The sequence below is a fragment of the Streptomyces pseudoechinosporeus genome (assembly GCF_054783935.1).
In genome coordinates this window covers 121,062-178,399 of the sequence record NZ_BAAGPS010000001.1, presented here as the reverse complement: position 1 = coordinate 178,399, position 57,338 = coordinate 121,062, and the positions used below count along the sequence as shown (strand labels likewise).

Here is a 57,338-nt window from a genome sequence, read left to right as displayed (position 1 = left end):
CGCCCCGCCGAACTCAAGCGGCGGGGCCGCCGGGAGAACCTGGCCGGCTATCTCTTCATGTCCCCCTGGATCGCCGGATTCCTGCTGCTCACAGCGGGCCCGATGGTCGCCTCGCTCTATTTCGCGTTCACCGACTACAACCTGTTCGACTCGCCCAAGTGGATCGGCCTCGACAACTTCTCCGAGATGTTCGGCGACCCACGCTGGCGTCACTCTGTGCGGGTGACGATCTGGTACGTCATCGTCGGTACGCCGCTCAAGCTGCTCGCCGCCCTCGGTGTGGCCCTGCTCCTCGCCCAGAAGCGGCGCGGGCAGGCCTTCTACCGGGCCGCGTTCTACGCGCCGTCGCTGATCGGGGCGAGCGTCTCCATCGCCATCGTCTGGAAGGCGATCTTCTCTGACGACGCGATCGTCGACCGTACGCAGAAGATCTTCGGGGTGAACGTCGGCGGCTGGACCGGCGACCCGGACATGATCATCTACAGCCTGGTGGCGCTCACCGTCTGGCAGTTCGGCGCCCCCATGGTCATCTTCCTGGCCGGCCTCAAGCAGGTCCCGCAGGAGTTGTACGAAGCGGCCGAGGTCGATGGGGCGGGCAAGCTGCGGCGGTTCTGGAACATCACGCTGCCGATGATTTCCCCGGTCCTCTTCTTCAACGTCCTTCTGGAGACCATCCACTCCTTCCAGATCTTCAGCTCCGCGTACATCGTGGGCGGTGGCGCCGGAGGCAACGCCTGTGGTCCCGCGGACGGTTCGATGGTCTATACCTGTTACCTCTACGTCCAGGGCTTCGAGAACAGCCGGATGGGCCTGGCGTCCGCCATGGCCTGGATGCTGCTGGTCGCGGTCGCCCTGGTGACGGCGGTGCTGTTCTGGTCCCAGAAGCGCTGGGTGCACTACGAGGAGGGCGCCTCATGAGCGCGCAGGTCACAGAGATCACGCCGACTCAGGGGCAGTCGACGAAGGCGGGCAACTTCCGGCGCAGGCTGCCCGGTTCGCTCGCCTGGCACATCGGGTCCCTGGCGATCCTCGCGGTCATCCTCTACCCGGTGATCTGGGTCATCGGCGGATCCTTCAAGAAGAGCGAAGACATCGTCGGTAGCCTGGACCTCTTCCCCAGCTCCCCGATCATCTCCAACTACACGGGCCTCACCGAGGGCATCGCGGACATCTCGATCTCCACGTTCTTCCTCAACTCGCTTTTCCTCGCGGTCGGTTCGGTGATCGGGATCGTGATCTCGTGCTCGCTGACCGCGTACGCCTTCGCGAAGATCAAGTTCGCGGGCCGCAACCTGATGTTCACGCTGATGATCGGCACGCTCCTGCTGCCGTACCACGTGCTGCTCATCCCGCAGTACGTGCTGTTCCGCAACATGAACATGATCAACACGTACACGCCGCTCCTGCTGGGCAAGTACCTCGCCATCGAAGCGTTCTTCGTCTTCCTGATGGTGCAGTTCATGCGCAACCTGCCCAAGGAGCTCGACGAGGCCGCCCGCCTCGACGGCTGCGGGCACTTCCGCATCTACTGGTCGATCGTGCTGCCGCTGTGCCGTCCGGCCCTGATCACCAGCGCGATCTTCACCTTCATCAACTCCTGGAACGACTTCATGGGCCCGCTGATCTACCTCAACGAGCCCGACAAGTACACGGTCTCGCTCGGCCTGAAGATGTTCGTCGACCAAGAAGGGCTGGCGAACTACGGCGGCATGATCGCCATGTCGCTCGTCGCCCTTCTGCCGGTTCTCGCCTTCTTTCTGACCTTCCAGCGCTATTTGATCGACGGCATGGCGACGTCGGGTCTGAAGGGCTGAGGTGCGCAGGATGAGCCAGGCATCTGCCAAGACACGCGGTACGCCGCGGGAGTCCGTCTTCGCCGAGCGGTTCGCGCTCTTCGCCGAGTGTCTGCTGACGGGCGTGTGGATCGCGGTGGCCTCGCTGCCCGTGGTCACCTACCCGGCCGCGTTCGCCGCCGGGGCGCGGCATCTGCGGCGTCGTACGGACCATCAGGGCGGCGGCTGGCGGGAGTTCGTCGCCGACTTCCGGGCGGCCGTGCGTCGCGGGTGGGTCGTCGGCGTCGCAGGCTGGGTCGCGGCCGTCGCGGTCTGGGTGGACGTGCAGGCCGTACGTGCCGGGATCCCCGGCGGGCCGCTCGTCGGCGCCGTCGGGATGTTCGCCCTGATCGGACTGGTCGTCGCCGGGATGCGTGCGGCGGCGGTCTGGGAGCCCGGGGCGTCGTGGCGGGTGCTGCTCGGGGCTGCCGGACGCCGTACTGTCCTCGATCCTGCCGGGTCCTTTCTGCTCGTCGGCGGACTGGTCGTGGTGGCCTGCTCCGCCTGGTTCGTCGCGCCGCTCGCGGTCCCCGTCCTGGGGGCCGTCGCGGCGGCGGCCCTCGCCGTGGAGGCGCGCGGTCGGCGCCGCTGAGCGGCCGCAGCTCAAACAAGGTCGGCGCCCCGGCGTCGTATCTCTCTCTGTCATGCCCCTGACTTCCCCGCACGGAAAGGAAAGGCCATGTCTCCCATCCCCCGCAGGTCCCTCCTCAAGGCCGCCGCAGTCGCCGGCGCCGCCGCCCAGTTCAGCTGGGCCTTGGGCACCCAAGACGCGCAGGCCGCGCCCAGAGCCGAGCCGGGCGACGCCGACCCGGTGACTCTGGACTGGCTGGAGGAGGGCGGACTCGGCGCCGCCCCTGGCTCCACGGTGGGCGTGCCCTGGCCGAAGGGCGCGTACGACAAGGACCAGACGTTCGCGCTGAAGGACGCCGACGGCAAGGAGGTGCCGGTCCAGTCCTGGCCCATCGGCTACTGGCCGGACGGCTCGCTGAAGTGGACCGCGCACGCGGTCGGCACCGGCGTCGGCTCCGGGAAGCTCACGCTCGCCGCCGGTGCGCCCGCAGCCCCCGAGAAGAAGGTCACCGTCGACAAGAGCGGCGGCACCATCGACATATCGACCGGTGTCATCACCGCGAAGATCGGCAAGAGCGGCTCCACGCTCATCAAGTCCGTCACCCGCGGCTCCACCGAGATCGCCAAGAACGGCCGTCTCGTGCTGCTGCGCCAGCCCGAGATCGAGGACGGCGACCAGGGCACGCAGAAGTGCGACCGGTTCGAGAGCGCCATCTCCAAGGTCGAGGTCGAGCAGGACGGGCCGGTCCGCGCAGTCGTCCGCATCGACGGCAAGCACCGTAAGGGCGACCGGAGTTGGCTGCCGTTCTCGATCCGCCTTTACTTCTTCGCGGGCGCCGAGTCGTTCCGCATGGTGCACACCATCACGTTCGACGGGAAGCAGGAGCCCGGCAAGGCGAGCGGCGACTTCATCCGCGGGCTCGGCGTCCGCTTCACCGTGCCGATGCGGGACGCCGCGTACGACCGGCACATCCGCATCGGCGGCGAGGGCACCGGTCTGCTGCGCGAGGCCGTCAAGGGCATCACCGGGCTGCGGCGCGACCCGGGGGCGGCCGTCCGCACGGCCCAGTTCGAGGGCAAGAAGCTGCCCGACCCGTCCACCTGGGACCAGCGGGTCACCACCCGGCTCCAGTACATCCCCGAGTGGGGCGACTACACCCTCTCGCAGCTCTCCGCCGACGGTTTCGGCGTGCGCAAGCGCACCAAGAAGGGCCACGGCTGGATCCCCGCGGGCGGCGGCCGGCGGGCCAGCGGCTTCGGGTACGTCGGCGGCGCGTCCGGCGGATTCGCCTTTGGGCTGCGGGACTTCTGGGAGAAGTTCCCCGCCCAGCTCGACATCCGCAATGCCCAGACAGACGAGGCCGAGGTCACGATGTGGCTCTGGTCGCCCGAGGCGCAGCCCATGGACCTGCGCTTCTACCACGACGGCATGGGCCAGGACACGTACCCCGAACAGCTCGAAGGCCTCAACATCACCTACGAGGACTACGAACCCGGCTTCGGCACCCCCTACGGCATCGCCCGCACCAGCGAACTCCTCTTCTGGGCCCATGAGTCCACGCCGAGCGCCGAGCAGATGGCCAAGCAGGTAGAGGCCGTACGCACCCCGGCGCAGCTCGCCGCTCCGCCGGGGCACCTCATCAAGGCGGGCGTCTTCGGCAAGCTGTTCTCCGAGCCGGACCGCTCCACGGCCGCCAAGGCGAAGATCGAGGACCACCTCGACTTCCTCTTCACCTATTACAAGGATCAGGTGGAGATGCGCCGTTGGTACGGCTTCTGGGACTACGGCGACATCATGCACAGCTACGACCCGAGCCGTCACCAGTGGTGTTACGACGTCGGAGGCTACGCCTGGGACAACTCCGAGCTCTCGCCCGACCTGTGGCTCTGGTTCGCGTACATGCGCTCCGGCCGCGCCGACATCTTCCGCTTCGCCGAGGCCATGACCCGGCACACCGGCGAGGTCGACGTCTACCACCTCGGCGAGTGGGCGGGCCTCGGCACCCGGCACGGCGTCCAGCACTACGCGGACAGCGCCAAGCAGCAGCGCATCGCCAACACCACCTACCGCCGCTACTACTACTTCCTCACCGCCGACGAACGCGTCGGCGACCTCATGCACGCCAACGTCGACTCCGACGAGACGTTCCTCGTCCTCGACCCCATCCGTAAGATCCGCACCGAGCCCTACACCCCCGACCGCAACGCCCTCTCCATCGGCTTCGGTACCGACTGGAGCGGCCTCGTCTCCGCATGGCTCACTGAGTGGGAACGGCGCGGCCCCAAGTGGGAGAAGGCCAAGGCCAGGGTTCTGTCCACCATGGAGACCATCGCCGCCCAGCCCAACGGCTTCGTCCAGGGCAACGCGCTGTACGACCTGGACACCGGCAAGTTCGCCGTGGACAAGGAAGCCAAGGTCAGCGTCTCGCACCTGTCGGCGATGTTCGGCCTGGTCGAGCTGAACGCCGAGCTCATCGACCAGATCGACATGCCGAAGTTCAAGGAGGCGTGGCTGGACTACTGCCGCTACTTCAACGCCACCAAGGCGGAACAGGCCGCCCGCTACGGCTCCAACTTCGGCAACCTGCTGCTCTTCCAGGGCCACTCACGCCAGGACGCTTACGCCGCCGTCCAGTTGGGCGACGACAAGCTGGCCGCGCGGGCATGGCGGCAGTTCTACAACAGCGCCGACCCCTGGGACTACAAGGAGTCCACCGACTGGTCCACGAAGAAGATCGAGGGCCCGACCGCCCTGGTGCCCGGCAGCGAGGCGGCGTGGGTGTCCACCAACGCGACGGCGCTGTACGGGCTGGCGGCGATCCAGAACCTGGCGCTGGTCGGCGACAAGATCCCGTCATGACGGTCGCCTGACGCAACCTCCCCAGCTCCTCCCGCACTCGCCGCGCGCAACGACCGGCGAGTGCGGGAGGCAACCACCGGGTCAGTGGGCAGACTCGGGCCATGGACTGGACGTACTACCGCTTCCGCAGTCTGTGGGTACTCGGCGCCCCGGCCGACGACGTGTACGACGTGCTGGCCGACGCCGAGAACTACCCCCGGTGGTGGCCGCAGGTCCGTGAGGTGACGCGGATCGACGACCGCAGCGGGACCGTCCGTATCCGCTCGCTGCTCCCGTACGACCTGGTGTTCACCGCGCGGGAGGTGCGCCGCGACCGGGCGGCCGGGGTCCTGGAGATCGCGATGACGGGCGACGTGGACGGCTGGGCACGCTGGACGCTCTCGTCCGACGGTCCGGGCACGCGCGCCCGCTACGACCAGGAGGTCCATGTGACCAAGCCCCTGTTGCGGCGCCTCGCCGTGCCGGGGCGGCCGGCGTTCCGCGCCAACCACGCGCTGATGATGCGGGCGGGGCGGCGCGGGCTGGCCGCGTACCTGCGTGAGCACCGACAAGCCGTTTGAAGGAAACCGCCGTCGACCTGTATGGTTCAGTGCGTTCCCGGGCGATTAGCTCAGTGGGAGAGCGCTTCGTTCACACCGAAGAGGTCACTGGTTCGAACCCAGTATCGCCCACCCGGAGACAGCCGGTCCGTCACAGACGGACCGGTTTTCGCATGTCAGGGCTTGTGCCGGGACCTGCTCCAGGGCTTACGCCGCCGCCGGGAGTTCCGGTCGCAGAGGCCACGCCGGGTCGACCGCCTCCTCCGTGCCGCTGCGTGCGAACCACGCCTCCAGGCCGCGGGCCTGAGCCGCGTGCCACACCGCCTGCAGCGTGTGCAGTTCGGCCGGTGAGAGCCGCTCCAGGCGGGCCGCGAAACGACGCCCCACCGCGCGTACGACGTCCATCGCGGCGAGCGCGTCGGCCGCCGCGTCATGGGCGCCCGTCAACTCCACGTCGTAGTGCGCGCACAGGTCGGTCAGCGTGCGGCGGCCCTTGCGGTAGCGGTCCAGGTGTTTGTCGAGGACCCGCGGATCGAGCACGCGCAGCGGCACGGTCTCGAACCAGTGATGCAGCGACGACGCCCGATGCCGGCGCAACTCCCGGTCGAGCAGCGTCAGATCGAACGGCGCGTTCATCACCACGAGCGGGCGTCCCGCCGCGCTCTGCTCGGCCAGCTCCCTCACTATCTCGTCCATCACCGGCGACGGCCAGCGGCCGTTGCGCTGCAGGTGATCCTCCGTCAGACCGTGTACCGCCGTTGCCCCTTCGGGCACCGGAACGCCCGGATTGACCAGCCAGCGGCTCACCCGCGGCCGGCCTCCGGAAGCGTCCTGGACGACGACGGCGGCCGACACGATCCGGTCGGTCTCCACGTTCACACCCGTCGTCTCGGTGTCGAACGCGGCCAGTGGCCCTTCGTACCAGCACGTCATACGCACGCAACTCCTCATTCACCCTCGGCAGTTGACGCACCGTCTACGCCGCCCTCTGCCCGATTCGGTGATACCCGTACTGTTTGCGCCGTACGCCGGGAGGAGACAACAGAGATACGGGTCTTTGCAGTTCAGCGGCCCGTCGCGGGGATTCACCGGTTTCGGAAGGCTGTTGGAGATGGCCATCGCGCAGCCCGAACAGGGCGGGCTGCTGCCTCAGCGGACAACACCGCATCGCGGCACACTCGCCACCACCGCCTGCATGGAGACACTGCAGGTCGGTTATCTGCACGCGGTCGCGGCGGCCGCGGGCTGTTCCCTGTCCCAGCCCTTTCCGGACAACGGCATCGACTGGCACGTCAGCCACAGCGCCCCCGGGCACACGGTCGACGACGAAGTCACCATCAAGGTGCAGCTCAAGTGCACGTACCAGATCCCGCCGAACCCCCCGGGCCCGGCCTTCTCCTTCACGCTCGACAACGCCCACCTGGAGAAGCTCGCCCGCAGCCCGGTCTCGGTGCACAAAATACTGGTCGTGATGCTCGTGCCCAGATCCCAGGACGACTGGCTGCGCGCCAGCCACGACCGGCTCGACCTGCGGCACTGCTGCTACTGGATCAACCTCGCCGGACATCGCATCACCGGCCGGCGCAGGACCACCGTGCGGATACCGACCTCGCGCATCTTCGACGACCGGGCACTCTGCGAGATCATGACGCGGGTCGGAACGGGAGGCAGACCGTGACGCACCGCCCGACCGACGAACCGGCACGACCAGCCAGGCCCCACCCAGTGGAGCCGCCTGACCAGTGGGACCAGCCACCCAAGCCCGACCAGGTCGACCCCGCCGTCCTCAGCGCGCTGCTGCACCGGCACGGCTGGCAGCGCCGCGGCGGAGCCGCCGGACGGTACGGCCGCTGGACCCCACCCGGGCCCGGCGGCGCCGGCACCAGCCTGCTCGTGCCGGAGAGCCGGGCGTTCCCCGACAGCGAGGACCTCCTCGGCGAGGCCCTTCTCGCGCTGTCGCGCAGCGGCTCGCCCTCCGCACGCGACGTCCTGGTCGGCCTCGCCGTGCCCAGCGACGAGATCCGCTGGTGGCGCGACGTACCCACCGGGCCCTTGGGCGCCGCGGCGTGGACCGTGGAGGAGCAGCTGCGCAAGGCCGCCCGCCACATGCTCCTCGCGGGCGCCCTCGCGGCACGCGCGCGTGCGGGCTATTACGGCGCCCGGCACCGCAGGCCCGCCGCCGCGTCCCTGGAGAACGTGCTCGTCGGAGCCGCGCCGGGCGGCCGTCAGCTCACCGCCTTCGTGCCCGTCGCCACCGGCCGGCCCCTCGCTGTCCGGCTCCACCAGGCGGTGTACGCGGCCCGCGAGGCCATCGACTACCAGCGCGCCACCGGCGGCATGGACGCCTTCGACGGCGCCGTTGAGGCGGGCGTCAGCTATGAGCTCACGGAGGCTCTCGTGGCCCTCGTGAAGGGCACGGAAGGCGCCCGGATCGCCGTCGAGTGGGCGCCCGCCGCCGGAGTTCCCGAAGGCTGCGCGACGCCCGCCGAACCCGTCGAGTTCTCACCCGGCGACCTGCCCGTCCTGCGCGAGGCCGGCGCCCGCTATCTGCGCGAGGAGCCGTCCGTGGCGGTGCGGATCACGGGCGCGGTGGTACGGATGCGCAGGTCGGCGCCGCGCGGTGACGGCACCGTTCGGCTGCGGGTCATCGCGGGCGCCGAGGTCCCGCACGTACGGATGACCCTCGACGAGGAGGCGTACCGGATCGCGGGCCATGCCCATCTGGTGGGGCTGCCGGTGCGGGTACACGGGCGGCTGGAGAGCCGGGGCGGCTTCCGGCGGCTGACCGGGGCGTCCGGGGTCGCGCCCGTGCAGGTGGACGAGGCGGAGCGGGACCGGCTGATGAAGTCGCTCCAGGAGAACCTTGATTTCTTTGAAGAGGCGTGCGGCGGGGACTGAGACGGGACGGTTTCGCGGTGAGTGCCCCGGCCTCGGTACGATTCCTGTCTGCGCGCGCAGTTGCGCGCGCACCCACCCTTCAGTCAGGAGAGACCGGTGTCAGACGTCCGTGTGATCATCCAACGCGATTCCGAGCGGGAAGAGCGCGTGGTGACGACGGGCACTACGGCCGCCGAACTCTTCGCCGGAGAGCGCACCATCGTTGCCGCGCGTGTGGCGGGCGAGCTGAGGGACCTCGCGTACGAGGTGAAGGACGGCGAGACCGTCGAGGGCGTCGAGATCTCCTCCGAGGACGGTCTGAACATCCTGCGACACTCCACCGCGCACGTCATGGCGCAGGCCGTGCAGGAGCTCTTCCCCGAGGCCAAGCTGGGCATCGGTCCGCCGGTCAAGGACGGCTTCTACTACGACTTCGACGTGGAGAAGCCGTTCACGCCCGAGGACCTCAAGGCCGTCGAGAAGAAGATGCAGGAGATCCAGAAGCGCGGTCAGCGTTTTTCGCGGCGTGTGGTGACGGACGAGGCCGCGCGCGCGGAGCTGGCTTCGGAGCCGTACAAGCTGGAGCTCATCGGGCTGAAGGGCTCGGCTTCGTCGGACGACGGCGCGGACGTCGAGGTGGGCGCCGGTGAGCTGACCATCTACGACAACATCGACGCCAAGACCGGCGACCTGTGCTGGAAGGACCTCTGCCGGGGTCCGCACCTGCCGACCACCCGGAACATCCCGGCGTTCAAGCTGATGCGCAACGCTTCGGCGTATTGGCGCGGCAGCGAGAAGAACAAGCAGCTTCAGCGCATCTACGGCACTGCCTGGCCGTCCAAGGACGAGCTGAAGGCGCACCTCGAATTCCTCGCCGAGGCCGAGAAGCGCGACCACCGCAAGCTGGGCAGCGAACTCGACCTGTTCTCGATTCCTGAGCAGATCGGGTCGGGGCTGGCCGTCTTCCATCCCAAGGGCGGTGTCGTCCGCCGGGTCATGGAGGATTACTCGCGTCGGCGCCACGAGGAAGAGGGGTACGAGTTCGTCTACACCCCGCACGCCACCAAGGGGAAGCTCTTCGAGACCTCGGGGCACCTGGACTGGTACGCGGACGGTATGTACCCGCCCATGCAGCTCGACGAGGGCGTGGACTACTACCTGAAGCCCATGAACTGCCCGATGCACAACCTGATCTTCGACGCGCGCGGGCGTTCGTATCGTGAACTGCCGCTCAGGCTCTTCGAGTTCGGGACGGTGTACCGGTACGAGAAGTCGGGCGTCGTGCACGGTCTGACCAGGGCGCGCGGCTTCACCCAGGACGACGCGCACATCTACTGCACGCGCGAGCAGATGGCCGACGAGCTCGACAAGACGCTGACCTTCGTGCTGAATCTGCTGCGGGACTACGGCCTGACCGACTTCTACCTGGAGCTGTCGACCAAGGACGAGACCAAGTTCGTCGGCTCGGACGAGGCATGGGAGGAAGCCACCGAGACGCTGCGGCAGGTGGCCGAGAAGCAGGGCCTCCCGCTGGTCCCGGATCCGGGCGGCGCCGCCTTCTACGGGCCGAAGATCTCCGTGCAGGCGCGCGATGCCATCGGCCGTACTTGGCAGATGTCGACGATCCAGCTCGACTTCAACCTGCCGGAGCGCTTCGAGCTGGAGTACACCGGGCCCGACGGCTCCAAGCAGCGGCCGGTCATGATCCACCGGGCTTTGTTCGGCTCCATCGAGCGGTTCTTCGCGGTGCTCCTTGAGCACTACGCGGGGGCGTTCCCGGCGTGGCTGGCGCCTGTTCAGGCGGTTGGTATCCCGGTTGGGGACGCGCACGTGGAGTACCTGCAGAAGTTCGCCGCGGAGGCCAAGAAAAGGGGGCTGCGCGTCGAGGTCGACTCGTCCTCGGATCGCATGCAGAAGAAGATCAGAACGGCACAGAAGCAGAAGATCCCGTTCATGATCATCGTCGGTGACGACGACATGAACGCCGACACGGTGTCGTTCCGCTACCGCGACGGTTCGCAGGAGAACGGCATTCCCCGGGACGAGGCGCTGGCGAAGCTCGTGGATGTGGTGGAGCGCCGGGTCCAGGTGTGATCCCGGCCCTGCCGCAGCGGGGTTCTGGCCCCCGGGTTTTCCCCGGGGGCCTTTGCCGTGCATGGTGTGTGAAGCCATATGCTGCACCACATGACGAGTGAGCCGGAGCAGCAGATCGGGGTGGGGACGCAGGACGCGTTCCAGCGCTTGTGGACGCCCCATCGGATGGCGTACATCCAGGGGGAGGGCAAGCCCAGCGGCCCGGGTGCCGACGACGGCTGCCCGTTCTGCTCGATCCCGGCCAAGTCCGATGAGGACGGGCTCGTCATCAAGCGGGGTGAGCAGGTCTACGCGGTGCTCAACCTGTACCCGTACAACGGTGGCCACCTGATGGTCGTGCCCTACCGGCACGTCGCGGACTACACCGAGCTGACCGTTGAGGAGACCGCGGAGCTCGCCGAGCTGACGAAGCAGGCGATGGCTGCGTTGCGCTCCGCTTCGGGGGCGCACGGGTTCAATATCGGCATGAACCAGGGTGGAGTCGCGGGCGCGGGGATCGCCGCGCACCTTCACCAGCATGTCGTGCCTCGGTGGGGCGGCGACACGAACTTCATGCCCGTCGTCGGGCACACCAAGATCCTGCCTCAACTCCTGGCGGATACGCGGAAGATGCTTGCGGAGGCCTGGCCGGCCGGGCGCGGGGGAGATGGGGTGCAGTGACTGCTGCGGGTTCGTCGTGGCTGGTCGCTCCCCCACTCTCGACTTCTCCCCCCACTCTCGGCTTCGCTCGAGCGGGGGGACCCCCATGAGCAGGGGGACCCCCATCGCGGCGGAGCCGCAAATTGATACAGCCCGCGCCCCTTAAGGTGGCGCGGTACTGCACCAGGCGTCACCGGGCACCCTTGCCTCCGGGCACCCCACCCCCGCTGAACCGCCGGAGGCCTACGCGTCGTAGACGTCTGCCTTGCTGGGCGCCGCGTCCTGGACCTGGGTGCTCAGGAACGCCGAGCGGGTGCCGAACTTTTCGGTGTTCACGCCGTTCTCGTCGAGGACGCGGATGGCTGCGGCGTGGACCACGCGGAGGATCGGCGTCGCGGCGCGCAGGGCGTCGTCGGCCATGAAGCGGTGGCGCCAGGGCTTGTCGGCCCAGGCGTGGCGCAGGCCGAAGGGCTCGGGGAGGACCAGCTTGCCGCCCAGCCAGTCGAGGATCGGCGGATACCAGGTGAAGGGGGCGCGCACCGCGAGCCGTACCACCTCGTCGGTCTCGACCAGCGGCAGCTTCCGCTCCGTCGTCTCCCAGAACTTGACCGTCTTGGCGACTTCCTTCGTCTTGGCCTCGGGCTTCGAGGTGAACAGGGAGTGCACGGGCCCCAGGGCATGACCGGTGACCTCGATCCGCAAGGTCTCGTGCAGCACGGTCACGGTGATCAGCATCGTGATGATCAACTGGCCGTCCCAGAGCGTCCATTGGACCCCGAGATAGTGCCGGTCACCGCTGCCGAACTGCTGCTTGTTGCAGATGTCCTGGATGGCGTGGGTTTTGATCTGGTACGCGTCCACGTCCGTACCCCCCGGCCGGGACACCTCCTTGGCGTTCTCACCGATCGGCGTGACCACCCAGTGCCGTATCGATGGCTTCGGGAAACCACCGGTGTTGAGCGGTCCGCGCTCCAGCATGCGCAGCTGGTCGTGGATCGACCGTATGACGTCCCAGCTGCGGAAGGGGTGGATCTCCTTGTCGGCGTCTGCCGGCACCAGATCCTCGGCGAGATGCCAGCTGCCCCAGCGTGTTCCCATGCCGAGTATGCCCTTGGGGCCCGCGTAGAACACGGAGTTGGACTGCTGCTCGGCGGTCAGTCGGGCCAGCCCCTGGCGCAGCCGCTCGGCCGCGGTCTCACCGGGACTGCCGGGCACCGCCTCGGGGATCTTGGCGCCGACGCCGCCGCCGGACAGCAGACTGGCCCAGCGCTCGCGCATGTCCTTCGCCGTACGCTCGCAGATCTGCCTCGCCCAGAACCAGCCGAGGACGGGCGCGACGACCGCCGCGCGCGCGTACCAGGCCCAGAAGCCGGTGAACGGCATCCGGATCAGGAAGATCACGGCGAGGGCGGCCACGCCGATCAGGAGGGCGGTGGCGAGGGCGGAGGCACGTTTGTCGGTGGTCTTGTCGATCGTCCGGCGGATCTGGAAGACCAGCAGCCAGACGAGCAGACCGGGCAGGAAGATCAGACCGGTCAGCACCATCACGGCGGTGAGCCAGCTGTCCCGCTCCTTGCGGATGCGGTTCGCCGCCAGGCAGTGCTCGACGACGACCTGCGGCTCCGTGCCGAACGACTGGATGAGCGGCTTGCGGGCACCGCCCAGCATCCTCAGCTGCACGGCGCGGGCGAACGCCTCACCCAGGTTCGGCTTGCAGATCGTCGCCCACTTGCGGCCCGGCTTGACGGTCGACTTGTGCCATTCGCTGTTGGCTTCGAGGATCTTGTCGACGGAGTCGTCGCGGTACGCCGCCGAGGCCAGGGCGAACGTCGCCGCCGTCTGTCCCGCGGCACCCTGGAGCGGGATCTGTGCCCCGGGCCTGAAATCGAATCCGTCATCCGCCACTGACCGCCCCCATCGCCGCCTTGCTCCGCTGCTGCGGCTTTTCCCGACTTCCGTACTCCGCACACCTGTTGATCAGGTCGTCGTCTTGATCAGGTTCTCAGAGTATCCGCCAGGACTGACAATCGTCGGCGGACAGCCGAAGCTGTCCGCCGACCCTACGGGGGATCAACTAGGGGGAGTCCTGGGCCTGTTCGCGGATCTTCTCGGCCAGATGTGCCGGCATCGGCTCATGCCGTGCGTAACGCCGGCTGAACCGTGCGGTGCCGTGCGAGAGGGAGCGCAGGTCGACCGCGTACCGGTCGATCTCGATCTCGGGGACCTCGGCCCGTACGAGCGTCCGTCCGCCGCCCGCCTGTTCGGTGCCGACGACTCGGCCGCGCCGCCCCGACAGATCGCTCATCACGGCGCCCACGTAGTCGTCGCCGACCAGGACCGACACCTCGGCGACCGGCTCCAGAAGATGGATCTTCGCGTCGGCGGCGGCCTCGCGCAGGGCGAGCGCGCCGGCGGTCTGGAACGCGGCGTCGGAGGAGTCCACCGAGTGCGCCTTGCCGTCGAGCAGCGTCACCCGTACGTCGATGAGCGGATAGCCCGCGGCCACACCCTTGGCGGCCTGGGCGCGTACGCCCTTCTCGACGGACGGGATGAACTGCCGGGGCACGGCACCCCCGACGACCTTGTCGACGAACTCGATGCCGGAGCCACCGGGCAGCGGCTCGACCTCGATCTCGCAGATCGCGTACTGCCCGTGCCCGCCGGACTGCTTCACATGACGGCCGCGCCCGGCCGACTTGGCGGCGAACGTCTCCCGTAGGGAGACCTTGTGCGGTACGACATCGACCTGGACGCCGTACCGGCTGCGCAGCCGTTCCAGGGCGACGTCCGCGTGGGCCTCGCCGAGGCACCACAGGACCACCTGGTGGGTGTCCTGGTTCTGTTCCAGGCGCATCGTGGGGTCCTCGGCGACCAGCCGGCTCAGGCCCTGCGAGAGCTTGTCCTCGTCCGCCTTGCTGTGCGCGTGGATGGCCAGCGGCAGCAGCGGGTCGGGCATCTCCCACGGCTCCATGAGCAGCGGGTCGTCCTTGGCCGAGAGCGTGTCGCCGGTCTCGGCGCGGTTCAGCTTGGCCACACACGCCATGTCGCCCGCGATGGCGTGCGAGAGGGTGCGCTGCTGCTTGCCGAAGGGCGCGGACAGGGCGCCGACGCGTTCGTCGACGTCGTGGTCCTCGTGCCCGCGATCGGCGAGCCCGTGCCCGGAGACGTGCACCGTCTGGTCGGGCCGAAGGGTGCCCGAGAAGACGCGTACGAGGGAGATCCGGCCCACGTAGGGGTCGCTCGCCGTCTTCACGACCTCGGCGACCAGCGGCCCGTTCGGGTCGCAGGCCTTGATCTCGCGTGGTTTGCCGTCCGGAGTGGTGACCGTGGGCGTCGCGGGCTCCAGTGGAGTCGGGAAGCCGCCGGTGATGAGCTCCAGCAGCTCGACCGTGCCCAGGCCCTGACGGGCGCCCTCGGTGGCGGGTGCGGCGGCCAGCACCGGGAAGAAGACCCCGCGCGCCACGGCCCGCTCCAGGTCCTGTACGAGCGTCTTGAAGTCGATCTCCTCGCCGCCGAGATAGCGGTCCATGAGGGTCTCGTCCTCGCTCTCGGCGATGATGCCCTCGATCAGCCGGTTGCGGGCCTCCTCGATGAGCGGCAGCTGGTCGGGGCCCGGTTCGGACTCCTTGCGCTCTCCGGAGGAGTAGTCGAACAGCTTCTGCGAGAGCAGTCCGATCAGGCCCGTCACGGGCGCGTGCCCGTCGGGGCCCGGCGCTCCGTGGAGCGGCAGATACAGGGGCAGTACGGCGTCCGGGTCGTCGGCGCCGAAGGCCTCCGCGCAGGTCCGCGTCATCTCGTCGAAATCGGCTCTGGCCGCTTCGAGGTGGGTGATCACGATGGCCCGCGGCATACCGACCGCCGCGCACTCCTCCCACACCATGCGGGTCGAGCCGTCCACCCCGTCCGAGGCCGAGACAACGAAAAGGGCCGCGTCCGCCGCTCGCAGACCGGCCCGCAGCTCCCCGACGAAGTCGGCGTATCCGGGAGTGTCCAGAACATTGATCTTGCACCCGCCCCATTCGACGGGCACCAGGGAGAGCTGTACCGACCGTTGCTGCCGGTGCTCGATCTCGTCGTAGTCGGAGACGGTGCCGCCGTCCTCCACACGGCCCGCCCTGTTCACCGCCCCCGCGGTCAGCGCGAGAGCCTCCACCAGAGTCGTCTTGCCCGATCCGGAGTGGCCGACCAGCACCACATTCCGTACGGACGCGGGGTGGTCGGCCGCCGTAGCCCTGCCGGCGGCTCCGGGGTGTGCGTTCGCCTTGTCGCCCATGGCCTTGCCTCCCGTGCACGGTGAGGTCATTTGTGGGCGCGGACATGCGGACCCGCGTGCCGCGTGCGGTTGGCGGCTCCGGTGACGCCCGCGGTCCTTTCGAGCTTTCCACTCAGGTTACGGCGCGTCCATACAAAGGACGTGATCGTGCGCTCAGGGTCCCGCCCGCCGCCCACGCACGCGCGTGGCTACGATGGGCCAGCCGGTGGCCAGCAGGGGCCGCCCGGCCACACCGACCCTCGGGAAGGCCATGCTGAACAAGTACGCGCGTGCTTTCTTCACGCGTGTTCTCACACCGTTCGCCGCGTTTCTGATCCGCCGCGGCGTCAGCCCCGACACGGTCACGCTCCTGGGCACGGCGGGAGTGGTCGCGGGCGCGCTGGTCTTCTTCCCCAGGGGCGAGTTCTTCTGGGGCACGATCGTCATCACGCTGTTCGTGTTCTCGGACCTCGTCGACGGCAACATGGCCCGCCAGCTGGGCCGCTCCAGCCGCTGGGGCGCCTTCCTGGACTCGACCCTCGACCGGGTCGCGGACAGCGCGATCTTCGGCGGCTTCGCGCTCTGGTACGCGGGCAGTGGCGACGACAACGTCCTGTGCGCCGTCTCGATCTTCTGCCTGGCCAGCGGTCAGGTGGTCTCGTACACGAAGGCCCGTGGCGAGTCGATCGGCCTGCCCGTCGCCGTCAACGGCCTCGTCGAGCGGGCCGAGCGCCTGGTGATCTCGCTGGTCGCGGCCGGCCTTGCGGGCTTCGAAACCTTCGGGGTACCCGGCATTCACGTACTGCTGCCCATCGCCCTGTGGATCGTCGCCGTCGGCAGCGTCGTCACGCTGATCCAGCGGGTCGTCACGGTGCGCAGGGAGGCCGCGGAGGCGGATGCCGCGCCCGGTCAGGAAGGCGACCGGCAGGACGGCGAGAACAGCGGCAAGGACAACGGCCGGGACCCGGGTCCGGAGAGCGCCCCACAGACCAGCTCACAGAGCAGCGAGGCCACGTCGTGAGCGGTCTGCGGGAACGGCTGACGGACGGCGCGTACGCCCTGGGCTGGAGCACCGTCAAGAAGCTCCCCGAGCCCGTCGCCGTACGGCTCGGCAGGGCCATCGCCGACATCACCTGGAAGCGGCGCGGCAAGGGCGTACGCCGCCTGGAATCCAACTACGCGCGCGTGGTGCCCGACGCGACCCCCGAGCGGCTCGCCGAGCTCTCCAGGGCGGGTATGCGCTCGTATCTGCGCTACTGGATGGAGTCCTTCCGGCTGCCCGCCTGGAGCAGTGAGCGCATCAAGAACGGCTTCACCGCCAAGGACCTGCACTATCTGACCGACGGGCTCGCATCCGGCAAGGGCGTCATCCTCGCGCTGCCGCACCTGGGCAACTGGGACCTCGCCGGCGCCTGGGTCACCACCAAGCTGGAGACACCCTTCACCACGGTCGCCGAGCGGCTCAAGCCGGAGACGCTGTACGACCGTTTCGTCGCCTATCGCGAGGGCCTCGGCATGGAGGTGCTCGCGCACGACGCGTCCGTGTTCGGCACGCTGGCCCGCCGGCTGCGCGACGGAGGCATGGTCTGCCTGGTCGCGGACCGCGATCTGTCCGCCTCCGGGGTCGAGGTGAAGTTCTTCGGCGAGTCGACGCGGATGCCCGCGGGCCCGGCGCTGCTCGCCCAGCAGACGGGCGCCCTGCTGCTGCCGGTGACGCTCTGGTACGACGACTCGCCCGTGATGCGGGGCCGTGTGCATCCTCCGGTTGAGGTCCCCGAGACAGGTACCCGGGCCGAGAAGACGTCTGTCATGACGCAGGCGCTGGCCGACGCCTTCGCCACGGGTATCGCCGAACATCCGGAGGACTGGCACATGCTCCAGCGCTTGTGGCTCGCTGACCTGGAACCCCGCCCCGAGCCGTTGAACGGGGAGCGCCCGTGAGGATCGGCATCGTCTGCCCGTACTCCTGGGACGTCCCCGGCGGCGTCCAGTTCCACATCCGCGATCTGGCCGAGCACCTCATCCGCCTCGGGCACGAGGTGTCCGTCCTCGCTCCTGCGGACGACGAGACCCCCCTGCCGCCGTACGTCGTGTCGGCGGGCCGCGCGGTTCCGGTGCCGTACAACGGCTCGGTGGCCCGGCTCAACTTCGGCTTCCTGTCGGCCGCGCGGGTGCGGCGCTGGCTGCACGACGGCACGTTCGACGTGATCCACATCCATGAGCCGGCCTCGCCGTCGCTCGGCCTGCTGGCCTGCTGGGCCGCACAGGGCCCCATCGTCGCGACCTTCCACACGTCCAACCCGCGCTCCCGGGCGATGGTCGCCGCGTACTCGATCCTCCAGGCGGCCCTCGAGAAGATCAGCGCGCGGATCGCCGTGAGCGAGTACGCGCGGCGCACGCTCGTGGAGCACCTGGGCGGCGACGCGGTCGTCATCCCGAACGGCGTCGACGTCGGCTTCTTCAAGAAGGCCGAGCCCAAGGCCGAGTGGCAGGGGGAGACGATCGGCTTCATCGGCCGCATCGACGAGCCCCGCAAGGGCCTGCCGGTCCTCATGAAGGCCCTCCCGAAGATCCTCGCCGAACGGCCGCGGACGCGTCTCCTGGTGGCCGGCCGCGGTGACGAGAAGGAGGCCGTCGAATCGCTGCCCAAGGAGCTGCGGGCGCGCGTCGAGTTCCTCGGCATGATCAGCGACGAGGACAAGGCGCGGTTCCTGCGCAGCATCGACCTGTACGTCGCCCCCAACACCGGCGGCGAGAGCTTCGGGATCATCCTTGTCGAGGCCATGTCGGCGGGCGCGCCCGTGCTCGCCTCCGACCTCGACGCCTTCGCGCAGGTCCTCGACCAGGGCGTGGCGGGGGAGCTGTTCGCCAACGAGGACGCGGACGCGCTGGCGGCCTCCGCGGTACGGCTGCTCGCCGACTCCGGGCGACGGGCGGAGCTGCGTAAGCGGGGCAGCGCGCATGTGCGGCGCTTCGACTGGTCGACGGTGGGGGCGGACATCCTGTCCGTGTACGAGACGGTCACGGACGGGGCCGCGGCGGTCGCCGCCGACGAACGCAGTGGGTTGCGGGCGCGGTTCGGGCTGGCACGGGACTGAGAGGGGCACTGGGTGAGGGAACTGCGCAATGTGCGGGAAGTGCCGCAGGAGGGCGCTACGACGCCTCTGACGGCCGAGGAGGAGCTGCGTGTCCGGTCGGTGTTCGCCGCCGAGATCGGCGCGCAGGTGGCCCGTCAGGGATGGGCGAGGTTCCCCGCGCACACTCCGGAGGAGCGGATCCGGTTGTATGCGGTGGCGCGGATGATCGGGGAGAGACTGGGGTGCCTCGTGGAGGCCGTGCCCGAGGACACGATCACCATGCGCTTCGCAGTGGTCGGGACGGGTAACGCACTCAGCTGATCCGGGGTGATCCGCGTGCGGCCCCGGGCCGCGCAGGAGGCCTCGTCCTGCACGGGTAGCCTGTGCGCCCGTGACCTCCACCCTGATCTGGATCGTGGTCGCCCTTGTGGCGATCGGCCTCTACTTGTGCTGGACCGCGGGCCGACTCGACCGGCTGCACGCCCGGATCGATGCCGCGCGTGCCGCCCTCGACGCGCAACTCCTGCGGCGTGCGTCGGTCGCACAGGAACTGGCCACCTCCGGAGTGCTCGATCCGGCCGCCTCGATCGTGCTCTACGAAGCGGCGCACGCGGCCCGGCAGGCCGAGGAGGAGCAGCGGGAGGTCGCCGAGAGCGATCTCAGCCAGGCCCTGCGGGCCGTCTTCGGGGAGGCACAGCAGGTCGAAGCGGTACGCGAGGCCCCCGGCGGTGAGCAGGCCGCCCGCGAACTCGCCCAGGCGGTCCGCCGGGTGCCGATGGCCCGCCGCTTCCACAACGATTCCGTACGCGCCGCCCGCGCCCTGCGCCGCCACCGCAAGGTCCGCTGGTTCCGCCTGGCCGGCCACGCGCCGTTCCCCCTGGCCTTCGAAATGGACGACGAGCCGCCGGCGGCGTTGGTGGATCGGTCGGCGTAATCGGTCGGGGTAAGCGCAGCGGGAGCCGAAAAAACGTGCCACCCGCTCCCCATTGGCCCTTGCTGTGGCCTGGTCCCCTCACGTTTCCTCGGAGTTTGCAGAAACCCTCTTTCACCGAGTGAGGTCAACCCGTGTCGAGCACGCTCTCCAACTCCGCCCAGGCCCCCGAAACCGGCACCGCGCGCGTGAAGCGCGGAATGGCCGAGCAGCTCAAGGGCGGCGTGATCATGGACGTCGTCACGCCTGAGCAGGCGAAGATCGCCGAGGACGCGGGAGCCGTCGCCGTCATGGCTCTGGAGCGGGTCCCGGCAGACATCCGCAAGGACGGCGGCGTGGCCCGCATGTCCGACCCGGACATGATCGAGGGCATCATCGAAGCCGTGTCCATCCCGGTGATGGCCAAGTCGCGGATCGGCCACTTCGTGGAGGCCCAGGTCCTGCAGTCACTCGGCGTCGACTACATCGACGAGTCCGAGGTCCTCACCCCGGCCGACGAGGTCAACCACTCCGACAAGTGGGCCTTCACGACCCCGTTCGTCTGCGGCGCCACCAACCTCGGCGAGGCTCTGCGCCGCATCGCCGAGGGCGCAGCCATGATCCGCTCCAAGGGCGAGGCCGGCACGGGCAACGTCGTCGAGGCGGTCCGCCACCTGCGCCAGATCAAGAACGAGATCGCCCGCCTCAAGGGCTACGACAACAACGAGCTGTACGCCGCCGCCAAGGACCTCCGCGCCCCGTACGAGCTCGTCAAGGAGGTCGCCGAACTCGGCAAGCTCCCGGTGGTGCTGTTCTCGGCCGGCGGTGTGGCCACCCCCGCCGATGCCGCGCTCATGCGCCAGCTCGGCGCCGAGGGCGTCTTCGTCGGCTCCGGCATCTTCAAGTCGGGCGACCCGGCCAAGCGCGCCGCCGCCATCGTGAAGGCCACCACCTTCTACGACGACCCCAAGATCATCGCGGACGCCTCCCGCAACCTGGGCGAGGCCATGGTCGGCATCAACTGCGACACCCTCCCCGAGGCCGAGCGCTACGCGAACCGCGGCTGGTAAGCACCCATGACTGAAGCACCCGTCATAGGAGTCCTGGCCCTCCAGGGCGACGTACGGGAGCACCTCATCGCCCTGGCCGCGGCAGACGCCGCGGCCAGGCCGGTGCGGCGCCCCGAGGAACTCGCCGACGTCGACGGACTGATCATCCCCGGCGGCGAGTCCACCACCATCTCCAAGCTGGCCGTCCTCTTCGGAGTGATGGGGCCCCTCCGCGCGCGCGTGCGGGCCGGAATGCCCGTCTACGGCACCTGCGCCGGCATGATCATGCTCGCCGACAAGATCCTCGATCCGCGCTCGGGCCAGGAGACCATCGGCGGCATCGACATGATCGTGCGCCGCAACGCCTTCGGACGGCAGAATGAATCCTTCGAAGCGGCCGTCGACGTGAAGGGCGTTGAGGGCGATCCTGTAGAGGGCGTTTTCATCCGCGCCCCCTGGGTCGAGTCCGTCGGCGCCGAGGCCGAGGTGCTCGCCGAGCACGAGGGCCACATCGTCGCCGTACGCCAGGGCAATGCGCTCGCCACGTCGTTCCACCCGGAACTGACCGGCGACCACCGCGTGCACGGTCTGTTTGTCGACATGGTGCGCGCGGACCGTACAGCGGAGTCCTTGTAGGATCTCTGGCGTTCGGACAGAGATGGGTTACGCGAAGGAGACAGGCAGATGTCCGGCCACTCTAAATGGGCCACGACGAAGCACAAGAAGGCCGTGATCGACGCCAAGCGCGGCAAGCTCTTCGCGAAGCTGATCAAGAACATCGAGGTCGCGGCGCGCATGGGCGGCGTGGACCTGGACGGCAATCCGACACTGTACGACGCCGTGCAGAAGGCGAAGAAGTCGTCGGTCCCGAACAAGAACATCGACTCCGCGATCAAGCGCGGTGGTGGTCTCGAGGCGGGTGGCGCCGACTACGAGACCATCATGTACGAGGGTTACGGTCCGAACGGTGTCGCGGTGCTCATCGAGTGCCTCACCGACAACCGCAACCGCGCCGCCTCCGACGTACGCGTCGCCATGACCCGTAACGGCGGCTCGATGGCCGACCCGGGCTCTGTCTCGTACCTCTTCAACCGCAAGGGCGTCGTCATCGTCCCCAAGGGCGAACTGTCCGAGGACGACGTCCTGGGTGCCGTACTCGAGGCGGGTGCCGAGGAGGTCAACGACCTGGGCGAGTCCTTCGAGGTGCTCAGCGAGGCCACCGACTTGGTCGCGGTTCGCACCGCTCTCCAGGACGCCGGCATCGACTACGACTCCGCCGAGGCCAACTTCGTCCCGACCATGCAGGTCGAGCTGGACGAGGAGGGCGCCAAGAAGATCTTCAAGCTGATCGACGCCCTGGAGGACAGCGACGACGTGCAGAACGTCTTCGCCAACTTCGACGTGAGCGACGAGGTCATGGAGAAGGCCAGCGCGTAGCGCTGCCGCGAGCGCCGCAGGTTTTGACGGGCTGGTGGGGACATGTCCCCACCAGCCCGTCGCTGTTGTCAGTGGCAGCGGTTAGCCTGGCGATTGTCAAAGATCACCGTCCACGGACCGCGACCGTCAATTGAGGAACCCCGATGGTGATCAGCCAGGTCCGCGAGAGCGGCGGCGGCTCAGCCGCAAAGAGGGGAGGCCCGATGCGGGTACTGGGCGTGGACCCTGGGCTGACCCGATGCGGCATCGGTGTCGTCGAAGGCGTCGCCGGGCGCCCCTTGACGATGCTCGGCGTCGGGGTCGTACGGACGCCCTCGGACGCCGATGTCGGCCACCGTCTCGTCGCCATCGAGCAGGGCATCGAGGAGTGGATCGACGAGCACCGGCCCGAATACGTCGCCGTGGAGCGGGTGTTCAGCCAGCACAACGTACGGACGGTCATGGGCACCGCCCAGGCCAGCGCCGTCGCCATGCTCTGCGCGTCCCGCCGCGGACTGCCCGTCGCCCTGCACACCCCCAGCGAGGTCAAGGCGGCCGTGACCGGCAGCGGGCGGGCCGACAAGGCCCAGGTCGGCGCCATGGTCACGCGGTTGCTCCGGCTCGACGCGCCCCCGAAGCCCGCCGATGCCGCCGACGCCCTCGCGCTCGCCATCTGCCACATCTGGCGCGCCCCGGCCACCAACCGCCTCCAACAGGCCCACGCCAAGGCCCGCGAGGCGCAGGCCCGGGCCCGACAGGCCCGGCAACAGGCTCAGTCACTCGCCCGAAAGGCCCCCCGATGATCGCCTTCGTCAGCGGCCCGGTCGCCGCCCTCGCCCCCGACTCCGCGGTGGTCGAAGTGGGCGGCATCGGCATCTCCGTCCAGTGCACACCGGGCACGCTCTCCGGGCTTCGTATGGGCAAGCAGGCGAAGCTCGCCACGTCTCTCGTCGTACGGGAGGACTCGCTGACCCTGTACGGCTTCGTGGACGACGACGAGCGGCATACCTTCGAACTGCTGCAGACCGCGAGCGGTGTCGGCCCGCGGCTGGCCCAGGCGATGCTCGCCGTGCACAGTCCCGACGCCCTGCGCCGAGCGATCTCCACCGGTGACGAGAAGGCCCTGATGGCTGTCCCGGGCATCGGCAAGAAGGGTGCCCAAAAACTCCTCCTGGAGCTCAAGGACCGCCTCGGCGAACCTCTCGGCACGGGCGGCCCGGCCATCGGTACGGCCGTCTCCGCAGGCTGGCGCGAGCAGTTGCACGCCGCGCTCATCGGACTCGGGTACGCGACGCGGGAGGCCGACGAGGCGGTCTCGGCCGTCGCGCCCCAGGCGGAGGCGTCCGAAGGAGCGCCCCAGGTGGGCCAGTTGCTGAAGTCCGCCCTGCAGACCCTCAACAGAGCGCGCTAGCAGGCGAGTTCCGCGATGAGGCACACACGCCCGTACGAACTACGAGACCGAGGCACACCGTAATGAACTGGGACGACCCGACCGACGAGACCGCTGCCGAGCGGCTCGTCGGTGCGTCCGCCGACCGTGAGGACCAGGCCGTCGAGGCCGCCCTGCGCCCCAAGGACCTGGACGAGTTCATCGGCCAGGAGAAGGTCCGCGAGCAGCTCGACCTCGTCCTGCGGGCGGCACGCGCGCGTGGCGCCACCGCCGACCACGTGCTGCTCTCCGGCGCCCCCGGCCTCGGCAAGACTACCCTCTCGATGATCATCGCCGCCGAGATGGAAGCCCCGATCCGCATCACCAGCGGCCCTGCCATCCAGCACGCCGGCGACCTCGCCGCGATCCTCTCCTCCCTCCAGGAGGGCGAGGTCCTCTTCCTCGACGAGATCCACCGCATGTCACGGCCCGCCGAGGAGATGCTCTACATGGCGATGGAGGACTACCGCGTCGACGTCATCGTCGGCAAGGGCCCCGGCGCCACCGCCATCCCGCTCGAACTGCCGCCCTTCACTCTGGTCGGCGCCACCACGCGCGCGGGCCTGCTGCCGCCCCCGCTGCGCGACCGCTTCGGCTTCACCGCACACATGGAGTTCTACGAGCCCGCCGAACTGGAGCGCGTCATCCACCGCTCCGCGCACCTGCTCGACGTCGAGATCGGTGCCGAGGGAGCCGCCGAGATCGCCGGCCGCTCCCGGGGGACGCCCCGTATCGCCAACCGCCTGCTGCGCCGCGTACGGGACTACGCCCAGGTCAAGGCCGACGGCGTCATCACCCGCGACATCGCCGCGGCGGCCCTTGCCGTGTACGAGGTGGACGACCGAGGCCTCGACCGCCTCGACCGCGCCGTCCTCGAAGCCCTGCTCAAGCTCTTCGGCGGCGGACCGGTCGGCCTGTCCACGCTCGCCGTCGCCGTGGGGGAGGAGCGCGAGACAGTCGAGGAGGTCGCCGAGCCCTTCCTCGTACGCGAGGGACTGCTGGCCCGCACCCCCCGCGGCCGCGTCGCCACACCGGCCGCGTGGGCACATTTCGGCCTCACTCGGCCCGGGCCTTCCGCTGGTGGAAACGGACAACAGGACCTGTTCGGGGCGTGAGGGGGCGTGTACTCGCCGGACCAGGAACCACGGTGCAATGCTGGGCGTTGTTCCTTGAGTGCGGACTCGCTTAGACTCCGCCGATGCCGCCTTTGTCGGCGGCGTACATATACCCCCATCCATCAGGCCGCTCAGCATCGCGGTCGAATGAAGGAAGTTCCGACCCGTGAGTCTCGTGACCCTCCTCCCGTTCATCGTGCTCATCGGGGCCATGTTCCTGATGACCCGGTCGGCCAAGAAGAAGCAGCAAGCCGCTGCGCAGATGCGCAACGACATGCAGCCAGGCTCCGGCGTCCGCACGATCGGCGGCATGTACGCGACGGTGAAGGAGGTCAACGAGGACACGGTCCTCCTTGACGCAGGCCCGGGCGTCGACCTGCTCTTCGCCAAGAACGCCATCGGTGCCGTCCTCAGCGACGACGAGTACAACCGCATCGTCCACGGCATCGAGCACGACCTGAAGACCGACGAAGCCGTCGTCCCGGACGACGCCTCCTCCCTCACCGAGACCGACGAGCCCGCCGACTCTTCCGACGACCAGCCCATCGACCTCGGCAAGAAGGAAGCGGCCGACGAGACCGCCGACGAGGAGCCGAAAAAGGCCGATGACGCAGAGCTGAAGAAGTCCGACGGCGAGTCCGACGCGAAGTAATCATGACCGGGGACCGCGGAGTGCGCCGCTCGCGCACCGCGGTCCCCGGATCATGTTGTTTCGCGCGGAATCTCGACACCATTTATTGGCCGTCCGCGCAGGTGCCCCGTCGCCGGGCGGACAACGAGGGAGAACGAGAAGGTGGCAGCACCTAAGAAGGGCCGAAAGCAGAGCGCCCAGGGGAGGCCGGGTCGCACTCTGGCCCTGATGCTGATCGCGATCGTGGCGCTCACCGGTGGCATGTTCGCCTCCGGGCACACGACGCCGCGCCTCGGTATCGACCTCGCCGGCGGCACGAGCATCACGCTCGAGGCGCAGAACGAGCCCGGTCAGAAGAACGCGATCAACCCGACCAACATGAAGACCGCGGTCGGCATCATGGAGCGTCGCGTCAACGGCCTGGGTGTCTCCGAGGCGGAGGTCCAGACCCAGGGCGACAAGAACATCATCGTCAACATCCCCAAGGGCACGAACTCGGCGCAGGCCCGGGAGCAGGTCGGTACCACCGCCAAGCTCTACTTCCGCCCGGTTCTGACCGGAGCGCCGTCCGGTAGTGCGGCGGACCCCGGCACTTCCCCATCACCCAGCCCTTCCGGGAACTCCGCGTCACCTTCTGCCTCCGGGAAGTCTCAGTCGCCGACTCCCTCCGCCACTGCCACCACCCAGGGCCGCGCGGTGACGGAAGGCCTCGCCGCGAAGGATGACGCGAAGAAGGCGACCCCGACGCCCTCCACGACGCCCAGCGGCAGCGCCTCCCCGCCGGCCGACCCCTCCGGCGAGGCCGCTGCCGCCGACGTACAGAAGCAGCTGGACGCGCTGGACTGTTCCACGGCGAAGGGCCGTGCGGCGGCGAGCGAGAAGGCCAGCCAGGCCGAGAACTCCGAAACCATCGTCGCCTGTGATCCGGAGTCCCAGTACAAGTACGCGCTCGGCCCGGTCGCCGTGAACGGTGAGCGGGTCGAGGACGCCAGTGCCGTGTTCGCGACGACGACCGGCGAGGGCTGGATCGTCCAGATGGAGTTCGACAAGACCGGTTCGGACCAGTTCGCCGACGTCACCGGCAGGCTCGTCGGCCAGGCACCGCCGCAGAACCAGTTCGCCATCGTGCTCGATGGCGAGATCGTCTCGGCTCCGTCGGTCAACTCGGCGATCACCGGTGGTCAGGCCCAGATCTCCGGAGGCTTCACCCAGCAGTCCGCCGAGGACCTGGCGAACGTCCTGTCCTACGGCGCTCTCCCGCTCACCTTCAAGGAGGCGAGCGTCACCACGGTCGATGCCGCGCTCGGTGGCGAGCAACTGGAGGCCGGTCTGATCGCCGGTGCCATCGGCCTCGCCCTGGTCATCATCTACCTGCTGCTCTATTACCGCGGTCTGTCGCTGATCGCCATCGCCTCACTGCTGGTCTCGGCGGTCATGACGTACGTGATCATGTCGCTGCTCGGTCCGACCATCGGCTTCGCGCTGAACCTGCCGGCGGTCTGCGGTGCGATCGTCGCGATCGGCATCACAGCGGACTCGTTCATCGTGTTCTTCGAACGCATCCGTGACGAGGTCCGTGAGGGCAGAACGCTGCGGCCCGCAGTCGAACGGGGCTGGCCCCGCGCCCGGCGCACCATCCTGGTCTCCGACTTCGTGTCGTTCCTCGCCGCCGCGGTGCTCTTCATCGTCACCGTCGGCAAGGTCCAGGGCTTCGCGTTCACCCTGGGTCTGACCACCGTCCTGGACGTGGTCGTGGTCTTCTTCTTCACCAAGCCGCTGATGACGATCCTCGCCCGCAAGAAGTTCTTCGCGAGCGGCCACAGCTGGTCCGGCCTGGACCCGAAGCGCCTCGGCGCCAAGCCACCGCTGCGCCGCTCCCGCCGCGTATCCGCTCCCGTCGACCCGAAGGAGGCGTGAGATGTCGAAGCTCGGCAACCTCGGCGCCCGTCTCTACCGCGGTGAGGTCGGCTACGACTTCGTCGGCAAGCGCAAGCTCTGGTACGGCGTCTCGATCCTGATCACCATCACGGCCATCGTCGGCCTGGCGGTACGCGGCCTGAACATGGGCATCGAGTTCGAGGGCGGCGCCGTCTTCACCACCCCGAAGACCAGCGTTTCGGCATCCCAGGCGGAGGAGTACGCGGAGGAGGCAGCCGGCCACGACGCGATCGTGCAGGGCCTCGGCACGGGCGGGCTGCGTATCCAGGTCGCCGGTGTGGACACGGACAGGTCCGACCAGATCAAGTCGGAGATCGCCCAGGACATGAACCTGGACCCGGAGAGGATCAGCGCCGAACTCGTCGGACCCAGCTGGGGTGACCAGATCGCCAACAAGGCCTGGCAGGGCCTGGGGATCTTCCTGGTCCTGGTGGTGATCTATCTGGCGATCGCCTTCGAGTGGCGCATGGCGCTCGCGGCATTCGTCGCCCTCATCCATGACATCACCATCACGGTCGGCATCTACGCCCTCGTCGGCTTCGAAGTCACACCAGGCACCGTGATCGGTCTGCTGACGATCCTGGGTTATTCGCTGTACGACACAGTCGTCGTCTTCGACAGCCTCAAGGAACAGACGAAGGACCTCACCAAACAGACCCGCTGGACCTACAGCGAGGTCGCCAACCGCTCGATCAACAGCACCCTGGTGCGCTCCATCAACACCACGGTGGTCGCCCTGCTCCCGGTCGCCGGACTGCTGTTCATCGGTGGCGGCGTGCTCGGCGCGGGCATGCTCAACGACATCTCGCTGTCGCTGTTCGTGGGCCTCGCGGCCGGTGCGTACTCCTCGATCTTCATCGCCACGCCGCTCGTCGCCGACCTCAAGGAGCGCGAGCCGCAGATGAAGGCCCTCAAGAAGCGCGTACTTGCCAAGCGCGCCTCGGCCGCCTCGCAGAGCGAGTCCCCGGAGACCCCGGCCGTCGACGAGCCGTATGACGAGGAGCCGGAGGAAGCGGCACCCGCGGTCGTCGGGCCGCCGCGCAGCCAGCGTTCCCAGCCGTCGTCCCGCAACCGGGGCCGCGGCCGACCTTCCGGGAAGCGCCGATGACCGAGCTGACAGACATCTCGACGTTGCTCCTCAGCCGTATCCGAGACGTGGCCGACTACCCGGAGCCGGGCGTGATGTTCAAGGACATCACCCCGCTCCTGGCCGACCCGGCGGCGTTCACGGCACTCACCGACGCGCTCGCCGAGATCAGCGTCCGCAGCGGCGCCACGAAGGTCGTCGGCCTGGAGGCCCGTGGCTTCATCCTCGGCGCCCCCGTCGCGGTCCGCGCCGGGCTCGGCTTCATCCCCGTCCGCAAGGCCGGCAAGCTCCCCGGGGCGACGCTCAGCCAGGCGTACGAGCTGGAGTACGGCTCGGCCGAGATCGAGGTGCACGCCGAGGACCTGGCCGCGGGCGACCGTGTCATGGTCGTCGACGACGTCCTCGCCACCGGCGGCACCGCCGAGGCCTCGCTCCAGCTGATCCGCCGGGCCGGCGCCGAGGTGGCCGGCGTGGCCGTCCTCATGGAGCTCGGCTTCCTCGGCGGCCGGGGCAGGCTGGAACCGGCCCTCGCGGGCGCCCCGTTGGAGGCGCTCCTCACGGTCTGAGCGAGGGTCTGAGCGACGCCTGAGCACCCTGAGGCAAGGCGTACGCAAGGCCTGGGACACCTGTAGGACACCGCGGAGGCGGGCCCGGAGGAATCCGGTGCCCGCCTCCCGCGTTTCTCCTGTACAAGGCTGTCTCACCGGGCGAAGGCGAGTCCGGAGCCCGGGATCGCTACCATGGGATCTCCGGAGCCTGACCGGGGACCCGGATCGCGCACGAGGAGCCCTCTTGGCAGACGAGGCCCAGCCACTGACTCCCAGGGCTGAACACCTGGGGGCACCCCCAGCCGCCAAGCCCGACTCGATGACGGGCACCGCGGCCGCGCCCGCGAAGAACGCGAACAGCGACACCGGCGGGCCGGTCGCGCATGCCCAGCCCGCCTCCGGCGGCAAAGCGGCCGAGCAGTCGCGCGCCCAGTCGGCTCCTCCCGAGCGTGAGCGGCCCAAGCCCGCACCCGCACCCTCATCCACGCCCTCGACGGCTCCCGCGGTTCGCCCCGCGCCCGGCCAGCCCGCCCGCTCCGGCGGCTCCTCCAACCGCGTACGCGCCCGTCTGGCCCGCCTCGGCGTCCAGCGCTCCAACCCGTACAACCCTGTCCTGGAGCCCCTGCTGCGGATAGTGCGCAGCAACGACCCGAAGATCGAGACCTCCACGCTGCGCCAGGTCGAGAAGGCCTACCAGGTCGCCGAGCGCTGGCACCGCGGCCAGAAACGCAAGAGCGGCGACCCGTACATCACGCACCCGCTCGCCGTCACCACCATCCTCGCCGAGCTCGGCATGGACCCGGCCACGCTGATGGCAGGCCTGCTGCACGACACCGTCGAGGACACCGAATACGGGCTCGAGCAGCTCCGCCGCGACTTCGGCGACCAGGTCGCTCTACTCGTCGACGGCGTCACGAAGTTGGACAAGGTCAAATTCGGTGAGGCGGCCCAGGCCGAGACCGTACGCAAGATGGTCGTCGCCATGGCCAAGGACCCCCGCGTCCTGGTCATCAAGCTCGCCGACCGCCTGCACAACATGCGCACCATGCGCTACCTCAAGCGCGAGAAGCAGGAGAAGAAGGCGCGCGAGACCCTCGAGATCTACGCGCCGCTCGCCCACCGCCTGGGCATGAACACCATCAAATGGGAGCTGGAGGACCTCGCCTTCGCGATCCTCTACCCCAAGATGTACGACGAGATCGTCCGCCTCGTCGCCGAGCGCGCCCCCAAGCGCGACGAGTACCTCGCCATAGTGACCGACGAGGTCCAGTCCGACCTGCGCGCCGCCCGCATCAAGGCGACCGTCACCGGGCGCCCGAAGCACTACTACAGCGTCTACCAGAAGATGATCGTCCGCGGCCGTGACTTCGCGGAGATCTACGACCTGGTGGGCATCCGCGTCCTCGTCGACACAGTGAGGGACTGTTACGCCGCCCTCGGCACCGTGCACGCGCGATGGAACCCGGTCCCCGGCCGGTTCAAGGACTACATCGCGATGCCCAAGTTCAACATGTACCAGTCGCTGCACACGACGGTCATCGGCCCCAACGGCAAGCCGGTCGAGCTCCAGATCCGTACGTTCGACATGCACCGCCGCGCCGAGTACGGCATCGCCGCGCACTGGAAGTACAAGCAGGATCCCTCCGCCGGCGCCTCCAAGGTGCGCACGGACGCGCCGAAGGGCCTGGGCAAGGACAAGGACGCCGTCAACGACATGGCGTGGCTGCGCCAGTTGCTCGACTGGCAGAAGGAGACCGAGGACCCCAGCGAGTTCCTGGAGTCCCTGCGTTTCGACCTGTCCCGCAACGAGGTCTTCGTCTTCACGCCCAAGGGCGACGTCATAGCGCTTCCGGCGGGCGCGACTCCGGTGGACTTCGCGTACGCGGTCCACACGGAGGTCGGTCACCGGACCATCGGGGCGCGGGTCAACGGCCGCCTCGTACCGCTCGAATCGACTCTGGACAACGGCGACTTGGTGGAGGTCTTCACCTCCAAGGCGGCTGGCGCGGGACCCTCCCGCGACTGGCTCGGCTTCGTGAAGTCACCGCGGGCCCGCAACAAGATCCGCGCCTGGTTCTCCAAGGAACGCCGCGACGAGGCCATCGAGCACGGCAAGGACGCCATCGTCCGCGCCATGCGCAAGCAGAACCTCCCGATCCAGCGCATCCTCACCGGCGACTCCCTGGTCACGCTCGCCCACGAGATGCGCTACCCCGACATCTCCGCTCTGTACGCGGCGATCGGCGAGAGCCATGTGTCCGCGCAGAACGTCGTGCAGAAGCTCGTCCAGGCGCTCGGCGGCGAGGAGGCCGCCACCGAGGAGATCGACGAGAGTGTGCCGCCCACGCGCGGGCGCAGCCGCAAACGCCGCTCCAGCGCCGACCCGGGCGTCGTGGTCAAGGGCGTCGACGATGTGTGGGTCAAGCTGGCCCGATGTTGTACGCCCGTCCCCGGCGACCCCATCATGGGCTTCGTCACGCGCGGCAGTGGTGTATCGGTTCACCGCACCGACTGCGTCAACGTCGACTCCCTGTCCCGCGAGCCCGAGCGCATCCTCGAGGTCGAGTGGGCGCCCACCCAGTCCTCGGTCTTCCTGGTCGCCATCCAGGTCGAGGCCCTCGACCGCTCACGCCTCCTCTCGGACGTCACACGCGTCCTCTCGGACCAGCACGTCAACATCCTTTCCGCGGCCGTCCAGACCTCCCGCGACCGCGTCGCCACCTCCCGCTTCACCTTCGAGATGGGCGACCCCAAGCACCTGGGGCATGTCCTGAAGGCGGTCAGGGGAGTCGAGGGCGTGTACGACGTGTACCGGGTGACGTCGGCGCGCAGGCCGTAACGACTGCTGCGCCGCTACTACGTAGAAGGGGCTTCCGTACGCAACGTACGGAAGCCCCTTCTACGTAGTAGCGGGAAAACTCAGCCGCCGAACTCCTGCAGCCCCTTCAACGCCTGGTCCAGCAGCGCCTGACGCCCATCGAGCTCCCTCTGGAGCTTGTCGGCCTTGGCGTTGTTGCCCGCGGCGCGTGCCGCTTCGATCTGGCCCTGGAGCTTGTCCACGGCGGCCTGGAGCTGACCGGTCAGACCCTCGGCACGCGCGCGTGCCTCCGGGTTCGTCCGGCGCCACTCCGCCTCCTCGGACTCCTGGATGGCCCGCTCGACCGCGTGCATCCGGCCCTCGACCTTCGGGCGGGCGTCGCGCGGCACATGGCCGATGGCCTCCCAGCGCTCGTTGATGGCACGGAAAGCGGCGCGGGCCGCCTTCAGATCCGTCACCGGGAGGATCTTCTCGGCCTCCTGGGCCAGCTCCTCCTTGAGCTTGAGGTTCTCGGCCTGCTCCGCGTCCCGCTCGGCGAAGACCGAGCTGCGGGCCGCGAAGAAGATGTCCTGGGCGCCGCGGAAGCGGTTCCACAGGTCGTCCTCGTGCTCGCGCTGGGCGCGGCCCGCCGCCTTCCACTCGGACATCAGCTCGCGGTAGCGCGCGGCCGTCGGACCCCAGTCGGTCGACCCCGAAAGGGCCTCGGCCTCGGCGACCAGCCGCTCCTTGGTCTTACGGGCCTCCTCGCGCTGCGCGTCCAGCTGCGCGAAGTGCGCCTTGCGACGCTTGGAGAACGCCGAGCGGGCGTGCGAGAAGCGGTGCCACAGCTCGTCGTCCGACTTGCGGTCGAGCCGCGGCAGCCCCTTCCAGGTGTCCACCAGGGCCCGCAGCCGCTCACCGGCCGCCCGCCACTGGTCGGACTGCGCCAGCTGCTCCGCCTCGGTGACCAGGGCCTCCTTGGCGTGCCGCGCCTCGTCGGACTGCTTCGCCCGCTGGGCCTTGCGCTCCTCGCGGCGCGCCTCGACCGTCTTGACCAGCTTGTCCAGCCGGGTCCGCAGCGCGTCCAGGTCACCGACCGCGTGATGGGCGTCGACCTGCTCCCGGATATGGTCGATGGCCACCATGGCGTCCTTCGCCGACAGGTCGGTGGTCTTCACTCGTCGCTCGAGGAGGCCGATCTCCACAACCAGGCCCTCGTACTTGCGCTCGAAGTAGGCCAGTGCCTCGTCAGGAGAGCCGGCCTGCCAGGAACCGACGACCTGCTCGCCATCGGCCGTACGCACGTACACGGTGCCCGTCTCGTCGACGCGGCCCCACGGGTCGCTGCTCACAGCGCCTCCTCCACATGATGCCTGCGTAGGGCTGCGGTACCCCCGGCATCGTCCACAGTTTCGTCACGGCCAACATAGGCGACCGGCGGGGCGGCTGTCCGCATACCGCGCGACCGAAATTCGGCACCTGGCGATCAGGATTTCGTCACGGTCGCCTTGTTGATCACGACCGTCGCATTCGGCGCCGTGTTGCCGGTCGTGGGGTCGACGGGCTGGGCGCCGGCGTCCGAGATCTTCTTCAGAACCTCCATGCCTTCCTTGGAGATCGTTCCGAACGGCGTGTAGTCGGGCGGCAGCTGACTGTCCTGGTACACGAGGAAGAACTGGCTGCCACCGGTGTCGCGGCCCTCCTTCGTCTGCGCGTTGTACTGGTTGGCCATGGCCACCGTGCCCGCCGGATACACGTTCCCCTTCAGGCGCTCGTCCTTCAGGTTCTCGTCCGGAATGGTGTAACCGGGACCGCCCGTGCCGTCGCCCTTGGGGTCGCCACACTGGAGCACGTAGATGCCCTCGGGAACGAGCCGATGGCACTTGGTGTGGTCCAGATAGCCCTTGCCCACCAGGAAGTTGAACGAGTTCACCGTACGCGGGGCCTTCGAGGCCGGCATCTCGATGTCCATCGTGCCGCAGGTCGTCTGCAGCTTCATCGTGTAGTCCGCCGATTTGTCGATGGTCATAGCCGGCTCCTTCTTGTAGCTGAGCGGCTTGACCTTGCCCGCGGCGGGCTTCTCGCAGGGGTCCGGCGCCTTGCTGGGGGAGGCGCTCGGGGTCACCTCCGCATTCGCGTTGTCCTTCGTGTCGTCGCCCTTGAGGGCATCGGTCGTCGTCGCCACCACGACCAGCACCAGGATCACGCTGAGGGCCGACGCGATCGAGGCGTTGCGGACACGTGCCTTGCGCCGCGCGGCCGTACGCCGCTGCTGCTGCCGCAAGAACTTCTCCCGGGCGAGCTGACGCCGCCGCTGTTCCTGGCTGACCACCGGGTTCTCTCCTCATGCGTCTCGTACGTCAGGTGGGACGCGTGCGTCTTGTGAGCCGACCGCCTGCGTGTGCCCCGTACCGTATATGGGTTCGCTGTGGTTCCGGCAGCGCCGGTAGGCTCTGGCCCACAGCCAACCGCCCCTGTACGACATACCGAAGGACGATCGTGCTCATTGCCGGGTTCCCCGCCGGGGCCTGGGGCACCAACTGTTACCTGGTCGCCCCCGCCGCAGGCGAGGAGTGCGTGATCATCGACCCGGGCCACGAGGCCGCCGAGGGAGTCGAGGAAACGCTGAAGAAGCATCGGCTCAAGCCTGTCGCCGTCGTCCTCACACACGGCCACATCGACCACGTGGCCTCGGTCGTCCCGGTGTGCGGCGCGCACGGCGTACCGGCGTGGATCCACCCTGAGGACCGGTACATGATGACGGACCCGTCGATGGGTCTCGGCCGTTCCATCGGTATGCCGCTCATGGGCGAGCTGACCGTGGGGGAGCCGGACGACGTCAAGGAGCTGACCGACGGCGCGAAGCTGGAGCTGGCCGGTCTGGAGCTGTCCGTCGCGCATGCGCCGGGCCATACGAAGGGGTCGGTGACCTTCCGGATGCCCGAGAGCGCGGACATTCCGTCCGTCTTCTTCTCCGGGGATCTGCTGTTCGCCGGCTCCATCGGACGCACCGACCTGCCCGGCGGTGACATGGCCGAGATGCTCGACTCGCTGGCCCGCGTGTGCCTGCCGCTCGACGACTCGACCGTGGTGCTGTCCGGCCACGGCCCCCAGACGACCATCGGCCAGGAGCGCGCCACCAATCCGTATCTGCGGCAGGTGGCGGCCGACCTGGCAGCGGACCCCACATCCGCTCCTCGACGAGGAATGTGACAAGAGACTTCCGTGAGCACCTTCAAGGCCCCCAAGGGCACCTACGACCTGATTCCGCCGGACAGCGCGACGTACCTCGCCGTGCGCGAGGCGATCGCCGCGCCGCTGCGGAACTCCGGGTACGGCTACATCGAGACGCCCGGCTTCGAGAGCATCGAGTTGTTCGCGCGCGGGGTCGGTGAGTCCACCGACATCGTGACCAAGGAGATGTACGCCTTCGAGACCAAGGGAGGCGACAAGCTCGCGCTGCGCCCCGAGGGCACGGCCTCCGTGCTGCGCGCCGCCCTCGAGGCCAACCTCCACAAGCTGGGCAATCTGCCGGTCAAGCTCTGGTACTCGGGCTCGTACTACCGCTACGAGCGCCCCCAGAAGGGCCGTTACCGCCACTTCTCCCAGGTGGGCGCCGAGGCGATCGGGGCCGAAGACCCGGCGCTCGACGCCGAGTTGATCATCCTGGCGGACCAGGCGTACCGCTCGCTCGGCCTGCGCAACTTCCGGATCCTGCTCAACTCACTGGGCGACAAGGAGTGCCGGCCCGTCTACCGCGGGGCCCTGCAGGACTTCCTGCGCGGCCTGAACCTCGACGAGGACACCCTCCGTCGTGCCGAGATCAACCCCCTACGCGTACTCGACGACAAGCGCGACGACGTCCAGAAGCAGCTCGTGGGCGCGCCGTTGCTGCGCGACTACCTGTGCGATGCGTGCAAGGCGTACCACGAGGAAGTGCGTGAGCTGATCACGGCTGCCGGTGTCTCCTTCGAGGACGATCCGAAGCTGGTGCGCGGCTTGGACTACTACACGCGGACCACCTTCGAGTTCGTGCACGACGGTCTGGGCTCGCAGTCCGCGGTGGGCGGCGGCGGCCGCTACGACGGCCTCTCCGAGATGATCGGCGGGCCCGCGCTGCCGTCGGTCGGCTGGGCGTTGGGCGTCGACCGTACGGTCCTTGCCCTGGAGGCAGAGGGTGTCGAGCTCCAACTGCCCGCGTCCACCAGTGTGTTCGCGGTACCGCTCGGCGAGGAGGCTCGGCGGATGCTCTTCGGGGTGGTCACCGAGTTGCGCAAGGTCGGGGTCGCGGCGGACTTCTCGTACGGCGTGAAGGGCCTCAAGGGGGCGATGAAGAGCGCGAACCGGAGTGGGGCGCGGTACACCGTCGTCGCCGGCGAGCGCGACCTCTCCGAGGGCGTCGTCCAGCTCAAGGACATGGAGTCCGGGGAACAGGAGGCCGTCGGGGTGAACGAGATCGTGGCGGAACTGGAGGCGCGGCTGGGCTGAGGCCCGGCCGCCCGCCTTCTGCCGCGTGCCGTCAACCTGCCGCGCGCACCGTCAACTCGGCGTACGCGGATTCGTCCTGCCATTTCTGTGCTGTCACGCGACCGAACGTCCCGCAGAAGCGAACGTTCCGGGACGGCCGTGCGTACCTCCTTATGTCCAGCGAACGGTGGATACGCGCGCGCGTGCGGCACAATGACCGTGCCCGTCGACCCCCCTCAAGCTACGGAAACGGCGTGATGAGCAAGACGACAGTCAGGGAAGGCGTCTCCGTCGACCAGGCACGTGCCGAGGGCCCGCCACGCTCGGTGGGCGGGAGCCGCGCCCTGGCCCTCCTGCTGGTGATCACGGGCGCGGCCGGGTTGCTGGCCTCCTGGGTCATCACGATCGACAAGTTCAAGCTCCTGGAGGACCCGAACTTCACCCCGGGCTGCAGCCTGAACCCGGTCGTCTCCTGCGGCAACATCATGAAGAGCGACCAGGCCTCGGCCTTCGGGTTCCCCAACCCGATGCTGGGCCTGGTCACTTACGCCATCGTGATCGGCGTCGGCATGAGCCTGCTGGGCCGGGCCACGTTCCCGCGCTGGTACTGGCTGACCTTCAACGCGGGCACCCTCTTCGGTGTCGGCTTCTGCACCTGGCTCATGTACCAGTCGCTTTACAACATCAACTCCCTGTGCCTGTGGTGCTGCCTCGCCTGGGTCGCCACGATCGTCATGTTCTGGACCGTGACCGCGTTCAACATCCGGCACGGGTTCCTGCCCGCGCCCGGCTGGCTGAAGGGCTTCCTCGGCGAGTTCGCCTGGGTGCTGCCCGTGCTGCACATCGGGATCATCGGCATGCTGATCCTGACCCGCTGGTGGGACTTCTGGACCAGCTGACCGGACCAGTTGAACGGACCAGTTGAACGGACCGGCTGACCGGACCAGATGTCCGGATCGTTGAACGGACCGGCTGACCGAGCCCGGGCGTTGTCAGTGGCGTGACATAGGGTTTTCCCCGTGGAGCCCGACCTGTTCACCGCCGCAGCAGAAGAACGCCAGGAGAAGGATCCGTCCAGCAGCCCCCTGGCGGTACGGATGCGCCCGCGCACCCTGGACGAAGTCGTGGGCCAGCAGCACTTGTTGAAGCCCGGCTCGCCCCTGCGCAGACTGGTCGGCGAGGGCGCCTCCGGTCCCGCCGGACCCTCCTCCGTGATCCTCTGGGGCCCGCCCGGCACCGGCAAGACGACCCTCGCGTACGTCGTCTCCAAGGCCACCAACAAGCGCTTCGTGGAGCTCTCCGCGATCACCGCCGGCGTCAAGGAAGTGCGCGCGGTCATCGAGGGTGCCCGCCGCGCCACCGGAGGCTACGGCAAGGAGACCGTCCTCTTTCTGGACGAGATCCACCGCTTCAGCAAGGCCCAGCAGGACTCCCTGCTCCCGGCCGTCGAGAACCGCTGGGTGACCCTGATCGCCGCGACCACCGAGAACCCGTACTTCTCGGTGATCTCCCCGCTCCTCTCCCGCTCCCTGCTCCTCACCCTCGAACCGCTCACGGACGACGACCTGCGCGGTCTCATCAAGCGCGCGCTGACCGACGAGCGCGGCCTGAAGGACGCCGTCACACTCCCCGAGGACACCGAGGAGCATCTGCTGCGGATCGCCGGGGGTGACGCCCGCCGCGCGCTGACCGCCCTGGAGGCCGCGGTCGGCTCCGCGCTCGACAAGGGCGAGACGGAAGTGACCCTTCAGACCCTGGAGGAGACCGTCGACCGCGCCGCCGTGAAGTACGACCGCGACGGCGACCAGCACTACGACGTGGCGAGCGCCCTGATCAAGTCCATCCGCGGCTCGGACGTGGACGCCGCGCTGCACTACTTGGCCCGCATGATCGAGGCCGGCGAGGACCCTCGCTTCATCGCCCGCCGCCTGATGATCTCCGCCAGCGAGGACGTCGGCCTCGCCGACCCGAACGCGCTGCCCATAGCCGTCGCCGCCGCCCAGGCCGTCGCCATGATCGGCTTCCCCGAGGCCGCACTCACGCTCAGCCACGCCACCATCGCCCTCGCGCTGGCTCCCAAGTCGAACGCCGCGACGATGGCGATAGGCGCCGCCATGGAGGACGTACGAAAAGGCCATGCGGGCCCCGTGCCGCCACACCTGCGCGACGGGCACTACAAGGGCGCGGCCAAGCTCGGGCACGCGCAGGGGTACGTGTATCCGCACGACCTGCCCGAGGGGATCGCCCCCCAGCAGTACGCCCCGGACGCGCTCAAGGACCGGGAGTACTACACGCCCACCCGGCACGGTGCCGAGGCGCGCTACGCGGACGCGGTGGAGTGGACCAGGAAGCACCTCGGGCGGAAGCAGTCCTGAGCCCCCTGTAGACTCTTCTGCAGCGCTGCGTCCCGTGTCCGGCTCCGGTCGGCACCACCAGAACGGGACATCCAGCCGGAACCTCTTCGCCGAAAGGCAGGGGGATCCAGGAGCGTCGCGCACCGTCGAACGGTGTCGCGGGCAGCCCACCACCACCCGGTATCCCGGAGCGGTCGGTGGGCCACTCGCGTGCTGCACGTATGTGCCCAGACCAGGGAGCGGCTGCCCAGCAGGTCCGTCAAGGGCCCGCAGGGTTTCCCAGGCTGCGGATGCGACCTCCCCTAACCCTGGTGAAGCCGTATTCGCATCAGAAACACGAGGTGTTTGGTTCATGGCGAACCAGTCCCGCCCCAAGGTCAAGAAGTCGCGTGCCCTCGGTATCGCGCTGACCCCGAAGGCCGTCAAGTACTTCGAGGCCCGCCCCTACCCGCCGGGCGAGCACGGCCGCGGCCGCAAGCAGAACTCGGACTACAAGGTCCGTCTGCTCGAGAAGCAGCGCCTGCGCGCGCAGTACGACGTGTCCGAGCGCCAGCTCGTCCGCGCCTACGAGCGTGCCGCCAAGACGCAGGGCAAGACCGGTGAGGCCCTGGTCATCGAGCTCGAGCGCCGTCTCGACGCGCTGGTCCTGCGTTCGGGCATCGCCCGCACGATCTACCAGGCCCGCCAGATGGTCACCCACGGCCACATCGAGGTCAACGGTCACAAGGTCGACAAGCCGTCCTTCCGCGTCAAGCCCGACGACGTCGTGATGGTCCGCGAGCGCAGCCGCCAGAAGCCGCTGTTCGAGGTGGCCCGCGAGGGTGGCTTCGCCCCCGACGGCGAGACCCCGCGCTACCTCCAGGTGAACCTCCGTGCCCTGGCCTTCCGCCTGGACCGCGAGCCGAACCGCAAGGAGATCCCGGTGATCTGCGACGAGCAGCTCGTCGTCGAGTACTACGCCCGCTGATCACTTCCCAGCGGATGTAGCACCCACCACCTGTGCATCGGCCCGCTGTCTCCCCGTCCCTCCCGGCGGGCGAGGCGGCGGGCTTTCGCACATCCGCCGACGGCCGGGCCGTAATCCGGTACGGAGCGGGATCCCCGGCGCGATAGGCTCGGGAGACGAATTTTTCGATGTTCAGGCACGGAATCCAGGGAGCGGGTGCGCAGTGTCCGGTGGAGAGGTGGCCGGGATCCTGGTGGCCGTCTTCTGGGCGATCCTGGTCTCCTTCCTCGCGGTGGCGCTCGGGAGGCTGGCCCAGACGCTCAGGGCGACCACCAAGCTCGTCGCGGACGTGACCGACCAGGCCGTCCCGCTCCTGGCAGACGCCTCCGCCGCGGTGCGCTCCGCGCAGACCCAGATCGACCGGGTCGACGCCATCGCCTCCGACGTCCAGGAGGTCACGTCGAACGCGTCGGCGCTCTCCACGACCGTCGCCTCCACCTTCGGCGGCCCGCTGGTGAAGGTCGCGGCCTTCGGCTACGGCGTACGCAGGGCCATCGGCGGCCGACGTGAGGACGCGCCCGCCAAGCCGGAGCGCCGTACCGTGATCGTGGGCCGCACCGTCTCGTCCGCGCGACGGGAGAAGCGGAACAGCCGGAGCAACCGGGACAAGAAGGACTGACGCAGCGATGTTCCGCCGTACGTTCTGGTTCACCGCCGGCGCAGCCGCCGGGGTCTGGGCCACCACCAAGGTCAACCGCAAGCTCAAGCAGCTGACGCCCGAGAGCCTCGCGAACCAGGCCGCGGGCAAGGCCATCGAAGCGGGCCACCGCCTCAAGGACTTCGCGCTCGACGTCCGCGACGGCATGGCCCAGCGCGAGGCCGAACTCGACGAGGCCCTAGGGCTGAACGCGAACCTCGAGCTTCCCTCCCCGCGGCACGTCGCCGCCCTGGAGGACAGCAACCACCCGAAGTACAGCAAGAACCCGACGTACGTCGAGCGGTCGACGTACTCGTACAACCGGAATGAGGACCACTGATGGAGTCGGCTGAGATTCGCCGCCGCTGGCTGAGCTTCTTCGAGGAGCGCGGGCACACCGTCGTCCCTTCGGCGTCGCTCATCGCGGACGACCCGACTCTGCTCCTGGTCAACGCGGGCATGGTGCCCTTCAAGCCGTACTTCCTGGGCGAGACCGCACCGCCGTACGCCCGCGCCACCAGCGTGCAGAAGTGCGTCCGCACCCCCGACATCGAAGAAGTCGGCAAGACCACCCGCCACGGCACCTTCTTCCAGATGTGCGGCAACTTCTCCTTCGGCGACTACTTCAAGGAAGGCGCCATCAAGTACGCCTGGGAGCTGCTCACTTCGCCCCAGGACAAGGGCGGTTACGGCCTGGATCCGGAGAAGCTCTGGATCACCGTCTACAAGGAGGACGACGAGGCCGAGCGCATCTGGCGCGACGTCATCGGCGTGCCCTCCGAGCGTATCCAACGTCTGGGCATGGGCCCCAACTTCTGGTCCATGGGCGTCCCGGGCCCGTGCGGACCGTGTTCCGAGATCAACTACGACCGCGGCCCGGAGTTCGGCGAAGAGGGCGGCCCGGCTGTCAACGACGAGCGGTACGTGGAGCTCTGGAACCTGGTCTTCATGCAGTACGAGCGCGGCGAGGGCTCCGGCAAGGAGGACTTCCCGATCCTCGGTGACCTGCCCGCCAAGAGCATCGACACCGGCCTCGGCCTGGAACGGCTCGCCATGATTCTGCAGGGCGTGCAGAACATGTACGAGATCGACACCTCCATGGCCGTCATCGACAAGGCCACCGAGCTGACCGGCGTCCGCTACGGCGACGCCCACGACTCCGACGTCTCCCTGCGCGTGGTCACCGACCACATGCGTACGTCCGTGATGCTCATCGGCGACGGCGTCACCCCCGGCAACGAGGGCCGCGGCTACGTCCTGCGCCGCATCATGCGCCGCGCCATCCGCAACATGCGCCTGCTCGGCGCCACCGGGCCGGTCGTCCAGGACCTGATCGACGTCGTCATCGAGATGATGGGCCAGCAGTACCCCGAGCTCATCACCGACCGTCGGCGCATCGAGACGGTCGCCCTCGCCGAGGAAGCCGCCTTCCTCAAGACCCTGAAGGCCGGCACGAACATCCTCGACACCGCCGTCACGGAGACCAAGGCCGCCGGCGGCACGCTCCTCGCCGGCGACAAGGCCTTCATGCTCCACGACACCTGGGGCTTCCCGATCGACCTCACCCTCGAAATGGCCGCCGAGCAGGGCCTTTCGGTGGACGAGGACGGCTTCAGGCGCCTGATGAAGGAGCAGCGGGAGCGCGCCAAGGCCGACGCCAAGGCCAAGAAGACCGGCCACGCCGACCTGGGCGCCTACCGCGAGATCGCCGACAGCTCGGGCGAGACCGACTTCATCGGCTACACGCACACCGAGGGCGAGTCGAAGGTCGTCGGCATCCTCGTCGACGGCGTCTCGTCCCCTGCCGCCACCGAGGGCGACGAGGTCGAGATCGTCCTCGACCGCACCCCCTTCTACGCTGAGGGCGGCGGCCAGATCGGCGACACCGGCCGCATCAAGGTCGACTCCGGTGCCGTCATCGAGGTCCGCGACTGCCAGAAGCCGGTCCCGGGCGTGTACGTCCACAAGGGCGTCGTCCAGGTCGGCGAGGTCACCGTCGGCGCCTCCGCCCAGGCCGTCATCGACGTACGCCGCCGCAAGGCCATCGCCCGCGCCCACTCGGCCACGCACCTCACGCACCAGGCCCTGCGCGACGCCCTCGGCCCGACGGCCGCCCAGGCCGGTTCCGAGAACCAGCCCGGCCGCTTCCGCTTCGACTTCGGCTCCCCGTCCGCCGTACCGACGGCCGTGATGACCGACGTCGAGCAGCAGATCAACGAAGTGCTCGCTCGCGACCTGGACGTCCACGCCGAGATCCTGAGCATCGACGAGGCCAAGAAGCAGGGCGCCATCGCCGAGTTCGGCGAGAAGTACGGCGACCGCGTACGCGTCGTCACCATCGGCGACTTCTCCAAGGAACTGTGCGGCGGTACGCACGTCCACAACACCGCCCAGCTCGGCCTGGTCAAACTGCTCGGTGAGTCGTCCATCGGCTCCGGTGTGCGCCGTATCGAGGCTCTGGTCGGCGTGGACGCGTACAACTTCCTCGCCCGCGAGCACACGGTCGTCGCTCAGCTCCAGGAGCTGATCAAGGGCCGTCCCGAGGAGCTGCCCGAGAAGGTCTCCGCCATGCTCGGCAAGTTGAAGGACGCCGAGAAGGAGATCGAGAAGTTCCGGGCGGAGAAGGTCCTCCAGGCCGCCGCCGGTCTCGCCCAGGGTGCCAAGGACGTACGCGGTGTCGCTCTCGTCACCGGCCAGGTCCCGGACGGCACGGGCGCCGACGACCTGCGCAAGCTGGTCCTCGACGTACGCGGCCGCATCCAGGGTGGACGGGCCGCCGTGGTCGCCCTGTTCACCACCGTGGGCGGCAAGCCGCTGACGGTCATCGCCACCAACGAGGCCGCCCGCGAGCGCGGCCTCAAGGCCGGCGACCTGGTCCGTACGGCCGCCAAGACCCTCGGCGGCGGCGGTGGCGGCAAGCCCGACCTCGCCCAGGGCGGCGGCCAGAACCCGGCCGCCATCGGCGAGGCCGTCGAGGCCGTCGAGCGCCTTGTGGCCGAGACGGCCAAGTGAGCGGAGACGAACGCGCCATGCGCCGCGGACGCCGGCTCGCCATCGACGTCGGGGACGCCCGGATCGGGGTCGCCTCGTGCGACCCCGACGGGATCCTCGCCACCCCGGTGGAAACCGTCCCGGGCCGCGATGTCCCGGCCGCCCAGCGGCGGTTGAGGCAACTGGTCGAGGAGTACGAGCCGATCGAGATCGTCGTCGGCCTCCCTCGCTCCCTCAAGGGGGGCGAGGGCCCGGCCGCGGTCAAGGTCCGTGCCTTCGCCGAGGAACTGGCCCGCATGGTCGCCCCGGTTCCGGTCAGACTCGTGGACGAGAGGATGACCACAGTCACGGCCAGTCAGGGCCTGCGCGCCTCGGGCGTGAAGTCCAAGAAGGGCAGGTCGGTCATCGACCAGGCCGCCGCCGTCATCATCCTGCAGCAGGCGCTGGAGTCCGAACGGGTGTCAGGTAAAGCTCCGGGTGATGGCGTCGAAGTGGTCATCTGATCGCGGTACGGTAACGTTCCGCGCGATGCGGTGGCGTTCGAACAGCCTCCGCACAGCAGAGAGGCGGACGGGAGCCGGGCCGCACGCGCCGCGCGACCGCCGCCTCGCGGCTTCTAGGGGATCGATGACTGATTATGGCCGGGGCCAGGGCTCCGAACCGTGGCATCCCGAGGACCCGTTGTTCGGGGACGACGGATGGAGAGGACAAGAAGGGCACGCGGCCCAGTCCTCGTACGGCGGCCAGCAGCAGCACTATTCGCAGCAGCCGCAGCAGCAGAACCAGTACGGCGACTGGGGCACCCCTCAGCAGGTCGGCTACGACCAGGGGCAGCAGCACTATGCCCAGGGACAGCAGCAGTACGGCGGCCAGGATTCGCATCAGTACCACGACCAGAACGGCCAGTACCACGGCCAGGGCGGTCAGCCGTACAACCAGAACGGCCAGCAGTACAACGGGGGTTGGGACACCGGGCAGCACGGTCAAGGCCCGTACGGCGCCGGCCCTGACGCCCCGTACGGAGGTCAGCAGCCCGCGTACGGCGGTCAGCAGTCCGACTACTACGGGACTCCCGACGCGTACCCGCCGCCTCAGCCCCCGAGCGGTCGTCAGGCCGAGCGCGAACCCGAGCCGCGGACCGACTGGGACCCGGGACCCGATCAGGGCGAGCACGCCTTCTTCGCGGGCGGCAGCGACGATGACGACGACTTCGATGACGACCCGTCGGATGGGAAACGCGGCAAAGGAAAAGGCAAGAGCAAGGGCGGCAAGAAGCGTCGCAGTGGCTGCGCCTGCCTGGTCGTGACGCTCGCCCTCGCCGGTGTTCTCGGCGGAGGCACCTATTACGGCTACCAGTTCTACCAAAGCCGTTTCGGTGAGGCGCCGGACTACGCGGGCGACGGCACGAGCGAGCAGGTCACCGTCACCGTTTCCAAGGGGGCGACCGGTTACGTCATCGGGCAGGCGCTGAAGGACAAGGGTGTCGTCAAGAGCGTCGACGCCTTTGTGACCGCGCAGGCCAACAACCCTGAGGCCAACTCGATTCAGCCGGGCGTCTACACGCTCAAAAAGGAGATGTCCGCCAAAAGCGCTGTCGCGCTCATGCTCGACCCCAAGAGCCGCAACAACCTGATCATTGCCGAAGGTCTTCGTAATGCGGAGATCTATGAGGCGATCGACAAGCGACTCGGCCTCGACAAGGGGACCACGAAGAGCGTTGCCAAGAAGGAATGGTCAACTCTGGGCCTTCCGGAATGGGCGAACACCGACAAGGACATCATTGATCCACTGGAAGGATTCCTTTATCCGTCCAGCTATCCTGTATCCAAGGGGATGGATCCCAAGGATGTCCTGAAGGAAATGGTCGACCAGGCCAAGGTGAAGTACGAAAAGTTCGGACTGCAGGCGAAGGCCGAGGATCTGAACCTGGAGAACCCGCTGGAGCTCCTCACGGTGGCGAGCCTCGTCCAGGAGGAGGGCAAGTACCAGCACGACTTCGTAAAGGTCGCGACGGTCGTCTACAACCGTCTGAAGCCGAACAACACCGAGACCTACGGTCTGCTCGACTTCGACTCGACGGTGAACTACCTGAGGGGCGAATCGAAGCTCGCCACCGGTTCGGTCAACCAATTGCGGCAGATCGACAACCCGTACAACACCTATAAGATCAAGGGCCTGCCGCCCGGGCCGATCAGCAACCCGGGTGACGAAGCCATCGGTGCCGCCCTCAAGCCGGCCAAGGGAAACTGGTACTACTTCGTCTCGATCAGCGAGGACAAGACGCTCTTCGCGGAGACGAACGAAGAGCAGAACCGCAACCGCCAGAAGTACCTCGAAGAACAGAACGGATAGATGAGCGGTACCGACAGGAAGCGCCGAGCAGCCGTACTCGGTTCCCCGATCGCCCACTCCCTCTCCCCGGTGCTGCACCGGGCCGCGTACGTCGAACTCGGGCTCGCCGACTGGTCGTACGACCGTTTCGAGGTCGACGAGGAGGCGCTGCCCAGGTTCGTCGAGAAGCTTGGACCGGAGTGGGCGGGGCTGTCGTTGACGATGCCGCTCAAGCGGGCGATCATCCCGCTGCTGGATGAAATCAGCGAGACGGCGACCTCCGTCGAGGCGGTCAACACACTGGTGTTCACTGAGGACGGGCGGCGGGTCGGTGACAACACTGATATCCCCGGCATGGTCGCCGCCCTGAGGGAGCACGGGATCGAGCACGTCGAGTCCGCCGCCATCCTCGGTGCCGGCGCCACCGCTTCCTCCGCGCTGGCCGCCGTCTCGCGGATCTGCCCGGGCGAGATCGTCGCGTACGTCCGCAGCGAGGCGCGCGCCGCCGAGATGCGGCAGTGGGGCGAGCGCCTGGAGACCGAGGTACGCATCGCGGACTGGGCGGACGCCGAGCGGGCGCTGCACGCGCCGCTGGTGGTCGCCACCACCCCGGCGGGCACCACCGACGCCCTCGCCTCCGCCGTCCCCGGGCGCCCCGCCACGCTCTTCGACGTCCTGTACGACCCGTGGCCGACCGCACTCGCCGCCCGCTGGTCCGCGTACGGCGGCGCCGTCGTCAGCGGCCTCGACCTCCTGGTGCACCAGGCGGCACTCCAGGTCGAGCAGATGACGGGGCGTACGCCAGCCCCGCTGGGCGCCATGCGAAAAGCGGGAGAGCACGCCCTCGCCGGACGTTAGGATTCTTTCCGGTTTCGCAGGGGGCGGGACCGAGGGGGAATCTTCATGACCACGCAGGCTTCCTGGAAGTCGGAAATCTTCCAGGCCACGCTGAATTTCCTGCCGGATTGGCTGCAGTACACGGCGATCGGACTGGCAGTCGGCGGCTTTATCGTTTTCCGGGTCGTCAAGTGGCGCCGCGGACGCGCCCTCCGACGAGCGCTCGGCCCGATCACGCCCATCCCCGATGCGCCGGACGGGGCGCGCGGCGCCGACTATCTCGGTGCGTACGCGCCCCAGCAGCGCGACGACGCCACGACCTGACCGGGTCGCGTCCGCCTGATGGACCTGCGCCCGGCCCTTGGGAGCGGACGTGGGAGGATCGACAGTGGCGGGCCAGGGCCGCGCACCCGGTCGCGCCGTCGCCGTACGCGAGGACGCGCGTACGCACAGGCAGTACGCAGTACCAGGGCGCGAGTATCGAGGAGCACCGTTGAGCAGGTTGCGCTGGCTGACCGCGGGGGAGTCCCACGGTCCCGCACTTGTCGCGACGCTGGAGGGACTTCCCGCCGGCGTGCCGATCACCACGGAGATGGTGGCGGACCACCTGGCACGGCGGCGCCTTGGCTATGGGCGCGGCGCGCGGATGAAGTTCGAGCGCGACGAGGTCACCTTCCTGGGCGGTGTCCGGCACGGGCTGACGCTCGGCTCGCCCGTCGCGATCATGGTGGGCAACACCGAGTGGCCCAAGTGGGAGCAGGTCATGGCGGCCGACCCCGTGGACCCGGCCGTGCTCGCCGAGCTGGCGCGCAACGCGCCGCTGACCCGGCCGCGGCCCGGTCACGCGGACCTGGCGGGCATGCAGAAGTACGGCTTCGACGAGGCCCGGCCGATCCTGGAGCGGGCGAGTGCGCGGGAGACCGCCGCCCGCGTCGCGCTCGGCGCGGTGGCGCGCTCGTACCTCAAGGAGACGGCCGGCATCGAGATCGTCTCGCACGTCATCGAACTGGCCGCGGCGAAGGCGCCGTACGGTGTCTACCCCAAGCCCTCCGACGTCGAGAAGCTCGACGCGGACCCGGTGCGGTGCCTGGACGAGGACGCGTCGAGGGCGATGGTCGAGGAGATCGACCAGGCCCACAAGGACGGCGACACCCTCGGCGGTGTGGTCGAGGTGCTGGCGTACGGAGTGCCGGTGGGCCTGGGCTCGCATGTGCACTGGGACCGGCGGCTGGACGCGCGACTCGCGGCCGCGCTGATGGGCATCCAGGCGATCAAGGGTGTCGAGGTCGGCGACGGCTTCGACCTGGCGCGGGTGCCGGGCTCGCAGGCGCATGACGAGATCGTGCAGACCGACAAGGGCATCAGGCGGGCCTCCGGCCGCTCGGGCGGCACCGAGGGCGGGCTGACCACGGGTGAACTGCTGCGCGTACGCGCCGCGATGAAGCCGATCGCGACCGTGCCGCGCGCGTTGGCCACCATCGATGTGGTGACCGGTGAGGCGGCGAAGGCGCACCACCAGCGTTCGGACGTCTGCGCCGTCCCGGCGGCCGGCATCGTCGCGGAGGCGATGGTCGCGCTGGTGCTGGCGGACGCGGTGGCGGAGAAGTTCGCCGGCGACAGCGTCACCGAGACACGGCGCAATGTCACCTCGTACCTCGAGAACCTGGCGATCCGATGAGCGCAGGACCTGTGGTCGTGCTCGTCGGCCCGATGGGTGTGGGCAAGTCGACGGTGGGTGCGCTGGTCGCGGAGCGGCTCGGGGTCGGCCACCGGGACACCGACGAGGACATCGTGGCCGCCGAGGGGCGCACCATCGCGGACATCTTCGTCGAGGAGGGCGAGCAGGCCTTCCGCGCGATCGAGAAGCGCGCGGTGCATCAGGCACTGGCCGAGCACGAGGGCGTACTCGCCCTGGGCGGCGGCGCCATCCTCGACCCCGACACCCGGGCGCTGCTGGCCGGACTCCCGGTCGTGTACCTCTCGATGGACGTCGAGGAAGCGGTCAAGCGCACCGGTCTCAACACCGCCCGGCCGCTGCTGGCGGTCAACCCGCGCCGCCAGTGGCGCGAGCTGATGGAGGCCCGCCGCCACCTGTACACCGAAGTCGCCCGTGCGGTCGTCGCCACCGACGGCCGCACCCCTCAGGAGGTCGCCCAAGCGGTCCTCGACGCCTTGGAGTTGAAGCAGGCATGAGCGAGCAGGACCAGACGGTGACCCGGATCCAGGTCGGCGGTACGGCCGGCACCGAGCCGTACGAGGTGCTGGTGGGCCGTCAACTCCTTGGTGAACTGGGCGGGTTGATCGGCCCCAGGGTGAAGCGTGTCGCGATCGTCCACCCGGAGGCGCTGGCCGAGACCGGCGAGGCGGTCCGGGCCGATCTGGCGGGGCAGGGCTTCGACGCGGTGGCCATCCAGGTGCCCAATGCCGAGGAGGCCAAGACGGCCGAAGTCGCCGCGTACTGCTGGAAGGCGCTGGGGCAGTCCGGCTTCACCCGCACCGACGTGATCGTCGGCGTGGGCGGCGGCGCGACCACCGACCTGGCCGGGTTCGTGGCCGCGAGCTGGCTGCGCGGAGTGCGCTGGATCGCGATTCCGACGACCGTACTGGCCATGGTGGACGCGGCGGTCGGCGGCAAGACCGGCATCAACACCGCCGAAGGCAAGAACCTGGTGGGCGCCTTCCACCCGCCCGCCGGGGTGCTCTGTGACCTGGCTGCCCTCGACTCGCTGCCGGTCAACGACTTTGTGTCCGGGCTCGCGGAGATCATCAAGGCCGGGTTCATCGCCGACCCGCGGATCCTGGAGCTGATCGAGGCCGATCCTGAAGGGGCACGCAGTCCGGCCGGTCCGCACACCGCGGAGCTGATCGAACGCTCTATCAAGGTCAAGGCCGAGGTGGTCTCCTCCGACCTGAAGGAGTCGGGGCTGCGCGAGATCCTCAACTACGGCCACACCCTGGGCCACGCCATCGAGAAGAACGAGCGCTACCAGTGGCGGCACGGCGCCGCCGTCGCCGTCGGCATGCACTTCGCGGCCGAACTCGGCCGCCTGGCAGGCCGGTTGGACGACGAGACCGCCGACCGGCACCGCACGATCCTGCAGTCCGTGGGCCTGCCGCTGCACTACCGCTACGACCAGTGGCCCAAGTTGCTGGAAACCATGAAGGTCGACAAGAAGTCCCGTGGCGACCTGCTGCGCTTCATCGTCCTGGACGGCCTGGCCAAGCCCACCGTCCTGGAGGGCCCCGACCCGGCCGTCCTCCTCGCCGCCTACGGCGAAGTGGGCGATTAGCTCCACAGGAGATCACTTCACCCGATTTGCCTTGTGTCCATGGGCACTTCGGACCGACCCCGGCCGTTCACCAAACGGCGGCCGGGGACGGTACCGTTCGGTAGGGAGCGGGGCAGGTGTTCCGCTGCCAGCGCCAAGAGACACGAGACGGAGTGGCACCGGATGCAGCACGCAGTGGGGTCTCCGCTGCCGCCGCCCCACCAGCCGGGGCAGGAGCCGGCCGCAGGCTGGTCGCCGGCCGCGCAACACCCGGGCGCGCACCCAGGTGCCCCCATGGGTCCCCCCGCGGGGCCCGCGCCCATGAACCCCCCGCCGGGTTTCGCCGGACCACCCGGACCCGCCGCGCCACACCCTCCGGGGCACGCGCCCGCCCCGCAGCATCACGCGCCGCCGCAGCACGCGCCCGCGCCGATGCCGGACACCACGGGGCATGTGCAACTGCCGCCGGGCGGCCCCGTCGCGATGCCGAGCCCGCCGCCCGCCGCGGGCACGCCCGACCCCACGTCCACCACGCTGGCCGTGCTGCTCATCGGTCCCGCCGGCGCCGGCAAGACGAGCGTCGCCAAGTACTGGGCCGACCACCGTCGGGTCCCCACCGCGCACATCAGCCTCGACGACGTACGCGAATGGGTGCGCTCGGGCTTCGCGGACCCGCAGTCGGGGTGGAACGACCACTCGGAGGCGCAGTATCGCCTCGCCCGCCGCACCTGCGGCTTCGCCGCGCGCAACTTTCTGGCCAACGGCATCTCGTGCATCCTGGACGACGCCGTCTTCCCGGACCGGCCGGTCGTCGGTCTGGGCGGCTGGAAGCGGCACGTGGGCCCCGGCCTGCTGCCGGTCGTGCTCCTTCCCGGCCTCGAGATAGTCCTGGAGCGCAATGCCGAGCGCTCCGGAAACCGCCGCCTCACCGATGAGGAAGTCGCCCGCATCCATGGCCGGATGGCCGGCTGGTACGGGTCCGGGCTTCCCATCATCGACAACTCCCAGCTTGACGTTCCCACGACGGCGCGTGTGCTCGACGATGTGCTGGCCCGGTCGATTGCGAGCCCGCCGCAGTGGTGAGCAGGGGGTTTCCTTTCCCCAGCCCCGCCCCTTCCCGAAACTGGGGGCTGCGCCCCAGGCCCCCCGCCAGGGGATGGGGGTGACACGTCGTGTCGCAGCTGCGGGTGCGTTGTGGCTGGTCGCGCAGTTCCCCGCGCCCCTGAAGGGCGCTCCCTGGAGCCGTCAGCTACGACGGACCCGTCACTTGCCCACCGGCGGGAGGGGCCGTGGGCCGGTGCGTCGTATGCCCGTCGCCTAGGTTCTGTCTCAGGCCACCCGCACCCTGTACCAGCAAAGGGCCGTACGCCCCGCCTGCGACGGGCTGACGCACCGGCCCACGGCCCCGCCCCACCCACCGGACCCCAAGGGGCGCGGGGAACGGCGCGAGCAACCACAACGCACCCGCAGTCGCCCAACCGCCGGAGGCAATCCCCACCCGGCCCAACCTGAACCGGCACTATCCGCCCACCCCTCGTACGCTCGGACCATGTCAGAGGTGTACGCGGCCCGCCGCGAGCGGCTACGGGAGCGATGTGCGGCAAGCGGCAGCGCCACCGCGCTGGTGTCCCGCCCCGCCAACGTCCGCTACCTCGCGGGCGCAGCCCCCCGCGGCGCCGTTCTGCTGCTGGGCAAGGGAACGGACCTGATGCTGTGCCCGGGCGCGAGCCCGCTCGGCGCGCACCCCGACGACGAGCGCCCCGACGAAGCCCTGCGGATCCAGACGCTGCCGGGAGCGGGCGACGGCCGCGACGGCCGCGGCGATCCAGCCGTCGCCGCGGCCGACCTCGCCGCGGCACGGGGCGCCGAGTCCCTCGCCGTCGAGGAACACCACCTGACCGTGGCCCGCCACAGAGCCATCCGCTCCGTGGCACCCCGCCTGCGCCTGACCGACCTCGGCGGCGCCGTTGAGCAGCTACGCGTCATCAAGGACGAGGAGGAGATCTCCCGCCTACGGATCGGCGCCGAGATCGCCGACCAGGCGCTGAGCGAACTCCTCGAATCGATCCTCGTCGGCCGCACCGAACGCCACCTCGCCCTGGAGCTGGAGCGCCGCCTCGTCGACCACGGCGCCGACGGCCCGGCCTTCGCGACCTCCGTCGGCACCGGCCCGAACTCGGGGCGTCGCGGCCACCGTGCCACCGACCGGCGGGTGGAGGAGGGCGACTTCCTCTCCGTATGCCTGGGGGCGAACTACCGCGGCTATCGCTGCGAGATCGGCCGTACGTTCGTGATCGGCACCTCGCCCGCCGACTGGCAGATCGAGCTGTATGACGTCGTCTTCGCCGCCCAACGGGCCGGCCGCGAGGCGCTCACGCCCGGCGCCGAGTACCGCGATGTGGACCGCGCCGCCCGGCAGGTGCTGGACTCCGCGGGGTACGGGCACGGCTTTTCTCCGCTGACCGGGCACGGTGTAGGGCTCGAAATCGATGAGGACCCTCAGCTGGCCCCCGCGGCCATGGGTAAACTGGACGCTTGCGTGCCGGTCACCGTCGAACCGGGGGTCCACCTCCCGGGCCGGGGCGGTGTCCGGATCGATGACACGCTCGTCGTACGCCCTGAGGCGGACGGCGGACCCGAGCTACTCACCATCACGACCAAGGAGCTGCTCGCGCTCTAGCTTCGCGCTGTGCGCCTGCCCCGGGGTCGTCCACGTCAGTCCAGGAGATTCCGCAACCGTGGCTTCCACGAACGACCTCAAGAACGGCCTGGTGCTCAAGCTCGAAGGCGGCCAGCTCTGGTCCGTCGTCGAGTTCCAGCACGTCAAGCCCGGCAAGGGCCCGGCCTTCGTGCGCACCAAGCTCAAGAACGTGCTCTCCGGCAAGGTCGTCGACAAGACGTTCAACGCCGGCGTCAAGGTCGAAACGGCCACCGTCGACAAGCGCGACATGCAGTTCTCGTACATGGACGGCGAATACTTCGTCTTCATGGACATGGAGACATACGACCAGCTCCACGTCGACAGGAAGGCCGTCGGTGACGCCGCCAACTTCCTGGTCGAGGGCTTCACCGCGACCGTCGCCCAGCACGAGGGCGAGGTGCTCTTCGTCGAGCTGCCGGCCGCCGTCGAGCTGACCATCCAGGAGACCGAGCCGGGCGTCCAGGGTGACCGCTCCACCGGTGGCACCAAGCCCGCCATCCTGGAGACCGGCCACCAGATCAACGTGCCGCTCTTCATCACCACCGGCGAGAAGATCAAGGTCGACACCCGCTCGAGCGACTACCTCGGCCGGGTGAACAGCTAACCGTGGCTGCCCGCAACACGGCCCGCAAGCGCGCCTTCCAGATCCTCTTCGAAGGTGACCAGCGCGGCGTGGACGTCCTGACGGTCCTCGCGGACTGGATCCGGCACTCCCGGACCGACACCCGGCAGCCGCCGGTGAGTGAGTACACGATGCAGCTTGTCGAGGGCTACGCGAAGTACGAGCGACGCATCGACGAGCTCATCGCGCAGTACGCGGTCGACTGGACGCTGGACAGGATGCCGGTCGTCGACCGCAACATCCTGCGCCTCGGCGCGTACGAGCTGATCTGGGTCGACGAGACTCCGGACGCCGTCGTCCTCGACGAGATGGTCCAGCTCGCGAAGGAGTTCTCCACGGACGAGTCCCCGGCCTTCGTGAACGGTCTCCTCGGCCGCTTCAAGACCCTGAAGCCGTCGCTGCGCCGGGACGAGTAGCACCACAGGTCGTCACGGAGGGCCCGCAGCACCGGCTGCGGGCCCTCCGGCGTGTTCTGCGCGGGCCGATACAGTCGGCACAAAGCCGTCGGGGTGGGCCGGAACGTTCAGGTTCCGGTCCACCCCGACGGCACGTTTCTTCACGGGGCCGACGCCAGTCAGCCCTCCTCGTGGGAGACCGCGCGGCGCGCGTCCGCGTCCAGGACACCCCAGTTGATCAGCTGCTCGGTGAGGACCGAGGGGGACTGGTCGTAGATGACGGCGAGGGTGCGCAGGTCGTCCTGGCGGATGGAGAGCACCTTGCCGTTGTAGTCGCCGCGCTGGGACTGGATCGTGGCGGCGTAACGCTGCAGCGGGCCCGCCTTCTCGGCCGGGACGTGGGCCAGCCGCTCCAGGTCCAGGACCAGCTTCGGCGGCGGCTCGGCGGCGCCGCCCGGCGTGGTGCCCGGCAGCAGCTCCTGCACCGGAACGCCGTAGAAGTCCGCCAGCTCGGCGAGGCGCTGCACGGTCACGGCGCGGTCGCCGCGCTCGTACGAACCGACCACGACCGCCTTCCAGCGTCCCTGGGACTTCTCCTCGACGCCGTGGAGGGAAAGGCCCTGCTGGGTGCGGATCGCGCGGAGCTTGGCCCCGAGCTGTTTGGCGTATTCGCTGGACATATAGCTCCCCGGACACTGTGTCGACGTGCGGTTTTGCCGCGCGGCTGGTGACTCACTGTGAGGTTACGCAGCGTTACTCTCCCCCGTCAAGCCGAATGGTCACGCCCGACCCTTACGTGCCAGCCCGGGAGAAGTGACGTCAGGTGGTGGGCGAGTGACTCCAGGGGGGTGATCAGGGCCGTTGCCGGGCTGGTAGCGTTGGTGGCGCAATTCCGACGTCCTTTAAGGTCCGTCCCGTGAGGCGGAGAAGGAGGTCCGTCTCGTATGGACACGCAGCAGTCCGATGCCCGGCCCGTGCTCGAAGGCCCGGACATCGCGCGGGTATTGACCCGCATCGCCCACGAGATCGTCGAGCGCGCCAAGGGCGCCGACGACGTGGTGCTTCTCGGCATTCCGACGCGGGGCGTCTTCCTCGCCCAGCGGCTCGCCGCCAAGCTCGAGGAGATCACCGACCGCAAGATTCCGGTCGGTTCGCTCGACATCACCATGTACCGCGACGACCTGCGCATGCACCCGCCGCGTGCGCTGGCCCGCACCGACATCCCAGGTGACGGCATCGACGGCCGTCTGGTCGTCCTCGTCGACGACGTGCTCTTCTCCGGCCGCACCATCCGCGCCGCGCTCGACGCGCTGAACGACATCGGCCGCCCGCGCGCCGTGCAGCTCGCGGTCCTCGTCGACCGGGGCCATCGCGAACTCCCGATCCGCGCCGACTACGTCGGCAAGAACCTCCCCACGTCGCTGCGGGAGACGGTCAAGGTCCTGCTCGCCGAGGAGGACGGTCGCGACACCGTGCTGCTCGGCGCCAAGCAGGCCTCACCGGGCGCGCAGCAGTAGCACTCCGGCGTACGCCCCTGCCGTAAGCCCCCGAGTGCGCCCGCGCGTGCCCGCCTGCCCGGCTGCGACCTCCCGCCGGGCCCTCGCCTCCCGAACTGAACTGCCTTACGGAGCCTGACAGATGCAGCGTCATCTCATCTCGGCCGCCGACCTCACCCGCGACGACGCCGTCCTGATCCTCGACACCGCCGAGGAGATGGCCCGGGTCGCCGACCGGCCGATCAAGAAACTGCCGACCCTGCGCGGCCGCACCGTCGTCAACCTCTTCTTCGAGGACTCGACCCGTACCCGGATCTCCTTCGAGGCCGCCGAGAAGCGCCTCTCCGCAGATGTGATCAACTTCACAGCCAAGGGGTCCAGCGTCTCCAAGGGCGAGTCCTTGAAGGACACCGCCCAGACCCTGGAGGCGATGGGCGTCGACGCCGTCGTCATCCGGCACGGCGCCTCCGGAGCCCCGTACCGCCTCGCGACCTCCGGCTGGATCGACGCCGCCGTCATCAACGCCGGCGACGGCACCCACCAGCACCCCACCCAGGCCCTGCTCGACGCCTTCACCATGCGGCGCCGCCTCGTCGGACGGGACGCCGGGCTCGGGCAGGACCTCGCCGGCAAGCGCATCACGATCGTCGGCGACATCCTGCACGGCCGGGTCGCCCGCTCGAACGTCGACCTGCTGCACACCCTCGGCGCCCAGGTCACCCTCGTCGCCCCGCCCACCCTGCTGCCGGTCGGCGTCGAAACCTGGCCCTGCGAGGTGTCGTACGACCTCGACAGCACGCTGCCCAAGTCCGACGCGGTGATGATGCTGCGCGTCCAGCGCGAGCGGATGAACGCGGCCTTCTTCCCGACCGAGCGCGAGTACTCGCGGCGTTACGGCCTCGACGGCGACCGTATGGCGCGGATGCCCGAGCACGCCATCGTGATGCACCCCGGGCCGATGGTCCGCGGCATGGAGATCACCGCAGAGGTCGCCGACTCCGACCGTTGCACCGCCATCGAGCAGGTGGCGAATGGTGTCTCCATTCGCATGGCGGTTCTGTACCTGCTCCTGGGCGGCAATGAGCCCGCCGTCACCCACAGCCGCCCACCCGTCTCCCACCACCACCCTTCCAACGAGCGCTCCGCGCACACCATTTCTGCGGACGAGGAGAAGTAAGAAAGATGAGCAAGATCCTTATTCGTGGTGCGAAGGTGCTCGGCGGCGAGCCGCAGGACGTCCTGATCGAGGGCGACACCGTCGCCGAGCTGGGTGTCGGGCTCTCCGCCGAGGGAGCCGAGGTCGTCGACGCCGAAGGCAAGGTGCTTCTGCCGGGTCTCGTCGACCTCCACACCCACCTGCGCGAGCCCGGGCGTGAGGACTCCGAGACCGTCCTGACCGGTACGCGGGCTGCCGCGAGCGGCGGTTACACGGCCGTGTTCGCCATGGCCAACACCTTCCCGGTCGCCGACACCGCCGGTGTGGTCGAGCAGGTCTACCGGCTCGGCCACCAGCACGACTACTGCGACGTGCAGCCCATCGGCGCCGTCACCGTCGGCCTGGAGGGCAAGAAGCTCGCCGAACTGGGCGCCATGCACGAGTCGGCGGCCGGCGTCACCGTCTTCTCGGACGACGGTAAGTGTGTGGACGACGCCGTGATCATGCGGCGCGCGTTGGAGTACGTGAAGGCCTTCGGCGGCGTCGTGGCCCAGCACGCGCAGGAGCCCCGCCTCACCGAGGGCGCCCAGATGAACGAGGGCGTCGTCTCGGCCGAGCTGGGGCTCGGCGGCTGGCCCGCCGTCGCCGAGGAGTCGATCATCGCGCGCGATGTGCTGCTCGCCGAGCACGTGGGGTCCCGGGTGCACATCTGCCATCTGTCGACCGCCGGTTCGGTCGAGATCGTGCGCTGGGCCAAGTCCCGCGGCATCGACGTGACCGCCGAGGTAACCCCCCACCACCTGCTCCTCACCGACGAGCTGGTCCGCTCGTACGACCCGGTCTACAAGGTCAATCCGCCGCTGCGTACCGAGCGCGACGTGATGGCCCTGCGCGAGGCGCTCGCCGACGGCACGATCGACATCGTCGCCACCGACCACGCCCCGCACCCGCACGAGGACAAGGACTGCGAGTGGGCCGCGGCGGCCATGGGCATGGTCGGCCTGGAGACCGCGCTGTCCGTGGTCCAGCAGACGATGGTCGACAGCGGACTGCTCGACTGGGCCGGCGTCGCGGACCGGATGTCCTTCAAGCCCGCCCGGATCGGCCGGGCGACGGGACACGGCCGTCCCGTCTCGGCAGGTGAGCCCGCCAACCTCACGCTGGTCGATCCGGCATACCGTGGGACCGTGGACCCCACGGGCTTCGCGTCGCGCAGCCGCAACACTCCGTACGAGGGTCGTGAGCTGCCGGGCCGTGTCACGCACACATGGCTGCGGGGCCGCGCCACGCTCGTCGACGGGAAGCTCGCGTGACACCACTGACGCAACTGACGTACGCCGCGGAACAGAAGTCGGCGGAAGTGACCGACTGGGCCGCCCGCATCGGCTGGCTCGTGGGCCTCGCGCTCTTCGTCGC

General features: G+C 69.1%; 54 protein-coding genes and 1 tRNA gene (2 of these 55 cut by a window edge). 49 read left to right on the top strand and 6 right to left on the bottom strand.

From position 1 onward, the window contains the following. From ACYVO6_RS00770 to ACYVO6_RS00745, 6 genes are all read left to right on the top strand, one after another. Window positions 1-918, top strand: the 3' portion of a protein-coding gene (locus ACYVO6_RS00770; RefSeq protein WP_461056423.1) for a carbohydrate ABC transporter permease. Its footprint begins 84 nt before the window's first position; only the last 918 of its 1,002 coding nucleotides appear in the window; its start codon lies beyond the left edge, outside the window; it ends in the stop codon at window positions 916-918. After that, window positions 915-1,814 (top strand): carbohydrate ABC transporter permease, encoded by a 900-nt coding sequence (locus tag ACYVO6_RS00765; protein ID WP_461056422.1) that lies wholly within the window; start codon window positions 915-917, stop codon window positions 1,812-1,814. The genes ACYVO6_RS00770 and ACYVO6_RS00765 overlap by 4 nt, the downstream gene beginning before the upstream one ends. A 10-nt stretch (window positions 1,815-1,824) precedes the next feature. After that, on the top strand, window positions 1,825-2,424 hold the full coding sequence (locus ACYVO6_RS00760) for a hypothetical protein (RefSeq protein WP_461056421.1): 600 nt from the start codon (window positions 1,825-1,827) through the stop codon (window positions 2,422-2,424). An 87-nt stretch (window positions 2,425-2,511) separates the two neighbouring features. Then, window positions 2,512-5,262: an exo-rhamnogalacturonan lyase family protein gene (locus tag ACYVO6_RS00755; protein ID WP_461056420.1), complete on the top strand. Its 2,751-nt coding sequence runs from the start codon at window positions 2,512-2,514 to the stop codon at window positions 5,260-5,262. A 101-nt stretch (window positions 5,263-5,363) separates the two neighbouring features. Next, window positions 5,364-5,822 (top strand): SRPBCC family protein, encoded by a 459-nt coding sequence (locus ACYVO6_RS00750; protein ID WP_461056419.1) that lies wholly within the window; start codon window positions 5,364-5,366, stop codon window positions 5,820-5,822. A 39-nt stretch (window positions 5,823-5,861) separates the two neighbouring features. Beyond that, window positions 5,862-5,933 (top strand) — tRNA-Val (locus tag ACYVO6_RS00745). Window positions 5,934-6,008: 75 nt separating this feature from the next. Here the strand turns inward: ACYVO6_RS00745 and ACYVO6_RS00740 are convergent. Next, on the bottom strand, window positions 6,009-6,734 hold the full coding sequence (locus ACYVO6_RS00740; protein ID WP_461056418.1) for an exonuclease domain-containing protein: 726 nt from the start codon (window positions 6,732-6,734) through the stop codon (window positions 6,009-6,011). A gap of 178 nt (window positions 6,735-6,912) precedes the next feature. On the opposite strand from ACYVO6_RS00740, the gene ACYVO6_RS00735 reads away from it, so the two are divergent. The 4 genes from ACYVO6_RS00735 to ACYVO6_RS00720 all read left to right on the top strand — a co-directional run bounded on the left by ACYVO6_RS00735 (window position 6,913) and on the right by ACYVO6_RS00720 (window position 11,432). Next, window positions 6,913-7,479 carry a DUF4365 domain-containing protein gene (locus ACYVO6_RS00735; RefSeq protein ID WP_461056417.1) on the top strand — a complete coding sequence of 189 codons (567 nt, stop codon included), beginning with the start codon at window positions 6,913-6,915 and terminating at the stop codon, window positions 7,477-7,479. Next, entirely contained in the window at window positions 7,476-8,699 is a 1,224-nt protein-coding gene (locus ACYVO6_RS00730; protein WP_461056416.1) for a hypothetical protein, read from the top strand. Before ACYVO6_RS00735 ends, ACYVO6_RS00730 begins: the two co-directional genes overlap by 4 nt. Window positions 8,700-8,795: 96 nt before the next feature. Beyond that, a complete protein-coding gene (gene thrS, locus ACYVO6_RS00725; RefSeq protein WP_461056415.1) occupies window positions 8,796-10,772 on the top strand; it encodes a threonine--tRNA ligase in 1,977 nt (658 codons plus the stop codon). A gap of 78 nt (window positions 10,773-10,850) precedes the next feature. Beyond that, window positions 10,851-11,432, top strand: a complete 582-nt coding sequence (locus tag ACYVO6_RS00720; protein WP_461056414.1) for an HIT family protein — start codon at window positions 10,851-10,853, stop codon at window positions 11,430-11,432. 222 nt (window positions 11,433-11,654) lie between these two features. Here ACYVO6_RS00720 and ACYVO6_RS00715 read toward each other — a convergent pair whose 3' ends face one another. Together ACYVO6_RS00715 and ACYVO6_RS00710 are read right to left on the bottom strand one after the other, a co-directional pair. Beyond that, entirely contained in the window at window positions 11,655-13,316 is a 1,662-nt protein-coding gene (locus ACYVO6_RS00715; protein WP_461056413.1) for a hypothetical protein, read from the bottom strand. A gap of 169 nt (window positions 13,317-13,485) precedes the next feature. Then, a complete protein-coding gene (locus ACYVO6_RS00710; RefSeq protein WP_461056412.1) occupies window positions 13,486-15,684 on the bottom strand; it encodes an elongation factor G-like protein EF-G2 in 2,199 nt (732 codons plus the stop codon). 193 nt (window positions 15,685-15,877) lie between these two features. On the opposite strand from ACYVO6_RS00710, the gene pgsA reads away from it, so the two are divergent. The 16 genes from pgsA to ACYVO6_RS00630 all read left to right on the top strand — a co-directional run bounded on the left by pgsA (window position 15,878) and on the right by ACYVO6_RS00630 (window position 31,702). Next, window positions 15,878-16,684: a phosphatidylinositol phosphate synthase gene (gene pgsA / locus ACYVO6_RS00705; protein ID WP_461056710.1), complete on the top strand. Its 807-nt coding sequence runs from the start codon at window positions 15,878-15,880 to the stop codon at window positions 16,682-16,684. After that, window positions 16,681-17,604, top strand: a complete 924-nt coding sequence (locus ACYVO6_RS00700) for a phosphatidylinositol mannoside acyltransferase (protein WP_461056411.1) — start codon at window positions 16,681-16,683, stop codon at window positions 17,602-17,604. Before pgsA ends, ACYVO6_RS00700 begins: the two co-directional genes overlap by 4 nt. Next, entirely contained in the window at window positions 17,601-18,761 is a 1,161-nt protein-coding gene (locus ACYVO6_RS00695; protein WP_461056410.1) for a glycosyltransferase family 4 protein, read from the top strand. The genes ACYVO6_RS00700 and ACYVO6_RS00695 overlap by 4 nt, the downstream gene beginning before the upstream one ends. A gap of 12 nt (window positions 18,762-18,773) precedes the next feature. Next, entirely contained in the window at window positions 18,774-19,061 is a 288-nt protein-coding gene (locus ACYVO6_RS00690) for a hypothetical protein (RefSeq protein ID WP_461056409.1), read from the top strand. Window positions 19,062-19,131: 70 nt separating this feature from the next. After that, on the top strand, window positions 19,132-19,674 hold the full coding sequence (locus ACYVO6_RS00685) for a hypothetical protein (protein WP_461056408.1): 543 nt from the start codon (window positions 19,132-19,134) through the stop codon (window positions 19,672-19,674). Window positions 19,675-19,805: 131 nt separating this feature from the next. Further along, window positions 19,806-20,720: a pyridoxal 5'-phosphate synthase lyase subunit PdxS gene (pdxS, locus tag ACYVO6_RS00680; RefSeq protein ID WP_033324909.1), complete on the top strand. Its 915-nt coding sequence runs from the start codon at window positions 19,806-19,808 to the stop codon at window positions 20,718-20,720. A gap of 6 nt (window positions 20,721-20,726) precedes the next feature. Continuing rightward, complete coding sequence (gene pdxT / locus ACYVO6_RS00675) at window positions 20,727-21,335, top strand: pyridoxal 5'-phosphate synthase glutaminase subunit PdxT (protein WP_461056407.1); 609 nt, start codon at window positions 20,727-20,729, stop codon at window positions 21,333-21,335. A gap of 48 nt (window positions 21,336-21,383) precedes the next feature. Continuing rightward, window positions 21,384-22,136 (top strand): YebC/PmpR family DNA-binding transcriptional regulator, encoded by a 753-nt coding sequence (locus tag ACYVO6_RS00670; RefSeq protein WP_033324912.1) that lies wholly within the window; start codon window positions 21,384-21,386, stop codon window positions 22,134-22,136. Between the two features lie 203 nt (window positions 22,137-22,339). Beyond that, the gene (gene ruvC, locus ACYVO6_RS00665; RefSeq protein ID WP_461056709.1) at window positions 22,340-22,918 is read left to right on the top strand and encodes a crossover junction endodeoxyribonuclease RuvC; all 579 of its coding nucleotides are present in this window, start codon (window positions 22,340-22,342) and stop codon (window positions 22,916-22,918) included. Beyond that, entirely contained in the window at window positions 22,915-23,526 is a 612-nt protein-coding gene (ruvA, locus tag ACYVO6_RS00660) for a Holliday junction branch migration protein RuvA (RefSeq protein ID WP_461056406.1), read from the top strand. Before ruvC ends, ruvA begins: the two co-directional genes overlap by 4 nt. Window positions 23,527-23,588: 62 nt before the next feature. Next, window positions 23,589-24,659 carry a Holliday junction branch migration DNA helicase RuvB gene (ruvB, locus tag ACYVO6_RS00655; RefSeq protein ID WP_461056405.1) on the top strand — a complete coding sequence of 357 codons (1,071 nt, stop codon included), beginning with the start codon at window positions 23,589-23,591 and terminating at the stop codon, window positions 24,657-24,659. A 166-nt stretch (window positions 24,660-24,825) separates the two neighbouring features. Beyond that, on the top strand, window positions 24,826-25,311 hold the full coding sequence (gene yajC, locus ACYVO6_RS00650) for a preprotein translocase subunit YajC (protein ID WP_461056404.1): 486 nt from the start codon (window positions 24,826-24,828) through the stop codon (window positions 25,309-25,311). Between the two features lie 141 nt (window positions 25,312-25,452). Beyond that, window positions 25,453-27,207 (top strand): protein translocase subunit SecD, encoded by a 1,755-nt coding sequence (secD, locus tag ACYVO6_RS00645; protein WP_461056403.1) that lies wholly within the window; start codon window positions 25,453-25,455, stop codon window positions 27,205-27,207. Between the two features lies 1 nt (window position 27,208). Next, complete coding sequence (secF, locus tag ACYVO6_RS00640) at window positions 27,209-28,336, top strand: protein translocase subunit SecF (protein ID WP_461056402.1); 1,128 nt, start codon at window positions 27,209-27,211, stop codon at window positions 28,334-28,336. Further along, window positions 28,333-28,881, top strand: a complete 549-nt coding sequence (locus ACYVO6_RS00635; protein WP_461056401.1) for an adenine phosphoribosyltransferase — start codon at window positions 28,333-28,335, stop codon at window positions 28,879-28,881. Before secF ends, ACYVO6_RS00635 begins: the two co-directional genes overlap by 4 nt. 226 nt (window positions 28,882-29,107) lie before the next feature. After that, window positions 29,108-31,702 carry a RelA/SpoT family protein gene (locus tag ACYVO6_RS00630; protein ID WP_461056400.1) on the top strand — a complete coding sequence of 865 codons (2,595 nt, stop codon included), beginning with the start codon at window positions 29,108-29,110 and terminating at the stop codon, window positions 31,700-31,702. A gap of 80 nt (window positions 31,703-31,782) precedes the next feature. Here the strand turns inward: ACYVO6_RS00630 and ACYVO6_RS00625 are convergent, their stop codons facing one another. Beyond that, window positions 31,783-33,012, bottom strand: a complete 1,230-nt coding sequence (locus tag ACYVO6_RS00625; RefSeq protein ID WP_461056399.1) for a DUF349 domain-containing protein — start codon at window positions 33,010-33,012, stop codon at window positions 31,783-31,785. 134 nt (window positions 33,013-33,146) lie between these two features. Further along, window positions 33,147-33,992 (bottom strand): peptidylprolyl isomerase, encoded by an 846-nt coding sequence (locus ACYVO6_RS00620; RefSeq protein ID WP_461056398.1) that lies wholly within the window; start codon window positions 33,990-33,992, stop codon window positions 33,147-33,149. A 167-nt stretch (window positions 33,993-34,159) separates the two neighbouring features. Between ACYVO6_RS00620 and ACYVO6_RS00615 the strand changes: the two genes are divergently transcribed. The 19 genes from ACYVO6_RS00615 to nusB all read left to right on the top strand — a co-directional run bounded on the left by ACYVO6_RS00615 (window position 34,160) and on the right by nusB (window position 53,291). After that, entirely contained in the window at window positions 34,160-34,873 is a 714-nt protein-coding gene (locus ACYVO6_RS00615; RefSeq protein WP_461056397.1) for an MBL fold metallo-hydrolase, read from the top strand. A 12-nt stretch (window positions 34,874-34,885) separates the two neighbouring features. Continuing rightward, complete coding sequence (hisS, locus tag ACYVO6_RS00610; protein ID WP_461056396.1) at window positions 34,886-36,148, top strand: histidine--tRNA ligase; 1,263 nt, start codon at window positions 34,886-34,888, stop codon at window positions 36,146-36,148. Between the two features lie 236 nt (window positions 36,149-36,384). Further along, window positions 36,385-37,026: a vitamin K epoxide reductase family protein gene (locus tag ACYVO6_RS00605; RefSeq protein WP_461056395.1), complete on the top strand. Its 642-nt coding sequence runs from the start codon at window positions 36,385-36,387 to the stop codon at window positions 37,024-37,026. A 120-nt stretch (window positions 37,027-37,146) separates the two neighbouring features. Then, window positions 37,147-38,502 carry a replication-associated recombination protein A gene (locus ACYVO6_RS00600; protein ID WP_461056394.1) on the top strand — a complete coding sequence of 452 codons (1,356 nt, stop codon included), beginning with the start codon at window positions 37,147-37,149 and terminating at the stop codon, window positions 38,500-38,502. Window positions 38,503-38,833: 331 nt separating this feature from the next. Beyond that, window positions 38,834-39,448, top strand: a complete 615-nt coding sequence (gene rpsD / locus ACYVO6_RS00595; RefSeq protein WP_033324931.1) for a 30S ribosomal protein S4 — start codon at window positions 38,834-38,836, stop codon at window positions 39,446-39,448. A 202-nt stretch (window positions 39,449-39,650) separates the two neighbouring features. Beyond that, window positions 39,651-40,106 carry a DUF948 domain-containing protein gene (locus ACYVO6_RS00590; RefSeq protein ID WP_461056393.1) on the top strand — a complete coding sequence of 152 codons (456 nt, stop codon included), beginning with the start codon at window positions 39,651-39,653 and terminating at the stop codon, window positions 40,104-40,106. A 7-nt stretch (window positions 40,107-40,113) separates the two neighbouring features. Continuing rightward, window positions 40,114-40,464 (top strand): DUF6167 family protein, encoded by a 351-nt coding sequence (locus ACYVO6_RS00585; protein ID WP_461056392.1) that lies wholly within the window; start codon window positions 40,114-40,116, stop codon window positions 40,462-40,464. Next, window positions 40,464-43,136: an alanine--tRNA ligase gene (alaS, locus tag ACYVO6_RS00580; protein WP_461056391.1), complete on the top strand. Its 2,673-nt coding sequence runs from the start codon at window positions 40,464-40,466 to the stop codon at window positions 43,134-43,136. The genes ACYVO6_RS00585 and alaS overlap by 1 nt, the downstream gene beginning before the upstream one ends. A gap of 17 nt (window positions 43,137-43,153) precedes the next feature. Next, entirely contained in the window at window positions 43,154-43,618 is a 465-nt protein-coding gene (gene ruvX, locus ACYVO6_RS00575) for a Holliday junction resolvase RuvX (RefSeq protein WP_189323903.1), read from the top strand. Window positions 43,619-43,742: 124 nt separating this feature from the next. Next, window positions 43,743-45,467: an endolytic transglycosylase MltG gene (gene mltG / locus ACYVO6_RS00570; protein WP_461056708.1), complete on the top strand. Its 1,725-nt coding sequence runs from the start codon at window positions 43,743-43,745 to the stop codon at window positions 45,465-45,467. After that, window positions 45,468-46,304 carry a shikimate dehydrogenase gene (locus ACYVO6_RS00565; RefSeq protein WP_461056390.1) on the top strand — a complete coding sequence of 279 codons (837 nt, stop codon included), beginning with the start codon at window positions 45,468-45,470 and terminating at the stop codon, window positions 46,302-46,304. A 45-nt stretch (window positions 46,305-46,349) separates the two neighbouring features. Next, a complete protein-coding gene (locus tag ACYVO6_RS00560) occupies window positions 46,350-46,607 on the top strand; it encodes a hypothetical protein (RefSeq protein ID WP_461056389.1) in 258 nt (85 codons plus the stop codon). Window positions 46,608-46,776: 169 nt separating this feature from the next. Then, window positions 46,777-47,961 (top strand): chorismate synthase, encoded by a 1,185-nt coding sequence (aroC, locus tag ACYVO6_RS00555; RefSeq protein ID WP_461056388.1) that lies wholly within the window; start codon window positions 46,777-46,779, stop codon window positions 47,959-47,961. After that, complete coding sequence (locus ACYVO6_RS00550; RefSeq protein WP_461056387.1) at window positions 47,958-48,476, top strand: shikimate kinase; 519 nt, start codon at window positions 47,958-47,960, stop codon at window positions 48,474-48,476. The genes aroC and ACYVO6_RS00550 overlap by 4 nt, the downstream gene beginning before the upstream one ends. Next, entirely contained in the window at window positions 48,473-49,573 is a 1,101-nt protein-coding gene (gene aroB / locus ACYVO6_RS00545; RefSeq protein WP_461056386.1) for a 3-dehydroquinate synthase, read from the top strand. Before ACYVO6_RS00550 ends, aroB begins: the two co-directional genes overlap by 4 nt. 162 nt (window positions 49,574-49,735) lie before the next feature. Beyond that, on the top strand, window positions 49,736-50,635 hold the full coding sequence (locus ACYVO6_RS00540) for a Pro-rich N-terminal domain-containing protein (RefSeq protein WP_461056385.1): 900 nt from the start codon (window positions 49,736-49,738) through the stop codon (window positions 50,633-50,635). 466 nt (window positions 50,636-51,101) lie between these two features. Continuing rightward, a complete protein-coding gene (locus tag ACYVO6_RS00535; protein WP_461056384.1) occupies window positions 51,102-52,232 on the top strand; it encodes a M24 family metallopeptidase in 1,131 nt (376 codons plus the stop codon). A gap of 58 nt (window positions 52,233-52,290) precedes the next feature. Then, window positions 52,291-52,857 (top strand): elongation factor P, encoded by a 567-nt coding sequence (gene efp, locus ACYVO6_RS00530; RefSeq protein WP_165340553.1) that lies wholly within the window; start codon window positions 52,291-52,293, stop codon window positions 52,855-52,857. Window positions 52,858-52,859: 2 nt separating this feature from the next. Beyond that, complete coding sequence (gene nusB / locus ACYVO6_RS00525) at window positions 52,860-53,291, top strand: transcription antitermination factor NusB (protein ID WP_033321789.1); 432 nt, start codon at window positions 52,860-52,862, stop codon at window positions 53,289-53,291. Between the two features lie 158 nt (window positions 53,292-53,449). Here nusB and bldD read toward each other — a convergent pair whose 3' ends face one another. After that, complete coding sequence (gene bldD, locus ACYVO6_RS00520) at window positions 53,450-53,950, bottom strand: transcriptional regulator BldD (RefSeq protein WP_033321790.1); 501 nt, start codon at window positions 53,948-53,950, stop codon at window positions 53,450-53,452. A gap of 264 nt (window positions 53,951-54,214) precedes the next feature. Between bldD and pyrR the strand changes: the two genes are divergently transcribed. The 4 genes from pyrR to ACYVO6_RS00500 form a co-directional block, all read left to right on the top strand. Next, window positions 54,215-54,787: a bifunctional pyr operon transcriptional regulator/uracil phosphoribosyltransferase PyrR gene (pyrR, locus tag ACYVO6_RS00515; protein ID WP_033321791.1), complete on the top strand. Its 573-nt coding sequence runs from the start codon at window positions 54,215-54,217 to the stop codon at window positions 54,785-54,787. Between the two features lie 121 nt (window positions 54,788-54,908). After that, window positions 54,909-55,943 carry an aspartate carbamoyltransferase catalytic subunit gene (locus ACYVO6_RS00510; RefSeq protein ID WP_461056383.1) on the top strand — a complete coding sequence of 345 codons (1,035 nt, stop codon included), beginning with the start codon at window positions 54,909-54,911 and terminating at the stop codon, window positions 55,941-55,943. Between the two features lie 5 nt (window positions 55,944-55,948). Next, window positions 55,949-57,235, top strand: coding sequence for a dihydroorotase (locus ACYVO6_RS00505; RefSeq protein WP_461056382.1), 1,287 nt, complete (start codon window positions 55,949-55,951; stop codon window positions 57,233-57,235). Then, a protein-coding gene (locus ACYVO6_RS00500) for a PH-like domain-containing protein (RefSeq protein WP_461056381.1) crosses the window boundary here: on the top strand, window positions 57,232-57,338 show its 5' end (the start). 472 nt of this gene lie beyond the right edge of the window; only the first 107 of its 579 coding nucleotides appear in the window; it begins with the start codon at window positions 57,232-57,234; the stop codon falls past the right edge of the window. Before ACYVO6_RS00505 ends, ACYVO6_RS00500 begins: the two co-directional genes overlap by 4 nt.

Excerpts from the sequence above, each read along its gene's own strand:
- ACYVO6_RS00765 (WP_461056422.1), top strand. The coding sequence starts at position 915 with ATGAGCGCGCAGGTCACAGAGATCACGCCGACTCAGGGGCAGTCGACG.
- ACYVO6_RS00760 (WP_461056421.1), top strand. The coding sequence starts at position 1,825 with ATGAGCCAGGCATCTGCCAAGACACGCGGTACGCCGCGGGAGTCCGTC.
- ACYVO6_RS00755 (WP_461056420.1), top strand. The coding sequence starts at position 2,512 with ATGTCTCCCATCCCCCGCAGGTCCCTCCTCAAGGCCGCCGCAGTCGCC.
- ACYVO6_RS00750 (WP_461056419.1), top strand. The coding sequence starts at position 5,364 with ATGGACTGGACGTACTACCGCTTCCGCAGTCTGTGGGTACTCGGCGCC.
- ACYVO6_RS00740 (WP_461056418.1), bottom strand. The coding sequence starts at position 6,734 with ATGACGTGCTGGTACGAAGGGCCACTGGCCGCGTTCGACACCGAGACG.
- ACYVO6_RS00735 (WP_461056417.1), top strand. The coding sequence starts at position 6,913 with ATGGCCATCGCGCAGCCCGAACAGGGCGGGCTGCTGCCTCAGCGGACA.
- ACYVO6_RS00720 (WP_461056414.1), top strand. The coding sequence starts at position 10,851 with ATGCTGCACCACATGACGAGTGAGCCGGAGCAGCAGATCGGGGTGGGG.
- ACYVO6_RS00710 (WP_461056412.1), bottom strand. The coding sequence starts at position 15,684 with ATGGGCGACAAGGCGAACGCACACCCCGGAGCCGCCGGCAGGGCTACG.
- pgsA (WP_461056710.1), top strand. The coding sequence starts at position 15,878 with ATGGGCCAGCCGGTGGCCAGCAGGGGCCGCCCGGCCACACCGACCCTC.
- pdxT (WP_461056407.1), top strand. The coding sequence starts at position 20,727 with ATGACTGAAGCACCCGTCATAGGAGTCCTGGCCCTCCAGGGCGACGTA.
- ACYVO6_RS00670 (WP_033324912.1), top strand. The coding sequence starts at position 21,384 with ATGTCCGGCCACTCTAAATGGGCCACGACGAAGCACAAGAAGGCCGTG.
- ruvC (WP_461056709.1), top strand. The coding sequence starts at position 22,340 with ATGCGGGTACTGGGCGTGGACCCTGGGCTGACCCGATGCGGCATCGGT.
- ruvA (WP_461056406.1), top strand. The coding sequence starts at position 22,915 with ATGATCGCCTTCGTCAGCGGCCCGGTCGCCGCCCTCGCCCCCGACTCC.
- ruvB (WP_461056405.1), top strand. The coding sequence starts at position 23,589 with ATGAACTGGGACGACCCGACCGACGAGACCGCTGCCGAGCGGCTCGTC.
- secF (WP_461056402.1), top strand. The coding sequence starts at position 27,209 with ATGTCGAAGCTCGGCAACCTCGGCGCCCGTCTCTACCGCGGTGAGGTC.
- ACYVO6_RS00635 (WP_461056401.1), top strand. The coding sequence starts at position 28,333 with ATGACCGAGCTGACAGACATCTCGACGTTGCTCCTCAGCCGTATCCGA.
- ACYVO6_RS00605 (WP_461056395.1), top strand. The coding sequence starts at position 36,385 with ATGAGCAAGACGACAGTCAGGGAAGGCGTCTCCGTCGACCAGGCACGT.
- rpsD (WP_033324931.1), top strand. The coding sequence starts at position 38,834 with ATGGCGAACCAGTCCCGCCCCAAGGTCAAGAAGTCGCGTGCCCTCGGT.
- ACYVO6_RS00585 (WP_461056392.1), top strand. The coding sequence starts at position 40,114 with ATGTTCCGCCGTACGTTCTGGTTCACCGCCGGCGCAGCCGCCGGGGTC.
- alaS (WP_461056391.1), top strand. The coding sequence starts at position 40,464 with ATGGAGTCGGCTGAGATTCGCCGCCGCTGGCTGAGCTTCTTCGAGGAG.
- ruvX (WP_189323903.1), top strand. The coding sequence starts at position 43,154 with ATGCGCCGCGGACGCCGGCTCGCCATCGACGTCGGGGACGCCCGGATC.
- mltG (WP_461056708.1), top strand. The coding sequence starts at position 43,743 with ATGACTGATTATGGCCGGGGCCAGGGCTCCGAACCGTGGCATCCCGAG.
- ACYVO6_RS00565 (WP_461056390.1), top strand. The coding sequence starts at position 45,468 with ATGAGCGGTACCGACAGGAAGCGCCGAGCAGCCGTACTCGGTTCCCCG.
- ACYVO6_RS00560 (WP_461056389.1), top strand. The coding sequence starts at position 46,350 with ATGACCACGCAGGCTTCCTGGAAGTCGGAAATCTTCCAGGCCACGCTG.
- ACYVO6_RS00550 (WP_461056387.1), top strand. The coding sequence starts at position 47,958 with ATGAGCGCAGGACCTGTGGTCGTGCTCGTCGGCCCGATGGGTGTGGGC.
- aroB (WP_461056386.1), top strand. The coding sequence starts at position 48,473 with ATGAGCGAGCAGGACCAGACGGTGACCCGGATCCAGGTCGGCGGTACG.
- ACYVO6_RS00540 (WP_461056385.1), top strand. The coding sequence starts at position 49,736 with ATGCAGCACGCAGTGGGGTCTCCGCTGCCGCCGCCCCACCAGCCGGGG.
- ACYVO6_RS00535 (WP_461056384.1), top strand. The coding sequence starts at position 51,102 with ATGTCAGAGGTGTACGCGGCCCGCCGCGAGCGGCTACGGGAGCGATGT.
- bldD (WP_033321790.1), bottom strand. The coding sequence starts at position 53,950 with ATGTCCAGCGAATACGCCAAACAGCTCGGGGCCAAGCTCCGCGCGATC.
- pyrR (WP_033321791.1), top strand. The coding sequence starts at position 54,215 with ATGGACACGCAGCAGTCCGATGCCCGGCCCGTGCTCGAAGGCCCGGAC.
- ACYVO6_RS00510 (WP_461056383.1), top strand. The coding sequence starts at position 54,909 with ATGCAGCGTCATCTCATCTCGGCCGCCGACCTCACCCGCGACGACGCC.
- ACYVO6_RS00505 (WP_461056382.1), top strand. The coding sequence starts at position 55,949 with ATGAGCAAGATCCTTATTCGTGGTGCGAAGGTGCTCGGCGGCGAGCCG.